Consider the following 57,671-nt stretch of genomic DNA (forward strand, 5'->3'; position numbering starts at 1 on the left):
ACCTCCGTATAAATTCATTTTAATATGAATTCAACGAAAGTGTTTTTATTTTACTCCCATATCATGGGGTTAGCGCAAATGTCTGATCGTTTTTTATATGCATAAAGGTTCAGAGGATTACACTTTAAAGTTTAAATTAAAGGCACCTGACTCTAATATGATGAGTATGATGATTAAGACAATCGGACCGATAAAGAAGCCGATAAAGCCCATAAGCTTTAATCCGATAAACATCGCAATAAGCGTAGGGAGCGGGCTAAGCCCAACGCCTTTACCCATCACTTTCGGTTCTAATACTTTTCTTTGAACGAGCAGGAAGACCGATAATAGGATGAGTTTGACAGCGAGTGAAGGATCTCCTGTAATGTATGCATAGAGTGCCCATGGAATAGTCACACCTGTAGCACCGAGTATAGGTAGCAGATCGACCAGGCAAATGATAAAGCTTAATACAAGTGCATTTTTCGGTGTGATAAATAGCAGTCCGATAAAGGTGAAGAGCCATGTGATGCCTGATAATATAAATGCCGCGCGCAGCATACCAAATACTGATGAGGATACTCTTTTCCATATATACATCGCTTTTTCATAGGTTTTGTCATACGTATGCTTTCTGATAAAGGTATGCATATTCGGTATTTCCAGCATAAATAAAAATAAGGCGACTAAGAACACAAGTCCGGAAATAAAAGTTTCTGGTAAGCTCGCCACTAAATTAGTGATGCGTTCAGCGTTAAAATAGTTTAATATAGCATCTCGTAGATTAAATAGAAATTTCTGAGTTTCATCAAATAGTGCATTAGAAACACTTTCAGGAATCATTTTAGCGAGTCGTGCTTCAAATTGTGTCCATGCATCTAATATATTGTTCATCTTGTCTGGCAGGTCTTTTGAAAACTGAATAATATGCTGGATAAGCTTCGTTAAGAATAAATACATAAATAATAGGATAAACGACAGGATAGAAGTATAAACAATCGTTACACTCCATTTTCGGCTCCTCACCTTTTGCTCCAGCAACTTTACAAAGGGCTCTATCATCAGCGCCAGAATAAGTGCGACAATAAGCGGAATGGATATCGGAACGATAAAGTAGAAGAAGAGCAGTGCGATGACCGCAACTGCTAAGAATGCGATATTTCTTTTTGTTATTAGTCGTTTGAACATTGCATCACCTCATATAATAAACAACCGAATGAAACATAGAAAATTATGCATCACTCGGCTATACTTAATATTATTTTTGAATTGCTACGATATCATTAAATACTTTATTGATTGTTCTTTTGCAATGGTCCACAAGCTTATCTGAGAAGTATTCATCTTCTCCGTATTCAATACCTGTTGGATAATAATGTTTACCTAAATAAGGGTCCATCATCTGAAGTTTGGCATCACGTGCTCCAACATCCCCTTCAACTGCGTAACCAGGAATACGTAGGTAGTAGATTCCTTCATCAAGTTCGTATTTTAAGTCGTAGGTTACACGTTCGTAATCCCAATGCCCGCCAAGAACAAAGCCATGCTTATTCATTACGTGCTGGATTAATGATTGATCAGCAACGATTGATTCAATGCCTGAATTTGCGAATACCATATTATAGTTCCTCCCTAAGTCATTCTACTTTTAATTTTATGATAAAATCATACTTTCTGCAATCGAATATTCATTTGATTTTAAATAATGTTAAAATAGTTATAGAATAAAGGAAGATTGTCAGGAATTGAGGTGTATTTTTGAAAAGTATATTGATAAAGTTATTATTTATATTACTTGGCTCGATATTTTTATTTTATCTGTTCTATTCGCCGTCGAGCAAGTTTGATATATTAGAAAATCCAGCAAAGGATAAAGTTTCGCATAAACAAATTGAAAAAAAAATAACGCATTCAGTAAAGCAACCTGCTTTAACTGAGGGGATCGGTCAGTATATCGGTAAACCTATCGATGTACTGACGGATAAATTTGGTTATCCGAATCGTATCTATAGTTCGAACTTCAGTTACAGAAATTTTGTTTATAAATTGAAGGATGCCTATTATATTGTTGGAGTGAAAGACAACCGCATCAAGATGATCTATGCGACAGGTAAGGATGCAGATGTTGCACCGTATGAAATATTAAGTCCTTCCGGCAAAATGTTCGATGGTAGCAATATCGTATCAGAACCTATTATTTCTACGCAGGATGGAGATTATCAGTTCCAGTTATCTGAGGCTGATATAAAGACGCAGGCACTTGTGGAATATGAAGGGCTCTTTATGCAGGCCTTTATCGATAGGTTTACAGGTAAAATAATGGCTGTGAGATATCTTTCTCCGGATACTTTAGTAGAAATGCAGCCCTATGCAATGAGTTATAACGGAAAGACGATAGAGAAGAAGCTCAAGGATGAAGTGCATCGAATAGAAGAAATTGCTATTAACAGTAATGAGGTCCTGACGATGTTTGAACTGACAAACACGATGCGTGAACTGAATGAACTTGAACCTCTAGATACGAATGAAATTATCAATCATACTGCTCAGTTTCAAGTAGCTAAGCTCAGCAATGAGAAGCAGCAGGTCACCTCGGTAGAAGACGAGATCGGCTCTAAACTCAGTGCCGAAGGAATCGATTATCATCATCTGTCTCAAAACATCGCCTATAACTTTGAAGATGTACCAGGTGTTATCAATAGCTGGATGAATTCAGTGGAACATCGTAACAATCTATTGAATAAAAACATCAATGCGATGGGTGGAGGCATTTCAGGGAGCTATAACTCACTTATATTTTTAGAGGATTTATCATTGAAAGAAGATTAGGAAGTGAAGTCTTGTTATATACAGAAGAAATATTTGAATGTATTGAAAGTGCTGAACACATCAATACGATGTTAAAGCACAGTAGCGCCTATCATGAATACCGTGATAGCTATATAGAAATTGCACAAAATAAAGAGGTGCAGCAGCTGAAACGTGATTTTCTGAAAATAAAAATACAATATGAGGAAGTTCAACGATTTGGCAGGTATCATCCAGACTATACGAAGATTATGATGGAGACAAGAAAGCGTAAGAAGGCATATGATATGCATCCACTTGTAGTCCTGTTTAAACAGAAGGAAACGCAATTGCAGCAGTTACTAGATGAGATTATTACCATCGTGGCACATGCGATTTCAAATGAAGTAAAGGTTGAAAGAGGGAATCCGTTTTTTGTAGATCATGTTTGCAGTTCGGGGTGTGGCTGTAGCTAGGAGGATATATGAAAGAGGATAAGTTGATTCAAAAATGGATAAGAAAGAAGGCATTTTTGAATCGGCCGGATGAAATGCTTTATCGTAGTCGAAGTACAGATTTGCTCTACACACAGTGGATGAGTGCCTATGTACTTAAATATATTCATTTTAACTATCATGATAAGGTGCTATGTATCGGTTGCCATGCTGGAAAGTGGGTTAGTGATATCGATAGAACGGTGAATATCAAAGGATATATACTCGATCAGTCCGTACGTCAACTCCAGTATGCCATGCATCTTTATCCGCATTTCAACTATGATATTTCTGATGAGCATCTTCCCTTTAAAGAACGTAAGTTTCATAAAGTGATTATCAATCAGCCTTTTGACAGTTTCTATGAACATGAGGCGCTCATTCAAGAACTGCAGCGTGTTACAAAGAAAAAAGGGCGCATCATCCTGTTTCAGCGTAAAGGTATTTTACATCCAAAGTTGAATCTTGAGCCATTGTTACAAAATACTATATTAACGGTGACACAAGAAACTGCATATAAAAATATGCTGATTTATGAGCTTAAAAGAAAATAAATAAGAAACATCGTGCGTACGCACGATGTTTCTTATTATCATATTATTGACTAATATTTCGTTTAAGTCTCATCGCAATGTCTGGTCGATCGGTGACGATTGTATGGGCACCAGCCTTTAACAATTGTTTCATCTGATCGATACTATTGATAACCCAATAACCGGGGGCGACATTTTGAGATTGCAGAAATTGTATAAACTGAGGTTGTGCCAATGAAATGCCATAAAAATGCGTAGGAATCTGAAACGTATCTGCCTGTACATGAGCCATATTTTTATAGTTGGTACTATAAAGCAGAAAAGTACGTGCGACTTCTTTTTCTCCGGCACCATATGCGATCTCTTTATCACATCGGTTACGGAAGCGTCTGATCTGCTCATCATAGAAACTTGTGATTAATACTTGATTGAAAGCTTGAGCATCTTCAATGACTGCATATAATGCATCGATGATACGTTTGCCAGCAGCTGTATCCGGTCCATCTTTAATATCAATATTAATACGAATATCTGGAAATATGCGGATAAGGTCTGATAATGTTACAATCTTTGCATCTGGATGGGCACGAAATGGCTGCTCACCATTAATATCTGTAAATCGGTAGCCAAAGTCAAGCATCTGTAACTCTGCTAACGTGTGATCATATACAAGTCCTGATCCATTACTCACGCGGTCAACCGTAGCATCATGCAGCACAACGACCTCATTATCACGCGTTAAGCGAATATCAATCTCAAAGCCATCTACATCAAGTGTCTGAGCATGCTTAAACGCAAGCATTGTATGTTCAGGACGTAACTGCAGCCCGCCACGGTGTGCAAATATATAAGGTGCATGACCTTTAAAGTATGGTTTAACATTTTTGGCTGCTGGCGCTTTTCGTCTGCTGATAAGCGCCGTACTAACGGTGTAGAAAGCACCGCCTATGGCAAGTAGTTTCATATATTTATTCAACTGTTTGACCTCCGAATAATTTTGATAATTTAATTTTAACAGAACACATGGTACTATTAAAGAAATGAAAGAGAGGAATATGATGATGTCCATCGTTGAGAGAACACAACTCATAATTTATATAAAGAGTCCGAAACACGAAAGACAGCTACGCAAATTCGGACATATCGTGCATATTAATCGTAGTGAAAAATGGTTATCAATGTACATAAATAACGATAAACTAGAATGGACGCTTGAACAGCTTGAAAAACTTAAGTTTGTTACAAACGTCGTAAGTTCTTCATACAAATTACTGAAGAAAGATTATTCTAATACATCGGTGGAATAATACGCTGTAGACGTAAGACACCTGTTAAATATTGATAGTAGAGTTCATCTTCATAAAAATGCTGCTTGCTTTTTATTTCGTGCTCTATCACTTTGATATTATATTGATCGGCCCAATTCTTGAGCATATCATATTTCTTGCTTTGACCATGATATGGATATTTGATGCATTCAAATATGCTGTACATTGCCTGAAACTTATCCTGTGCCGGATGCATAATCAGAATACAGGACGTCTTCGGCTCAGCTTCAAGTGTCGTATGCAGAAATAATAGACAGTGGACGCGTTCGTGATTATATTTCATCAGCTGTTCGAATTCAAACAGGTCGCTTAATCCTGTTCCTAGAGGTATAAATGTCTGTTTCATCGTTCGACTCCTTTTTAGGTGATAAATTAAGTATACTAAATTTTTTATGGAATGGAATATGGGGGAGTATTATGAGAGTTATCGGTGGTAAATATAAGCGCTTTCCTTTAGAAGCGTTAAAGGGTGTCACAAGTCGTCCGACGACAGATAAAATAAAAGAGACGATGTTCAATATCATTGGGTCACTGGAAGGAAGCGGGCTTGATCTGTTTGCTGGCAGTGGTGCTCTTGGAATAGAAGGGATAAGTAGGGGACTAACGCATGTTGTATTTGTAGATGGCAGCTTCCAGGCGGTCCAGGTCATCAAGAAGAATGTTTCAAAGCTTGATGAACAGGTTGAAGTCTATAAGAACGATTATAAACGAGCGCTCAAGGCTCTTGTTAAGCGAGAGATGCAGTTCGATATCATCTTCTTAGACCCGCCATATGATAAGGGGATTATTAATGATGCACTGCCGTTCATTCGCGCAAACAAGTTACTTAAACCAGGCGGCTTAATTATGATAGAATGTGAAAAGCACGAAACAATCGATACGTTAGATTATGAAGTGCTGAAACATGAGAATTATGGCATTACAAAACTAATCTTATTAAGAGGGATAGAATGAAGAATATAGCAGTTATACCTGGCAGTTTCGATCCGATTACTTTAGGGCATCTTGATATCATTAAACGCAGTGCAGGGCTCTTCGATGTGGTTCATGTATCAGTGCTGAACAATGCAAGTAAACAAGGGTTCTTTACGATTGAAGAACGTATCGAAATGATTAGTGAAGCGGTTAAAGATATTCCGAATGTTGAAGTTGAGTATTTTCAAGGACTACTTGTGGACTACTGCAACAAAGTAGGTGCAAAACAAATTGTGCGTGGTCTACGTGCAGTCAGTGATTTTGAATATGAGATGCAGCTGACAAGTATGAATAAGAAGCTTAATGATGATCTTGAAACATTATATATGATGACAAATAATCAGTATTCATTTATTTCATCAAGTATGACGAAAGATGTTGCAAAGTACGGTGGGGACGTTTCAAGTATCGTACCCCCAAATGTTGAACTTGCTTTAAAACAAAAATATGCAGAAATAAACAGAAGACCTTAGTTTAAGGCCTTCTGTAGATTACTGGGTTGTTGAATTCTGTCTGTGATTGACCCGTCAGTATGTTGTATACATCAGTAGCTTTAACTTCCAGCGAGAAATAATGCACATTCTGTTTGTTAATATTCGTTATAATTGGAACAGGACAGAGAGTCTTCACCTGTTTAATATAATTTCTTCCTTGTTCATTCATAGCAAGTACACGGATTGCTTCAATCTGAGGCTTTGATTCCGATACGTTGAGCAGGATATAGGTGAGTAGTCTTCGAATCCGTGCTTTCGTATAACGCTTAGTACTTAAGCATTCTATAAGGTGATCATAGCTTTGAGCCTCATGAATATACTTCTTGATGCGATATTCCAGACCTTCATACATCGTGTATATTGTGCGCAGTGTACTTAAGTCGCTCGAAACGATGCGGTATTTTAACAGCTGAAAGAGCATGTCTTTATTTAACGGATGTGCGATATACTGTAATGAAGACTGAGGCAGCGCATGCTGGAAGCGTGCTGCGTTATAATAGGCTTTACGGATTGCTGTTGCGCTTGAAATTTCTCCGGTCAATGATTCATCAAGATAGGCATTGCTGACCCTTTGTACGGGAAAGAACGATAGTCCGGTATGTGCACCTTGTCTTATATATTGTACTGCAAGGATATCGTTACTCTTTAGGCCGTTTGACATAAGTTCTGCGTATCCGATATCTCTGCGTGTCGGTTTTATATTATCAAGTCGCATCGCTTCGTGAGTGAGTGCTTGCAGATTATTGCTTTCGCTCCCGAATGATAATGTATCAGCTTGTAACATGTGTGCTACTGATACGCCGCCATATGCGAAATCATCTGCATAGCTCATCGCATAGAATTGCGGTAATTCAACGACAAGATCACAATGATGAATGGCCATCTGTGCACGCTGAAATTTACTGACGAATGCAGGCTCGCCGCGCTGCGTAAATTGCCCGCTCATAATCGCGATGATAACATGCTCAGGAAATGCTGCTTTTATTTTGTTGATATGAAATAGGTGTCCGTTATGAAATGGGTTATATTCTGCGATGATTGCTATTGCCTTCACTAGTATTTCTCCTTTTCAGCGTTTATAATGACATTGTAACAGATTTATCTGTTAAGAAAATATCTTGACAAAGTACATATATAAAGTGTAAAATAAATTTTGTGTTTGTAAGAGGTGAAACCATATGAAATGGTCATTAACTGAATTAAGAAAGCATCGTGATAATGCTTTGTCAGTTGATTCAGAAATCAACTTAAATGAATTAATCAAAAGCCTGGACTTAGTCGATTTATCTCTGATACATGTTGAAGGTAAGCTGACACCGAAGTCTAACGAAGTTATCGCTGACTTACATCTTACGGGTCATTATGTAATGACGTGTGCAAGGTCGCTTGAAGATGTAGTTGTTCCGTTTGATATCCAATCGATTGAGTATTTTGATGATAGTGAATTTGAAGTTGACTATGAAGATAACAGACATCCATTAGAAAATGGTGTGATTGACCTTAAACCTGTTATCCAGGAGTTAGTCGTGCTCAACAAACCTGCACGTGTGGTAAAGGATGATGTTGATCTGACATTAACGAAAGGTAACGGTTGGGAAGTTATTGATGAAAGTCAATTAGAAGAGGAATTACCTAAGGTTGATCCTAGGTTAGCGAAACTTCAAGCTTTAAAAGACAGTATGTCTGAACAATAAGTGATAGGAGGCAAAAACAATGGCAGTTCCATTTAGAAGAACATCTAAAACAGCGAAAAGAAAACGTCGTACACACTTCAAATTATCAGTGCCTGGTATGGTTGAATGTCCATCATGCGGAGAAATGAAGTTATCTCACCGCGTATGTCCATCATGTGGGTCATACAATGGTAAAGAAGTAGTATCTAAATAATAGTGATTGCAAGAGGCCGGAAACAAATTCCGGTCTCTTTTATTGTGTCATTGCTGACTAAGGCTACTTATTTATAAGCCGTTAAATTGTTTTTTAAGATGATAATCATTATACTAAGTAGTGATTATATGCGAGGTGTAGATAGTGGAACATTATAAATTTTTAGAAGAGTCATCAGGGTCATTTATTGATCGATACATACATACGGAATTGAGTGCGTTCTATCATTATGCAGTAAGCGAGGCGGGACTAGCGGCAAGAAGTGACGTACGTCCTAATGGAAGAGAACGAGAACTGAGCGATGTGATTGCACAATATATGGGCGATGACATCTCACATGCTCAGCGCACTAACATTGCAGCAATAAGAGAAGGTCACCAAGTCGTTATCGGTGGACAGCAGGCAGGACTCTTTGTCAGCCCGATGTATACAATCCATAAGATTATCTCTATTGTTGTTATGGCGAAGGAACAATCAAAGCGACTTGGAAAGCATATCGTACCGGTATTCTGGATTGCAGGAGAAGATCATGATTTTGATGAAGTGAATCACGCAAATATTTATGACAACGAAAGCATTATTCATCGTGTGAAGTATTATCCAAAACAAGAGGTAACGGATTCTGTCAGTCACGTTCAGATGGAAACAGAAGCCTTCCATGCAGCGTTAAACAAACTGATTTCATTGCTGGATGAAACTGAACATACGAAACCGCTTTTTGCAATGCTCTCTCAACTTCCAGATAACTGGACGGAACACTTCCATAAGATTGTACACGAGCTATTTAAGGCTTATGGTGTTCTGTTTATTGACAGCCATTATAGTCAATTGAGGGAATTAGAGCGAGAACTGTTAACTTGGCAGTTTGAGCACCATCTTGAGATCGATCGTGCTTTCCGTGAGGGTCAGGACAAACTTGCTGAAACTATAGGTGAACGTCAGATTGTTACGGATACGAATGTTCATATGTTCATGCAGTATGATGGTATCCGTCAGTTGCTGAAGTATGAAGCGGGGAAGTATGTGTTACCAAAGTCAGAGGTCTCATTTACTAAAGAAGAAATCTTGCAGATGATTGCCGCGTCACCAGAAATATTCTCAAATAATGTCGTGACAAGGCCGCTGATGCAGGAACTTGTATTTAATACGCTCGCTTTTATCGGTGGACCTTCAGAAATTAAGTATTGGGGAGAACTGACACAAGTATTCAATCTTGCGAATATTAACATGCCAGTTGTTGTGCCGCGTATGCGTATTACGTATATTACTCCGGAACATTTAAAGATTATGGCACGTTACGATATATCAATAGATGGACTGTTTCAAGAAGGTATAGAATATTTTGAGCAAAACTTCTTAAAGTCAAAAGAAAACTATCTAGTTGAACAAGAGATTAATGCGATGCAGCAGCAGCTGGATGCATCTTTTAAAGCGATACACCAGCTAGATAGTGATGTAGAGCTGGCAAAACTGGCACAAAAGAATCTTCAACACCATCATATGCAGTTCAACTATTTTTTAGAGACATATCGCAAGCAGATTAAACGCAGACATAATACTGAGATGAAGCATTTCAACAAGCTGCGCAATGAGCTGACACCTGGGGGACTGCAAGAGCGTATCATGCATCCCGCGCAATTATTGAACCGTTATGGCCTGGATGTATTCTCGGATGTTATCGATTCGTTTGAAACGTATCAGTTCAAACATTTAATAATTAAAACAAATGAATAAGACGAAGCCTGTTACATTGATCTTAACAATGTAACAGGCTTTTTCTGTTTTAAACAATTAATTATAAAAAAAATTGCATAAATAGTGGAGGAAAGTGGGGGGGTATGGTAAATTATATTTAAGGCGAGGTGAATCGAAATGTTTATGGGTGAATTTCAGCATCAGCTTGACGCGAAAGGCCGAATGATTGTGCCTGCTAAATTTCGCGAAGAATTAACTGAACATTTCGTGATTACACGTGGCCTTGACAAATGTCTCTTTGGTTATACATTAACCGAGTGGGCAGCTATTGAAGAAAAACTAAAAGCATTACCACTCACAAGAAGAGACGCTAGAAAATTTATGCGTATGTTCTTCTCCGGAGCTGTGGAAGTCGAGATGGATAAGCAAGGACGTATCAATATTCCGAAACATCTGATGGAATATGCGGGTCTATCTAAAGAAGCTACAGTTATCGGTGTATCTAGTCGCATAGAAATTTGGGATCGTAAGTTATGGTCTGATTTCTATGAAGAGACAGAAGAAGAATTTGAGACAATTGCAGAAGAATTAATTGATTTTGATTTTTAGGAGGATTCTATGTTCCATCATGTAACAGTATTATTAGAAGAAACGGTCGATCAGCTGAATATTGATCCAAATGGGATATACGTCGACTGTACATTAGGTGGAGCAGGACACAGTCTATATCTTGTGAAGCAATTGCAGGAAGGGCACCTCATATCGATTGATCAGGATCAGACTGCGATTGATAATGCGCACATCATACTGAAAGATTATCTCGATAAGGTAACGTTTGTTAAGGATAATTTTCGCAATCTTTCTGATATCCTCACACAGCTTGGTATTCAGAAGGTTGACGGGATTTTATATGATCTAGGAGTATCAAGCCCGCAGCTTGATGTAGGAGAGCGTGGTTTCAGCTATCATCAAGAAGCTAAGCTTGATATGCGTATGGACCAGACACAGGCACTATCAGCTTATGAAGTGGTCAATACCTGGCCATACGAGAAGCTTGTTTCTATATTCTTCCGTTATGGTGAAGAGAAATTTTCTAAACAAATTGCAAGAAAGATTGAAGCTGAACGTGAGTTACAGCCAATTGAAACAACGACTGAACTAGTTGAAATTATTAAAGCAGCAATTCCGGCACCCGCAAGAAGAACTGGAGGGCATCCAGCTAAGCGTGTCTTTCAGGCGATACGAATTGCTGTCAATGACGAATTAGGTGCCTTTGAATCTTCTATAGAACAAGCGATTGATAGTGTTAAGCCGGGTGGAAGAATTTCAGTCATTACATTTCATTCTCTTGAGGATCGATTATGTAAGCAAGTCTTTCAGGAGTACAGTAAAGGGCCAGACATCCCTCGTGGATTACCGGTCGTTCCCCCTGAATACCAGCCGAAACTAAAGAAAATCACTAGAAAACCAATTATATCCTCAAATGAAGAGCTCGAACATAATAATAGAGCGAGAAGCGCAAAGCTTAGAGTCGTAGAAATATTAAAATAAAGAGGTGACAACATGGCAGTAGAGTACATCAATCCGAACTATTACAATCAGGTCAATGAACAAGTTAAAGTTAAATCTGTTTCAAAAACACATGTTGTTTCCCTTTCAAAGCTTGAAAAATTAATTTATTTAACATTAGTGTCATTGATTGCGTTTGTAAGCATCTATATGCTATCTTTGAAATATGATGCGTATCAGACGAACACTCAAATTGCAGCAATCGAAGGAAAGATTGTACACCAGCAAAGTGTCAACGGAGAACTGAATTCTGAAGTGATGAAACAGTCTTCATACGAACGTGTCTATAGTAAAGCGAAATCATATGGATTAAGCTTGAAAAACGATAACGTAAAGGTAGTGCAAAAAGATGTCACGAAGTAAACTAAAACTAAAGAAAAACAAAATAGGAGCAGTCCTCTTGATCATGCTATTCGGACTGCTCTTTTTTTCATTGATTTTTAAATATGGCATGATCATGCTTACAGGAAAGTCCAGCGGTCAGGATCTTGAAATGCGTGCGAGCGAGAAATATGTTCGGAATATCGTCAATCAGCCTGAACGTGGTAAGATTCTAGATCGCAATGGACAGGTGCTTGCAGAGGATATTGAATCCTATAAGCTTGTCGCAATCCTCGATAAACGATTTTCAGAAGGAAGTAAGCAACCGAGACATGTCGTTAATAAGAAGAAGACAGCTAAAGCTTTAGCTGACATCATCGATATGAAAGAAAAGGACATCTATAAAGTGCTGAGCAATAAAAAAGCATTTCAGGTCGAATTTGGTAAGGCGGGTAAAGACCTGACGTTTGATCAGAAACAGAAGATACAGAACTTGAAGATGCCTGGACTCACATTCTTCTCTGAGAAGAAAAGATTTTATCCAAATGGGAATTTCGCTTCTCATTTAATTGGTTTGGCAGAAAAAAATGGAGATACAAATATGATGACCGGAATGCTTGGTAGTGAGAAGATATTCGATTCTTATCTATCGGGAAAACCAGGTAAAACGACCTTTAAACAGGATATATGGAACTATGTACTGCCTAAGTCAGGCAATGTCGTGCCGGCACAGGATGGGGACGATGTTAAGCTGACGATTGATAAGAACATTCAGATTTTTGTGGAAGACTCACTCGATATGATGGTCAAACGCTATAACCCGAAAGACATCTTTGCTGTTGTAATGGATGCAAAGACGGGAGAAATATTAGGAAGTAGTCAGCGACCAACGTTTAATCCTCAGACAAGAGAAGGATTCGGAGAAAAATGGGCCAACGATCTGTATCAGAATACGTATGAGCCAGGTTCTACTTTTAAGACTTACGGTCTTGCAGCAGCAATTGAAGAAGATCAGTATGACCCGAAAGCGAAGTACGAATCAGGTGAACGAGAAATAGATGGCATAACGATTTCTGACTGGAATGACGTTGGGTGGGGAACAATCACTATGAGCAAAGGATTCCAATTGTCTTCAAATGTGCTGATGATGAAACTGCAGGACAAAGTAGGCACCGATAAGATGAAGACATATTATGAAAAGTTTGGTTTTGGCAGATCGACGCAATCACTTTTCGATTCAGAAGCTACCGGGCATATTTCGTGGAATGATGAACTGAGTCAAAAAGTAAGCTCATTCGGGCAGTCTACAACCGTAACTCCGGCTCAGATGTTACAGGCTGAAAGTGCAATCGTCAATGAAGGTAAGATGCTGAAGCCCTATTTTGTGAAGTCCATTACGAGTAAAGATAATAATGATATTTACACTGGTCAGAAAGATATCATTGGACAGCCGATTTCAAAATCGACAGCACAAAAAACGATGCAGCAGCTCTATGATGTTGTAAATGGTAAGGAGATGCATGCATTTAACTATGGTCTAAAAGATTATAAAGTTGCTGGTAAGACCGGTACAGCACAAGTGCCGGATACGGAAAAAGGTGGCTACGTCCAAGGGGCTAATCCATATATGGTCAGCTTTATGGGGTATGCACCAGCCAAAGACCCTAAAGTTATCATCTACTACGGTATGAGTCTTGCACAGAAGAATGATGCTGAAGCATATGCACAGGGGGTTTCAAAAGGGTATACACCCCTTATGGAAAATACATTGAAATATTTGAATGTAGGATCACCTAACAAGGATAATGCAAAGCTTATATTTAATACGCCGGATGTCATTGGAAGTAAGCCTGATAAGGCATCTACTGAGATTGAAAGTGCTTCGCTTCAACCTGTTCAGATTGGAAGCGGCAGTACCGTGACGAACCAGTTACCTGCTAAAGACACGAAGTTAATAGCCGATAATAAAGTATTTATTCTGACTGAAGGTACAAAAGTGATGCCGGATATCACTGGATGGAGTAGACGCGATCTTCTGATGTTCAGTACGTTGACCGGAGTAGAGATACAGTTTAAAGGTAACGGTTATGCCATCAGCCAGTCTATTGATGCAAATAATCCTATAAAGCAAGGTGATAAGCTGACAGTTGAACTTGATTCATTAGATCCTCTAAAACAGTCTCCAGTCTACAATGATGTTATTAAAGCACAGCTGCAGCAGGAAAAAGAAGTGTTAAAAGAACAGATAAAAGATAAAAAACTAAAAAATTCGAATTAAAAGAAAGGAAATCAGTAATTCTGATATGTGAAACTTATGAATGAAATTTATTTTGGAGTCATTACATTTATACTTACCGCAATACTTGTCCCTTTGTTTATCCCTCTATTAAAAAGAATGAAGTTTGGTCAGTCTATTCGTGAAGAAGGGCCGAAAAGTCATATGGTAAAGAGCGGCACACCGACAATGGGAGGATTGACGTTTTTAATCAGTACGATCTTACTAAGTGCGATCGCCTGCTTCTTCGTTGAAGACAATGGGCCGTTGATACTATTGATACTTGTTACAGTAGGGTTCGGACTTATTGGATTTGTCGATGATTATATTATCGTTGTAAAAAAGAACAATCAAGGTTTGACATCGAAACAGAAACTTTTATTCCAGATCATTATTGCAATTCTTTTCTATGTTGTAAGTAATGTTCTTGGATTACTATCACTCAGCAACGAAATTAATATTCCATTTACGGATATCGGGATTCCATTATCTATATTCTATGTCATCTTCATCATCTTCTGGCAGGTAGGCTTCTCAAATGCAGTCAATTTAACGGATGGTCTTGACGGACTGGCAACAGGGTTATCAATCATTGCATTCAGCTGTTATTTTTATCTTGCAATGGTGCAAGGTGCTACAGCAATAGCTTATTTCTCAGCAATCTTAATCGGGAGTCTGTGTGGGTTCTTGATCTATAATAAGAACAAGGCGAAGCTGTTTATGGGTGATACAGGTTCATTAGCACTTGGTGGGGTTATCGCGACAGTATCGATTATGCTGAATCAGGAATTAACGCTGATTTTTATAGGCTTTGTATTTGTTGTTGAGACATTGTCGGTGATGATGCAAGTCACATCATTCAAACTGACTGGTAAAAGGATCTTCAAGATGAGTCCGCTTCACCATCACTTTGAGATGGTGGGCTGGAGCGAATGGAAGATTGTAACCGTGTTCTGGATTGTCGGTATATTAACTGGACTCATCGGAATTTATTTAGGAGTGAATTAAATGAAACATATACAAAAGTATCAAGGGAAAAAGGTGCTCGTTCTCGGACTTGGAAAAAGTGGCTATGAAACAGCGAAACTGCTGTATCGTCTTGGGGCACAAGTTACGATCAATGACGGTAAAGATGTTTCTCAGACAGAGCAATATCGCGAACTGACAGAGATGGGCATTACTATTATCGGAGGCCATCATCCCCTTTCATTGCTTGAAAATACGACGCTCATTGTCAAGAATCCAGGTATTCCTTACACATTACCGTTAATAGAACAAGCACAAACATTGAATATTCCTATCATAACTGAAATAGAATTAGCTTATGAAATTACCGAAAGCTCCATTATCGGTATTACGGGTACAAATGGTAAGACGACTGTTACATCCCTCATTGGAGATATGTTTAAATCACATCAACATGCAGGGTTACTATGTGGGAACATTGGTTTTGTAGCTTCGAAAGTCGCTCAGAATGCAGGCGCTCATGATACGCTTGTTATGGAATTATCATCGTTCCAGCTGATGGGAATTCAAGAATTCAGACCGCATATTGCGCTCATTACGAATATTTATTCCGCTCATCTGGATTACCATGGTAATCAGCAGAACTATACTGATGCTAAGATGCAGATTATTAAAAATCAGACCAGTGAGGATTACCTTATATTCAATGATAAGCAACGTACATTGTTGCAAAAATATGATATAAAGTCCAAGGTCGTCTATTTTTCTACTGACGAAAAAGTAGAAGGTGCGTATATAGATCAAAACAAAGTATATTTCTATGATGAATTTATCATCGATGTGGAAGACATCGTTCTGCCAGGCATACATAACCTTGAAAATGTGCTGGCAAGTATTGCGGCTGCAAAACTTGCAGGCATAGATAACATTCATATTTGCGATACATTAAAGACGTTTGAAGGGATTAAACATCGTCTGCAGTTTGTAACTGAGACAGACGGGGTGAAGTATTACAATGATTCTAAGGCCACGAATACATTAGCAACAAGCTTTGCGCTCGATTCATTCCAGCACCCGATTCATTGGCTTGCAGGGGGACTGGATAGAGGGAATGGGTTTGAAGAATTAGACAAACACATTCATCATGTAAAGCGAATGTATATTTTTGGAGAAACAACTGAAAAACTTACAGCTTTTGCAGCGCAGCATCATATCCCTTGTACGATATGCAAAGATGTGACAGATGCAGTGATTAAAACAGCATCATATGTTGAACAGGGTGAGGTAGTGCTGCTCAGTCCGGCATGTGCCAGCTGGGACCAATATCCTACGTACGAAGTAAGAGGAGAACACTTTATCAGTCAGGTCAAATTAATTTAGAGGTGATATGATGGAGGATAAAATTATTCATACACCCCGTTTTGATGAACAAGGAAGAATGCGCAGAAAGAAACGTCAGAGACTGCAGCTATTTATCTTCTTAAGCATTGTTGCAATCGTGTCTTTGATTCTTATCTATATGTTCACGAGTATCAGCTATGTAAAGAAAATATCAGTTAATGATACGTTGATTAACAGTACAAAGACAATCAAAGAGAAATCAGGTATTCAACCTAAAACGCGTATCTACAGTCTGGATACAAAACAAATTGTGTCAAATATTGAATATCTTGATGGGGTAAAATCAGTTACTGTCAGACGTCATTTTCCCAATGCAGTCAGTATCAACGTAGAAGAATATGATGTGCTTGGTGTTGTAAAGGATGGTGAGCATTACCATCCTGCACTGGAGAATGGACAGATTCTACATAAACATAATTACGCTGAGCCATCAGAAGTACCCCTTCTAAATAATTTTAGCAGTAAGGCGCTGAATCAGCTTGTTAAAGTTTTACGTGCCTCTGATGATGAAATCATCAATCAAATTTCAGAGATTAACTTTATACCGAAAGCAGAAGCTTCTAACCGCGTCCAGTTCTATATGAAAAATGGACTGGAGGTTATCGGTGATATGCGTACCATCGACAACAAACTGAATTACTTCCCGGCGATGGCAAGTAAACTCAAAAAAGATAGTAACGGTCGAATACTGAAACCAGGTATTATCGATCTTGAGGTCGGAGCAGTATTTATCCCCTATGAATCGAAGCAAGCCGAGGAAAGAAGAATTGAATTAGAAGCAGCGATGGAAGAACGCTCTCAAAAAGATAAAGCTGAGCTTGAAAAATCTGTAGAAAAACTAAAAAAAGAGTTAAATCAGGTCAAAAAGAACAGCTAAAGTATAAATTTTCAAAAAAAAAAGTCTAATATTCATAAAACAGTTTATAGTTTTTCAAATAACGACTATAATAAGAATAGTGTATGACTGAATAAAATGTTTAGGAGGTGCCTATCGATGGAAGAACATTATTACGTATCAATTGATATCGGTTCATCGAGTGTAAAAGTAGTGGTAGGAGAAAAGTTTCACAATGGCATTAATGTGATAGGTACAGGCCAGACTTTTACTACAGGTATTAAAAATGGAATGATTGATGATTTTGATGTCGCACAGCATGCGATTAAAGATACAATTAAAAAGGCACAGATTGCCTCAGGAATTGAAATTCAGGATGTTTTCTTAAAGATGCCAATTATCTATTCTGAAATTCATGATGTAGTGCATGAAATTAAATTTGAGGGTGCTTCAACTGAAATAACAGGTGAACATATTGAAGATGTTCTGGATGGCATTCGTGCTAAGAATGCTTCAAAAGATATTGAGATTATCGGTGTCTATCCAAAGATGTTTAAAGTCGATGATCTGCATGAAGTAACGGATCCAAAAGAAATGGTTGCGACACAAAGCCTGGCAGTAGACGCAGGCGTTATCACAATTGAACGCAGTGTACTTATCAATATCTTAAAATGCGTCGAAAGCAGTGGCGTGCATGTTCTGGATGTCTATTCTGATGCTTATAACTATCAGCACATCCTGTCACCGACCGAAATTGAACTTGGCACGTGTGTCATCGATATTGGTGACCAGTTAACGCAAGTGGCATATTATGAACGCGGTACATTATTTGATGCAGATCATGTTCAGATTGCAGGGAGTGATATTACTGAAGATATCTCTGAAGAACTGAATATTACATTTGATGAAGCTGAAAAAGTTAAAGAACAATATGGACATGCGTTCTATGACCTGGCGAGCGAACAAGATGTATTTAACGTTACGCAGATTGATGCCGAATCCCCTGTGAGTTTCAGTCAGAAGGATCTGAGCGATATTATCGAAAGTACAGCGGAAGAAATCTTCCTTGAAGTATTTGAATTACTGCAGGAAATGGGATTAAATAAAATTAACGGTGGCTTTGTACTTACAGGCGGAACCAGTAATATGCTCGGAATTAAGGAACTACTTTCAGATATGGTAAGCGAGAAGGTAAGAATTCATATTCCACAACAGATGGGCATTAGAAAGCCTGAATTTACTTCAGCAATCTCGACAATCAACAGCGGTATAGTATTTGATGAATTATTAGATTATGTTACAATTAATAATCATGATGTGCCTTCAGAAACAGAAGAACAACCGGTTGAAGCTGAGCCGAAGAAAAGCGCATTAGATGGATTATTCAAACGTAAGAAAGACAATGTTGAAACGCGTGTCTATACTTCTAAAGAAGAAACGAAGGCTGCACCAGCAGAAAGTCATCAAGATGCGCTTGACAATGATGAAGAAAAACCAAGTATGATGAAAAGGATAATGAAATCATTATTTGATTAAAATGGCCATTTAAAATATTAGGAGGAAAAACAATGTTAGAATTTGAACAAGGCTTTAATCACTTAGCAACTTTAAAAGTTATCGGTGTTGGTGGAGGCGGTAACAATGCCGTCAACCGAATGATCGATCACGGTATGAACAACGTAGAATTTATTGCGATTAATACGGATGGCCAGGCTTTAAACTTATCTAAAGCTGAATCAAAGATTCAAATTGGTGAAAAGTTAACACGTGGACTTGGTGCAGGTGCAAACCCTGAAATCGGTAAGAAAGCCGCAGAAGAATCACGTGAACAAATTGAAGATGCAATCCAAGGTGCGGATATGGTATTCGTTACTGCTGGGATGGGTGGCGGAACAGGAACTGGTGCTGCACCTGTTGTTGCTAAGATTGCCAAAGAGATGGGGGCATTAACCGTTGGTGTTGTGACACGTCCATTCTCATTTGAAGGTCGTAAACGTCAGACACAGGCTGCTGCCGGTGTTGAAGCAATGAAAGCGGCAGTTGACACATTAATCGTCATTCCAAATGATCGTCTATTAGATATCGTTGATAAGTCAACGCCGATGATGGAAGCATTTAAAGAAGCGGATAACGTATTACGTCAAGGGGTACAAGGGATCTCAGATTTAATCGCGGTATCTGGGGAAGTGAACCTAGACTTCGCAGACGTTAAAACAATCATGAGTAACCAAGGTTCAGCACTGATGGGTATTGGTGTATCAAGCGGTGAAAACCGTGCAATCGAAGCAGCTAAAAAGGCAATCTCTTCTCCATTGCTTGAAACGTCAATCGTTGGTGCTCAAGGGGTTCTAATGAATATTACCGGCGGAGAATCATTGACTTTATTCGAAGCACAAGAAGCGGCAGATATCGTTCAGGACGCAGCTGACGAAGATGTAAATATGATTTTCGGTACGGTTATTAATCCGGAATTACAAGATGAAATCGTTGTAACAGTTATTGCAACAGGATTTAATGACAAACCGACACGTTCGGTATCTCCTGCAAGCTCATTTGGTCATTCAGCACCAGCACCTGAGCGTGAAGTGCGCAATGAAACACCCGTACAGGAAACAAGAGAGCGTCAATCAAACGATGAAGGACTAGATGTACCAAGCTTTATTCGAGATCGTGGTTCAAGAACACGTCGATCAAGAAGATAATGAAGGCTTTAATATTAGGAGTGGACCATTCTCATGTTCCACTCCTTTTTCAATATTGGGGGTCGTTATGGATATATTTAAGAGAAAAGCTGTTACGTTTAACTATAAGGATGATGAACATATAATTGGTATTACAGGTCGCAATGGTGGTGTCAGTGACTATCCAGAGCTTTCTTTGAATATGGCAAGATATATAGAAGATGCACCAGAAAATGTATCTCGCAATCAACAGCGTGTTGCTCAAGAAATCAATTTTGATACTTCAAAGTGGGTCTTTCCAATTCAAAAGCACGGAACTCATATTAAAGAAGTTTCATTAGAAGACAGAGGGATAAATATTACTGAATTGACCACTGCCCTGGACGATGTGGATGGCCTCTATACATATGATAGAGAAGTATTATTGACCATGTGTTTTGCAGATTGTGTACCCATCTATATCTATAGTGCGACCGATAACTTTATCGCGCTCGGACATGCGGGCTGGCGTGGTACTGTAGGAATGATCACCGAAAAGCTTATTAATGTATATAAAGGTGATAAGACACATCTGCATTGTGTGATCGGACCTTCGATTAGTGGCAAGGCATATGTCGTTAATGATGAGATTAGAGCAAAGTTTATGTCACTGAATCTCCAGCTGGAAGATTGCTTTATACCGAATGGTGATATGTATGAAATAGAGCTGAAAGAAATCAATAGACGTATCGCGCAGCATGCTGGTATTGCCGCTTCACATATCCATGTCTCACAGCGCTGTACCTCAACTGGAAATGAGGATTTCTTCTCATATCGAAAAGAAGCAGGTAATACCGGCAGGATGTTAGCTTATATCGGAAAGAGGGATGACAATGGAAGTCAGAAAGAATCTTGACACAATTAAACAGGAAATTGAAAGTGCACTTCAGAAATCTGATGATCACAAAGCTCCGACTATTATTGCAGTGACAAAATATGTTACAATAGACCGAGCAAAAGAGGCGATGGAAGCAGGTATCTGTCATCTTGGCGAGAATAGAATTGAAGGCTTCCTGGAAAAGCGTGAAGCTTTAGGTGATGCGACGATGCACTTTATAGGCACATTGCAATCACGTAAAGTTAAGGAGGTCATCAATCAGGTGGATTATCTGCATTCACTTGACCGATTGTCTCTTGCAAAGGAAATTGACAAACGTGCTGAAAAGACGATCAAATGTTTTGTACAGGTAAATGTTAGCGATGAACAGAGTAAACACGGAATTAAGAGAGATGAAGTGATGGACTTTATTCATGCTTTAGCATCTTATAGTCAAATTGAAGTGGTTGGCTTAATGACGATGGCGCCAGCAGATGCAGATGAATCAGAACTAAGAACATATTTTAAGGCGATGAAGCAGCTGCAGCTGGAGGTTCAGGATGCACACCTATCTTATGCACCATGTACAGAATTATCTATGGGCATGAGTAATGATTATCAGATTGCAGTAGAAGAAGGTGCGACGTTTATTCGTATCGGTACGAAGCTCGTCGGTTAGGAGGATATAATGGCTTTTAAAGATGTATTTAAAGGATTCTTTGCATATGAAGATGAAGAAGATTATGTAGAGGAACAAAGTGACAAAGTAAGAGAACCTGCGCAAAAAAAGGTTGTCAAAGAAACTTATGTTCCTGAAAAAAAGGTTGTACGTACAGAAAGTTTCCAAAAACAATCGAAACCTAAGATGAAAGTGAATGAAGAAAAAGTGACGAAAGCGAATGTTGTCAATATGCATGATGATATAATGAATGTAAGCTCAAAAGTATGTTTGTTTGAACCGCGCGTATTCTCAGACACACAAGATATTGCAGATGAATTAAAGAATAGACGTGCAACGCTCGTAAATCTGCAGCGTATCGATAAAATATCAGCAAAGCGTATTATCGATTTCTTAAGTGGTACAGTGTATGCTATTGGCGGAGATATACAGCGTATCGGTCAGGATATCTTTTTGTGTACACCTGACAACGTTGAAGTGGCAGGTACGATAACAGAAATGCTAGAGGCACCAGAAGAGGAGAATGAATGAGTACATATATGATTGTTTATAATCTATTTAATTTTTTAATGCTATTTTTAGAAATATTTTACTGGGGCATAATCATCTACTTCTTTATGTCATGGCTGCCAGGAGCAAGAGAATCAAAGATTGGTCGCATGATGAGTAAAGTATATGAGCCGATACTAGAACCCTTTAGAAGAGTGATTCCGCCACTAGGTATGTTTGATGTTTCGTCAATAGCGGCATTGATTGTTTTGCGCTTTTTCATGCAAGGCATCGCAGCGATATTCAACATCATATTAAACAGTTTGGCATAAGTCGTACCGGTTATGATAGCTTTGTTACTTATAAACTATTATGACCGGTAAATTATGTTTGGGAAAGGGAATTTATGAGTATTTATCAGCATTTCAGATATGAAGAAATTGAAACTGTTAAAGTATTGGAAGACCTGGTCGCACAGGCAAAAAGCCAGTATGCACCAATACTCACGCACTTTTTAGATCCAAGACAGCAGTTTATTTTAACGACACTCGTCAACAGAACGGATTTAAACGTATCTTTTTATGGTGGAAGTGGCGAAAGAGAACGTGTCCGTGCACTCATTTATCCAGAATACTATGAAGTACAGCAAGAAGATTTCGAGGTCAGTGCCTTTAAAGTGAAATATGCACAGAAGTTTGTAACGTTAACCCATCGCAACGTTCTTGGTGCACTCATGCAACTTGGATTTAAACGTGAGTATCTCGGGGATATAATTATAGGTGACGAATTACAGATTGTAATTGCCTCTCATTTGAATGATTATCTAGTACAGCATCTGACAAAACTTAAAGGATCAACCGTAAAACTTATTGCGATAGATGCAGATACATTGAATGAGGCCGTTGAAACATATCAATCACATCATGCCACAGTTTCTAGTTTAAGGCTCGATGTGGTTGTTGCTGAAATGATGCGTAAATCAAGAGCGATAGCGCAAAAGCATATCGAAGCAGGTCATATTAAGGTAAATCATGTTATAATAGATAAAGTAAGCTTCGTTATTGCGTCTGGGGATACACTCTCAATTAAAGGCTATGGTCGTGCGCAGCTTACTGAAATAGGAGATTTAACGAAAAAGAATAAAAACCGAATTACATATAAAACATTATTTAATCAATAGTACGAGGTGAGACAATGAAATATAGTCCAGAAGAAATTAAGTTAAAACAGTTCAACGTAGTACATAAAGGTCTGAATGAAAATGAAGTCCGTAACTATCTGGAAGAATTAAGCAATGAACTTGAAACATTACGTCGCGAAAAGAAAATGCTGGAACAGCTGATTGCTGATAAAGACGAGAATATCAATCGTTTTAAGAATGTAGAGAATACGATTTCTGATGCTATCCTGGTCGCACAACGTGCAGGCGATGAAATCAAGGCAGCTGCAGGCATGCAGGCAGATGTCATTATTAAGGATGCAAAAAGTCATGCAGATCTCATCGTGAATGATGCTATGCAAAAAGCGCGTGAAATTGCTTATCAGACAGAAGATATGAAGCGCCAATCTAAGATTTTCAGATCACGTTTCCAGCTGTTAGTTGAAGCACAGCTAGACCTTCTTAAAACTGAAGACTGGGATTATTTGCTTAACTATGAACTGGATACACGTCCATTACAAGAAGATGCTGCCCCTCAAATAGATCCATCTGTAAATCAAGGTGGCGGATCAGTAGATAAAAATGAAAGTTCTGAAAACTAGGACTTACGTTTTTTAAAGTTTCATGTTAATATTAGAAATAACAAACATGTAGAACCGGATTGAAGTCCTGTTATGAAAGCGAACGAGGGATAGTGTGAGCCTTGGCATAACGCCTTTAATCAGATCACTCTACTCAAAAAATCATACTAAACATAAAGCGAGCTCTGTAAGAGTTAATCCAGGTGGTACCGCGGCAATTGTCGTCCTGATTAATGATTATAGACTCGCTTTTTTTAAAGGAGAAGAACTATGGATTATAAAGACACATTATTAATGCCGAAGACAGATTTTCCGATGCGTGGAGGTTTACCGAATAAAGAACCTCAAATTCAGGCGCAGTGGGATGAAAAGAAGCTCTATGAAAAAATATTAAAGAAAAACGAAGGTAGAACGCCTTATGTTCTTCATGATGGTCCTCCTTACGCAAATGGACAGATTCATATGGGACATGCATTAAATAAAATTATTAAAGACATGATTATGCGTTATAAAGCTATGAATGGATTCTATGCGCCTTATGTACCTGGATGGGATACGCATGGTCTTCCGATTGAAACGGCACTGACGAAAAAAGGAGTGGACCGCAAATCAATGTCTGAAGCGGAGTTCCGCGAATTATGTCGCGCATATGCCTTAGAACAAATTGAATTACAAAAGTCCGATTTTAAACGATTAGGTGTTAATGGTGACTGGGAGAATCCATACATTACATTGCAGGAAAAATTTGAAGCTGAGCAGATTCGTCTGTTCGGTGACATGGCTGCTAAAGGATATATCTATAAAGGTAAAAAACCTGTCTACTGGTCACCTTCAAGCGAATCTTCATTAGCTGAAGCAGAGATTGAATATCAAGATAAAGTATCTCCTTCAATCTATGTTGCATTTGATGTATTAGATGGTAAAGGTTTAGTCGATGATGATGTGAAATTTGTTATCTGGACGACGACGCCTTGGACATTACCCGCTAACGTTGCGATTGCGTTAAACAAAGATTTAGACTATGTACAAGTACGTGTAAATGATACATCATATATCGTAGCACAGGCTTTATTAGATAATGTTTGTGATGCAGTTGGCTGGGATAAAGAAGGTGTTCAGATTGAGAAGACATTCAAGGGTGCTGACTTAGAATTTGTTAAAGCACGTCATCCATTTATCGATCGTGAGTCTTTAATCATCTTAGGGGATCACGTTACAATAGACGCTGGTACAGGATGTGTACATACTGCGCCAGGACATGGGGAAGATGACTTTATCATCGGTCAGAAATATGAGTTAGATGTGATCTCACCTGTGGATGGTAAAGGCGTTTACACAAGTGAAGCTGGTGAATTTGAAGGGATGTACTACGACAAAGCGAATAAAGTGATCACTGAGAAGTTAGAAGCTTCAGGTCACCTATTAAAACTTGACTTCTTCAAGCACTCATATCCGCATGACTGGAGAACGAAGAAACCAGTTATCTTCCGTGCCACACCACAATGGTTTGCATCGATTAATAAAGTGCGTCAAGATATCCTGGATGCAATCGAAGAAACAGAATTTAAAGTGGACTGGGGTAAGACGCGTATTTACAATATGATTCGTGACCGTGGTGACTGGGTGATTTCACGTCAGCGTGTATGGGGCGTGCCACTTCCAGTATTCTATGCCGAAAATGGTGACATCATCATGGATAAAGCGGTAATTGAACATGTTGCGACACTTGTTGAAAAGCATGGGACAAACGTTTGGTACGAAAGAGAAGCGAAAGATTTATTGCCAGAAGGGTTTACACATCCAGGTAGTCCGAACGGAGTATTTACAAAAGAAACAGATATTATGGACGTTTGGTTTGACTCAGGTTCATCTCACCGTGGTGTATTGGAAGCGCGTCCGGAATTATCGTTCCCAGCTGATTTATACTTCGAAGGGAGTGACCAGTATCGTGGATGGTTCAACTCATCGATCACAACAGCAGTTGCGACACGTGGCAAGTCCCCTTATAAGAAATTATTATCGCACGGTTTCGTAATGGATGGACAAGGACGTAAGATGAGTAAATCATTAGGAAATACAGTACTACCAGAGAAAGTTGTCAAACAGATGGGTGCAGATATTATCCGCCTATGGGTAATGTCCGTAGATTATTTAGCAGACGTTCGTATTTCTGATGATATCTTAAAGCAAGTCTCTGAAGTATATCGTAAGATTCGTAACACATTTAAGTTCCTGTTAGGAAATGTAAATGATTTTAATCCGGCAACGGATGCCGTTCCTTATGCAGAACTTGTAGAGATTGATCAGTTTATGTTAAATAAATTATATACATTCGTTAATAATGCACATAAACATTATGATAATAACGATTATTTATTCATGTATCAAGAGTTACAGAACTTTATCAACGTAGAATTAAGTAACTTCTATCTGGATTATGGTAAAGATATCCTTTATATCGAAGCACAGGATAGTCATGTCCGTCGTAGTATGCAGACGGTTGTCTATGAAGTATTGACATCATTAACGAAAGTGTTAGCACCAATTATTCCACATACTGCTGATGAAATCTGGAGCCATACGCCACATGTGGATGAAGAAAGCGTACATTTAGCAGATATGCCAGAAGTACAGACTGTAGACACAGCGTTGATCGGTAAATGGAATCATTTCCTAGAGATTCGCGATGATGTACTAAAAGCAATCGAAGAAACACGTAACGATAAAGTAATCGGTAAATCACTTGAAGCGGCTGTATATATTCAGGCGAAAAACGAAGAGGACCAAGCATTGCTCAAATCATTCGATAATCTGCATCAACTCTTCATCACATCTTATGCAGAAGTTGTTGATGAACCGCAAGGAACAGATTATAACTTGAGTAACGTACTTGTAAAGCATGCTGAAGGTGAGAAATGTGAACGCTGCTGGAATTATTCTACAGTACTTACAGAAGAAAGCCATGCACACCCACATGTGTGTCCAAGATGTTTATCAGTACTTGAATCTAAATAATATTAAAACCAGGATCTCCTGGTTTTTTTTTTTAAGTATTTTAAAATTAAATAAAAATATTATGTAAACTAATAAGTTTGAAGACGAAACGACGTTTATGTGTTAAAATAACAAAGATTGGAGTGAGGACATGAATCGTAAATATCGCATTATACCAATGACTTTATATACCGCCATATTGATATTGATGGATCAAATTTCAAAATATATTATTGTAAAGACAATGAATATCGGAGAGAGCATACCTGTAATCGGTGATGTATTACAAATAACTTCTCATCGTAATTACGGAGCGGCATGGGGAATGCTTCAAAATCAGATGATCTTCTTCTATATTATTACTATCATCGTACTCATTGCACTTATCTATTTTTATTATAAGGAAGCAGCAGATAATTTACTGATGCAGTGTGGACTAATGCTTATTTTTGCAGGTGCAATCGGAAACTTTATCGACAGATTATTTAGAGGGAATGTCGTTGATTTTATCGATACGAAGATTATTAACTATGACTTTCCGATATTTAATGTTGCAGATAGTTGTCTGACAATCGGCGTATTTATTTTACTTTATGAGCTTTTATTTAACCAAAAAGAGGAGAAATCACATGGAAACATTTAATTTTGAAATAAACGAAGAAGAAACAGGCATACGTATTGACAAATTTCTTGCGGATGCAAATCCAGACTGGTCACGCAGTCAGATTCAGGACTGGATTAAAAACGATTTCGTTTTAGTGAACGGCAAAGTCATTAAATCGAATTATAAACTGCGTTTAAATGATGAAATTTCAGTGACTGAGAAACCAGTAGAAGAGATCGATCTCGTAGCACAAGATTTAGGTTTAGAAATTTATTATGAAGATAAGGACGTTGCTATTGTCTATAAACCAAAAGGTATGGTGGTACATCCTGCACCAGGACATCCAGATGGAACGTTAGTGAATGGATTGATGCATGCAATCACAGACTTATCAGGTATCAACGGTGAGATTCGTCCAGGCATCGTTCATCGTATCGATAAGGATACTTCAGGACTATTGATGATTGCCAAGAATGATATTGCACATCGTGGTCTAGTCGATCAGCTCGTGGATAAATCCGTTACGCGTAAATATACGGCATTAGTTCATGGCGTGATTCCGCATGAATTTGGTACAATTGATGCGCCGATTGGGCGTAATCAGAAAGACCGTCAGGAAATGGCTATTGTTGACAATGGTAAACACGCAGTTACACACTTTAATGTGCTTGAAACATTTGATAAGTATACACTTGTAGAATGTGTGCTTGAAACAGGTCGTACACATCAGATTCGTGTGCATATGAAGCATATCGGTTTTCCACTTGTCGGAGACCCGAAATATGGTCCGAAGAAGACGATGGATATCGGTGGACAGGCGTTACATGCAGGCGTATTAGGCTTTGAACATCCTGTTACTGGAGAATATATTGAACACAGTGCACCGCTTCCAGAATACTTTGAAGAACTGCTGACAAAGTTAAGAAAATAGTATGTAATTTTACTTTTTCGATTGACAAAACATTTCAGAGTGTTAGTATTAATCTAAATAAATCACGTTAAGCTTTTAAATAAGTCCAGAGAGACTTATAAGGCGTCGAGAAAACCTCACGTCTATTTGGCGTGAGGTTTTTTAGGAGGGACACTATGGATAAGCGTATTATTCTTGATGACAAGGCAATTGACCGCACGTTGACGCGAATCGCACATGAAATATTAGAGAACAATAAAGGTGCACATGACCTTGTATTACTCGGTATTAGAACGCGTGGTATTTATCTGGCACAACGCATTCAGTCTAAAATTGAGAAGATTGATGGAATTACTGTGCCTACAGGTGTATTAGATGTAACACAATATCGTGATGATGTGACAGATCGTGTCTCACAGGACGTCGTTGCATATACGATTGATACAGATATGAATAATAGACATGTTGTCATCGTTGATGATGTGCTCTATACAGGGAGAACAGTGCGTGCCTCGCTCGATGCGATACTTGATCATGTACGTCCAAAACGTATCAGCTTAGCTACGTTAATAGATAGAGGGCATCGTGAACTTCCGATTCGTGCAGACTTTATCGGTAAGAATATTCCAACAGCATTAAGTGAAGAAATTGTTGTCATGCTGGATGAAGTTGACGACAAAACACAAGTATATATTAAGTAATCCTTTTAAATTGGTACGAGAGACCAGCAAAGGGTTTAAGTGATAACAGACACTTAAGTCTCTTTGCGTACGCAAAGAGACTTTTTTTATTATATGGAGGGATATTATGACAAACGAAGAAATTTATGAACGAACAGTTGAACCAATTTTAGATGTGCATGAGAAACCGAAAGCAAGTGAGTGGTTACTCTTAAGTTCTCAGCACTTATTTGCAATGTTTGGTGCAACTGTACTTGTACCTTTTCTGACGGGGCTACCTGTGTCAGCAGCGCTTATTGCTTCAGGGTTAGGAACTTTGCTCTATATATTGATTACTAAAGGAAAGATTCCTGCATATCTTGGCTCAAGCTTTGCATTTATCACACCGATTATTGTGGGATTAAAAACACATAGTCTAGGTGAAATGTTGATGGCGCTTTTTATGAGTGGTCTGATGTATGTGATTATCGGAATAGTCATCAAGTTCGTAGGTGTGAACTGGCTGCTTAAATTACTGCCACCTGTTGTTGTCGGGCCTGTTATTATGGTCATCGGACTTGGACTAGCACCTGTAGCTGTAAACATGGCGATGTATACAAATAGTGGGACGATGGAAGGGTATAGCATTAAATACTTATTTATTGCATTCGCAACACTCGTTACAGTGATTATCTTCTCGGTGCTCGTTCGAGGCTTCCTGTCAATCATTCCAGTACTCATTGGCATAATTGTCGGATATATCACAGCATTAGGTCTTGGGATCGTAGATTTAAGTGGCATTCAAAAAGCAAAATGGTTCCAGCTTCCGGACGTACATGTTCCGTTCGTAAGCTATACACCGAGTATTGACTGGATGCTTGTCCTTATTATGCTGCCAATCGTCTTCGTAACAGTGAGTGAACACATCGGTCACCAAGTTGTGATCAATAAGATCGTCGGACGTAACTTCTTCAAAGATCCGGGATTACATCGCAGCTTAATTGGAGACGGTGTCTCAACGATGCTTGCTTCAATTATCGGTGGACCACCGAGCACGACATATGGTGAGAACATCGGGGTGCTTGCGATTACACGTATCTATAGTATATGGGTCATCGGGGGGGCCGCAGCACTTGCCGTGATTCTTGGATTTGTAGGTAAGTTTACAGCCCTCGTATCAAGTATTCCGACACCAGTTATGGGTGGTGTCTCAATATTATTATTCGGGATTATTGCTTCAAGTGGCTTAAGAATGCTCGTCGAATCCAAAGTGGATTTTGGGGATAAGCGTAACTTAGTGATTGCTTCAGTCATATTAGTGCTGGGTATCGGTAAAGCACATCTTGACTTTAGTGTCGGTCAAATCAACTTGAACATCGAAGGCATGGCGCTCGCAGCACTGGCTGGAATATTACTTAATGCGATATTACCTGAATCAAAAGTACATGAAGACTATTAAGGGGTGGAATAATGAAACATCTGCATTCGATTACTGAACTTTCAAATGATGAAATTATGCACACGATTGAACGTGCAATAATGATTAAAAATGGTGAAATAAAACGTTATGAAAATATTTATACGGCAAATCTCTTCTTTGAAAATTCAACACGTACAAAATGCTCATTCGAGATGGCAGAGAGAAAGCTCGGCCTGCAAGTCATACCGTTTGAAACGAGTACTTCAAGTGTAACGAAAGGTGAAAGTCTGTATGATACTTGTAAGACGCTTGAGCGTATTGGGTGCGATGTGCTGGTAATCAGACATCCTGAGAATAATTATTACGAGCAGTTAAAGTGCCTTAACATACCGGTAGTCAACGGAGGAGATGGCAGCGGTCAGCATCCGACACAGTGTCTACTGGATTTGATGACCATCTATGAAGAATATGGAAAGTTTGAAGGATTGAAGATAATCATCTGTGGAGATATCTTAAATTCACGTGTCGCAAGAAGTAATTATCATGCGCTTTCTAGTCTAGGTGCACAAGTTAAATTTGTTGCACCTGAAATTTGGCAGGATCATTCATTGGATGCTGAATATGTCAGGATTGATGATGCGATTGAAGAGGTTGATGTCTGTATGCTGCTACGTGTGCAGCATGAACGTCATGACGAAGATACTTCAAACTTTTCTCAAGTCAACTATAACAGGATGTATGGGTTAACAAGAGAAAGGTATGATAGATTGAAGGAGGACGCTATTATATTACATCCGGCCCCAGTGAATCGGGGTGTCGAGATTGATAGTGAACTTGTCGAAGCGCCGAAGTCACGTATATTTAAGCAGATGGAAAACGGTGTCTACACACGTATGAGTATTTTAAGTCAAGTCATTGAAAATAATCGATAGGAGTGTTGAATATGTCAACTTTATTAAGAGGCGGAAAAGTATTAGTTAATGATGAACTTGTTTCAAAGGATATTCGAATAGAAGACGGGAAAATAGTAGAGATGGGTGAAAAGTTAAACGTCTATAATTCAGAGATTATTGACCTTGACGGTAAGTTTGTAACGCAGGGCTTTGTTGATGTACATGTTCACCTGCGTGAACCTGGTGGTGAACATAAGGAGACGATTGAGACAGGCACACGTGCAGCAGCACGCGGTGGATTTACAACAGTCTGTCCGATGCCGAATACACGACCAGTTCCTGATAGTGTGGAACATATTGAAGCATTGAATCAATCGATTAAACAGAATGCGAAGGTGCGTGTGTTACCGTATGCATCTATCACCGAAAGACAACTTGGAAAAGACTTAGTGGATTTTAAGGCGCTAAAAGAACACGGTGCATTTGCTTTTACAGATGATGGTGTCGGTGTACAGACAGCATCCATCATGTATGAAGCGATGCAGCAGGCTGCACAACTTAATATGGCGATTGTTGCCCACTGTGAAGATAATTCACTCATTTATGGTGGTGCAATGCATGAAGGGAAAGTATCAAAAGCCCTTAATATTCCTGGTATTCCTTCAATTTGTGAAGCTGTACAGATTGCTCGAGATGTACTATTAGCTGAAGCAGCGGATTGTCACTATCATGTGTGCCACGTATCGAGTAAAGAAAGTGTGCGTGTCATACGTGACGCAAAGCGTGCAGGCATTAAAGTGACGGCAGAAGTGACGCCCCATCATCTATTACTGAATGAAACTGCAATTACAGAAGATGATGCGATTCTTAAGATGAACCCACCGCTTCGTAGTGAAGAGGACCATCAGACATTGATAGAGGCATTACTTGACGGCACAATCGACTTTATCGCAACAGATCATGCACCTCATGCTGCAGATGAGAAGGATCAGCCGATGATAAAAGCACCGTTTGGTATCGTTGGCAGTGAAACAGCATTTCCATTGTTATATACAAAATTCGTTAAAAATGGGGATTGGACATTAGGCCAGCTTATTGACTATTTAGCAGTAAAACCAGGTCAAGTGTTTGATTTACCATACGGCAAATCTTTAGAAGTTGGTAGTATTGCAGACATCGCAGTCATTGATCTAGACGAGGAATATGAAATTAAAGCTGAAGACTTCTTATCAAAGTCAAACAACACACCATTTATCGGAGAACGTGTCTACGGCAATGTGAAGCTAACACTTGTTGAAGGACAAATCGCTTATCAGGAGGGGCAACATGCGTAAACAAAGATATCTTGTATTAGAAGATGGCACTACATTTAAAGGATATAGATTTGGAAGTGACAAAGAGGTAGTAGGAGAAATCGTATTTAATACTGCGATGACAGGTTATCAGGAGACATTATCAGATCCGTCATATACAGGACAAATCATTACATTCACTTATCCGTTAATCGGAAACTACGGTATTAACCGTGACGACTTCGAAACGTTAACCCCTTCTCTTAAAGGTATGGTTGTACGTGAAGCATGTGATTTGCCGAGTAACTTCCGCAATATGGCGACACTGGATGAGACATTAAGAAGCTATGATGTTCCGGGGATTGACGGTGTAGATACTAGAAAATTAACACGTATAATCCGTCAGCACGGGGTACTGAAAGCTGCCCTTATCAATGATGAAAAGGATATTGATGCAACAATTGAACGTTTGAAAGAAGAAACGCTACCTACAGATGAAGTTGCGCAAGTATCAACAAAAAGTGCATATGTGTCTACAGGTAACGATCTGCGTGTGGTGCTTATCGATTTCGGAAAGAAAGAAAACATTGTCCGTGAACTGAACTCACGTGGCTGTGATGTAACAGTAATGCCATATACGACAACAGCTGAGGAGATTATCAGGCTGAGACCGGACGGTGTAATGCTGTCGAACGGACCAGGGAATCCAGAAGTTGTAACTGAAGGAATAGAAATGATAAAAGGGATTTTAGGAAAAGTTCCATTCTTCGGTATATGTCTAGGACATCAGCTGTTCGCACTCGCAAGTGGTGCAACGACATTCAAGATGAAGTTTGGACACCGTGGTGCTAACCATCCAGTGAAAAACTTAGCGACAGGTAAGATTGAAATCACATCTCAGAATCATGGTTACGCGGTGGATCCGGAATCGATCAAAAACACAGACCTTGAAATTACACATACAGCTTTAAACGATGGAACAGTAGAAGGGCTGAAGCATAAGTCATTACCTGCATTCTCGGTGCAGTATCACCCAGAAGCGTCACCAGGTCCTCATGATCCAAACTATTTATTTGATCAGTTTATCGACTTAATGAAAGAAAATAAGGAGCGTGTCACAAATGCCTAAACGTAATGATATCAAAACAATTCTCGTAATCGGTTCAGGGCCAATTATTATTGGACAAGCTGCAGAGTTTGACTATGCAGGTACTCAAGCATGTCTGGCATTAAAAGAAGAAGGATATAAAGTAATATTGGTGAACTCAAACCCTGCAACGATAATGACGGATACTGAAATTGCAGATAAGGTTTATATCGAACCCTTAACGTTAGACTTTGTCTCACGTATTATTCGTAAAGAGCAGCCAGATGCATTACTGCCGACACTTGGTGGACAGACAGGATTAAACATGGCGGTTCAGCTGCATGAAGCAGGAATTCTGGAAGAAAATAATGTTACGCTGCTTGGAACGAAATTATCTTCAATAGAACAAGCGGAAGACAGAGATTTATTCCGTAACTTAATGAATGAACTGAACGAACCTGTCCCTGAAAGTGATATCGTTAATACGGTTCAACAGGCGATTGATTTTGCGACAAGTATCGGTTATCCGGTAATTGTTCGTCCAGCATTCACCATGGGGGGAACAGGAGGCGGTATCTGTCACGATGAAAAAGAACTCGTTGAAATCGTGACAAAGGGTCTGAAATATTCACCTGTGACACAATGTTTGATTGAGAAATCCATTGCAGGTTATAAAGAGATTGAATACGAAGTGATGCGTGACTCAAACGATAATGCCATCGTAGTATGTAATATGGAGAATATCGATCCAGTTGGAATTCATACAGGAGATTCAATCGTTGTCGCACCGAGTCAGACGTTAACAGACAAAGAATATCATATGTTACGTGACGTATCGCTGAAGATTATCCGTGCATTAGGGATAGAGGGTGGATGTAACGTACAGTTAGCACTGGATCCCCATTCATTCAATTACTACATTATAGAAGTAAACCCACGTGTATCACGTTCGTCAGCGCTTGCATCTAAAGCTACAGGTTACCCGATTGCGAAACTTGCCGCGAAGATTGCTGTAGGATTAACGCTTGATGAGATGATGAACCCTGTAACAGGTACAAGCTATGCTGCATTTGAACCAGCACTTGATTACGTTGTATCTAAGATTCCGCGTTTCCCATTCGATAAGTTTGAAAAAGGTGAACGTGTGCTAGGTACGCAGATGAAAGCAACGGGTGAAGTTATGGCGATCGGACGAACATATGAAGAGTCATTGCTTAAAGCAATTCGTTCGTTAGAGTATGGTGTACATCACCTTGGATTACCAAACGGTGAAGACTTTGAACTTGATTTCATTAAACAGCGAATCGGTGAACAAGATGATGAACGTCTCTTCTTCATCGGTGAAGCAATCCGTCGAGGTGTGACTTTAGAAGAGATTCATGAGATGACACAAATTGATTATTTCTTCTTAAATAAGTTCCAGCATATCATTGATATCGAGCATGACTTAAAGGACAATGTCGGTGATATCGATCACTTAATCTGGGCTAAGAAATACGGATTCAGTGATAAAGTGATAGCCCATCGCTGGAATATGACAGAAAAAGAAATCTATGATATCCGTCATGCAAACAATATTCTGCCTGTTTACAAAATGGTGGACACATGTGCATCTGAATTTGAATCGAATACGCCTTACTTCTATGGAACGTATGAAACGGAAAATGAATCTATTCGTTCTGATAAGAAGAAAGTTGTCGTGCTTGGATCTGGACCAATCCGTATCGGTCAAGGGGTAGAGTTTGATTATGCAACTGTGCATGCCGTATGGGCAATTCGTGAAGCAGGTTATGAAGCAATTATCATTAATAATAATCCTGAGACTGTTTCAACTGACTTCTCTATTTCAGATAAACTATACTTTGAACCTTTAACGGAAGAAGATGTGATGAACATCATTAACCTGGAGCAGCCAGAAGGCGTTGTAGTTCAGTTTGGTGGACAGACAGCAATTAACTTAGCTGAAAAACTTACGAAATATGGTGTGAAAGTATTAGGAACATCTTTAGAAAACTTGGACCGTGCGGAAGATCGTAAAGAATTTGAAGCGTTAATGCAGAGAATTGAAATTCCGCAGCCTCTGGGTAAAACTGCAACTTCTGTTGAAGAAGCAGTAGCAAATGCAGACTTTATCGGCTATCCTGTTCTTGTGCGTCCTTCATATGTACTCGGTGGACGTGCGATGGAAATTGTTTATAACGAAGAAGAACTGATCAATTATATGACGCAAGCTGTTAAAGCGAGTCCTGAGCATCCTGTATTAATCGATAGATATTTAACAGGTAAAGAAATTGAAGTTGATGCGATTTGTGATGGTGAAACGGTCGTAATTCCAGGCATTATGGAACATATCGAACGTGCAGGGGTTCACTCAGGTGACTCGATTGCGGTATATCCACCGCAAACATTAACTGAAAAGCAAATTGCGACGCTGGAAGACTATACGAAACGTTTAGCACATGGTTTAGAGATTAAAGGATTACTGAACATTCAATATGTTATTAGTAATGATGAAGTATTCGTGCTTGAAGTAAACCCACGCGCGAGCCGTACAGTACCATTCTTAAGTAAGATTACTGACGTACCGATGGCAAACTTAGCGATGAAAGCAATTTTAGGTGAATCGTTAATTTCTAAAGGTTACAAAGACGGACTTGTTCCTTACAAAGAAGGTGTTTATGTCAAAGCGCCGGTATTCAGCTTCTCTAAACTTAAAAATGTTGACATTACACTCGGACCTGAGATGAAATCTACAGGTGAAGTGATGGGTAAAGATATTACGTTAGAAAAAGCACTATATAAAGGGCTGGTTGCAAGTGGACTTCAAGTTAAGGATCACGGCACTGTGCTTATTACAGTTGCTGATAAAGATAAAGCAGAAGCACTAGGGCTTGCAAAACGTTTCCATGAAGTAGGGTACCGCATTATGGCAACGAGTGGTACAGCGAAGTTGCTTAAAGAAAATGATATTCCGGTTGTTGAAGTGAGTAAGATTGGTAGCGAATTTAACTTACTTGATGTTATTCGTGACGGACATGTCCAGATCGTCATCAATACAATGACGAAAGGGAAGCAAATTGAACGTGATGGCTTCCAGATTCGTCGTGATTCAGTTGATAACGGTGTACCATGTCTAACATCTCTTGATACAGCACGAGCATTACTTGAAGTCATTGAAAGCATGACATTTAATATGAATCAAATGTAGGGGGTCTATTGATGCAGGAAGAGATGCGAGTCGTTAAACAAACAAGTATCGCAAGAAATATATACGAAATCGTTTTACAAGGTGACATTACGAAAAACATGACAAAGCCGGGACAATTTGTGCATATGCGTGTTGGCAACAGTTCAGAGTTTATGCTGAGACGTCCAATTTCTATCTGCTCAGTAGATCAACAGGCACAGACTTTAACGTGTTTATATCGTGCTGAAGGAAAAGGTACAACGCAGTTATCACAACTGAAATCAGGTGATAGCGTAAATATATTAGCACCACTAGGGAATGGTTTTCCAGTAGAAGCTGCACAGAAAACAGCATTACTCATCGGTGGAGGTATCGGTGTACCACCATTATATGAATTATCTAAGCAACTCAATGCACGTGGCATTAAAACAATCCACGTGCTCGGCTTTCAGTCGGCTGAAGATATGTTTTATATTAAACAGTTTGAAGCGCTTGGTACGACGCATGTTGCGACAGTTGATGGGACATATGGTACGAAAGGTTTTGTAACAGATGTTATAAATGCGATACCGGTCGACTATGATACGTTCTATACATGTGGTCCAATCGTCATGATTAAGGCGATACAGGAGACGTTACCACATACGCCAGGTTTTGTTTCATTGGAAGAGCGTATGGGATGCGGTATCGGGGCATGTTATGCATGTGTATGTGAAGCGGATAATGAAGATGGCTACGTGAAGATTTGTACGGACGGCCCAGTATTTGAGAAAGGGGCACTTGCACTATGAGATTAAATATTGAACTACCAGGATTGAACTTAAAAAACCCGGTCATGCCTGCGAGTGGATGCTTTGCTTTCGGTAAAGAGTATGCACAGTTTATGGACTTAAATGAACTCGGTGCAATAATGATTAAAGCTGCGACACCAGAACGCAGATTCGGTAATCCGACGCCGCGTGTTGCAGAAACATCAAGTGGTATGATCAATGCGATAGGATTGCAGAATCCAGGTGTCGACCATATTATTCAGCATGAACTGAAGTGGCTGGAACAATTTGAAACACCCATCATCGCAAATGTTGCAGGTTCTAAAGTTGAAGATTACGTTGAAGTTGCAGAGAAGATTTCAAAGGCTCCGAATGTGTGTGCACTTGAACTTAATATTTCATGTCCGAACGTTAAGGAGGGCGGTATACAGTTCGGGACTGATCCTGACACTGCGAAGGAATTAACGCGTAAAGTTAAAGCAGTATCAAGTGTTCCAATATACGTCAAGCTTTCTCCAAATGTTACAAACATTGTAGAGATGGCGAGTGCAGTTGCTGAATATGCCGATGGTATTACGATGATTAACACATTAGTAGGGTTAAGGATCAATGAAAGAACGGGTGTTCCGATTATTTCTAACGTAATCGGAGGATTAAGTGGCCCTGCTGTTAAACCAGTTGCGATGCGTATGGTTTATGAAGTGCGTCGCGCATTGCCGAATATTCCGATTATCGCTATGGGTGGCATTACAGAAGCACAGGACGTTATCGACTATATTTCAGTTGGTGCAGATGCCGTCGCTGTTGGTACAGCAAACTTCCAGAATCCGACAGTTTGTAAAGATATCATTGATGCATTGCCAGGTCTTTTAGATAAATTGGGTGCTAATCATATTCATGAATTAAAAGGACGTACACAGGAGGCAGTGAAATGACAAAACCCATTATAGCTTTAGACTTTAAAGATATGGAAGCCGTAAGAATATTTTTAAAGCCGTTCAATGAATCATTATTTGTTAAAGTAGGGATGGAACTTTATTTACAGAATGGCCCGGATATCATAAAAGAAATTCGTAATCAAGGTCATGAGATCTTTCTGGACTTAAAGTTGCATGATATTCCGAATACAGTTGGTCAGGCAATGAAAGGATTAGGAAATCTAGATATTCAGATGGTGAATGTACATGCTGCTGGCGGCTCCATCATGATGCAGCGTGCCTTAGAAGGGTTACGTGATAGCGGTAGCAATGCATCTCTGATTGCAGTGACACAGCTGACAAGTACTTCCGAACTCATGATGCAGCAGGAGCAGAACATTCAGTCTTCCATTAATGACAGTATTTTAAACTATGCAACGTTAGCACAGAAGTCTGGACTTGATGGTGTCGTATGTTCGGCAAATGAAAGTGCAATGATTAGAGAGGTACTTGGTGATGCATTTCTGAAAGTAACGCCGGGTATTCGTACACCTGAAGATGCAAAAGGCGATCAAGTACGCATTGCAACGCCTGAATTTGCGAAATTGAATGGTGCAACACATATCGTTGTCGGGCGTTCAATTACACAAGATACAAATCCAGTCGCAAAATATCATCAAATAAAGAAAGCGTGGGAAACAGATGTTAAATAAAGAAATCGCAAAAGCATTGCTAGAAATTGAAGCAGTATCATTACAACCGAATGATATGTTTACCTGGTCCTCAGGAATTAAAAGTCCGATATACTGTGATAATCGATTAACAATGAGTTATCCTGCGGTACGAGATCAGATTGCTGAAGGTTTAAAGTCTTTGATTGAAACACATTTCAGTGATGTAGAGGTATTAGCAGGAACAGCGACTGCAGGTATTCCACATGCAGCATTTACTGCACAGAAGATGAACTTACCGATGAGTTACGTGCGCTCATCCAGTAAAAAACATGGTAAAGGGAATCAGATTGAAGGCCGTGTATTAGAAGGGCAGAAGGTTGTTGTCGTAGAAGATTTAATTTCTACTGGGGGATCAGCGATTGAAGCAGCGGATGCATTAAAAGCGCATGGTGCGGATGTATTAGGCATCGTTGCAATATTTACATACGGATTAAGCAAAGGGAAAGAAAGATTAGCACAAGCAGGATATCCATACTATACGCTTTCTGATTTCGATAGTCTCGTTGAGGTTGCAAGTGAGACAGGGAAGATTGAACAAAGTGATATTGAAGGATTAATTAACTGGCGTGATAACTTATAAGCAAAAAGAAACTGTTTAATGTATACTATCATTAAACAGTTTTTATTTTTTTGAGGTGAGAGAATGGGCAAATGGGACCACATTAATAAGTTTATTAAAGAAGATGACGATAGAAAGAACGTTGTCAACGATTCATTGGACCAGCAACATGTAAAGACCAGCAAAAGAAAACAGGTAATCGCACAAGTAAAGCAACCGATTAAAGAATTTGATTACCATATCGATTCTTTCTTGAACTATGCTTACCGCTCATTTGTCATGCCGAATAAAATAATAGATAACAGCAAAAGTAGTAAATATTTTTATTTTGCGGTTAGTAACTACTGTATCTTCTTGTGTATGCTCTATCTGCTTGGTGCATTTCACCTACGTACGTTTAATAATCTGGAAGGCATTAATTATGTAGTCAGTGGGGGTACATTTGCTTTAATCGCTATTCTAATGACGTATTTAATTCAGATGCTTGCTTTAAATCGGAGTAATAACTTCTATAAAGTATTTGTAGATACGATCAGCTACTATACGCTGTACAATTTCTTTATGCTTATCGAGCTGCTTTGTGTGTATCTACGCCCAGAATTCGTCATGATCATCTATACGATAAGATTTTTAATTATTATGACAGTGCCGATCAAACTCTTCTTTACATATAAAGAGATGAACAAGATAGAGATTGATGTCTTCCCGTTGCATATTCTATATATCATCATTATGGTGAGCTATATTTATATTACTAGAGACATGCCATGGCTGAACTTCTTTAAGTTTGTTCCTTCTGTGTAAATAAAGTACTAAATAAGCACTTGAAGCCTCTGAGGTTTCAAGTGCTTATTTAGTAATTAATTGAAGAAAGCCTGGTTCATTTCTTCTGCAAGTGATGCGATATCATCTGTAATCATTGATATGTATAGCTTGATTTTCGGCTCAGTACCTGATGGACGTAGTGCAATCCATCCATTCTCAAAATGAAACTTTAGCACATCAGCTTTCGGGAGCTCAATCTTTGTTTCAGAACCATCAGCATAAGAAGTCTGTGCAAGATAATCATCAACACGGATAACTTTTTGACCTGCTATTTCAGAAGGGAATTGGGCACGGCTTTCACTCATTATCTTTTCGATATGTGCTTTGCCTTCTTGGCCTTCAAAGGTGTGGGAGAATAATTTCTCCTGATAATGACCATATTTAGAATAAATGTCATTCATCTGGTCTACAATTGTACGCTGTTCATTCTTGAGCTCACTTGCCAGTTTGATAATGAGCGGGACGATTTGAACAGCATCTTTATCACGTACAAATGGACCGGCCATATAACCGTAGCTTTCCTCATAGCCAAATATATAGTTATACGCTAAAGAAGACTCAAATTGAGCAATCTTCTCTGCTATAAATTTAAAACCTGTTAAGACGTCAAACATTTTTACATTGTTTGCTTCAGCAATCTTGCGGCCAAGGTCACTCGTTACTATGGATTTTACTGCAGCACGATTTTCAGTCGTTTTAGTAGACTGAATACGATAGTGGAGGAGTAAAGCGCCTATTTGATTCCCATTGAAATAATGAAATTTGCCATCTACATATGCAACTATTCCCATACGATCCGCATCCGGATCTGTCGCAATCAGTAGATCTGCATTTGAGGCTTTCGCGTAATTGACAGCCAAATCAAATGCGTCATGATCTTCTGGATTCGCAGATTTTACAGATGTAAAATCGCCATCTGGAATCGCCTGTTCCTTAACCACTTCATATTGCGTAAAGTTAAGTGCATCTAATAGTTCAGGTATGATCGGTACACTTGTACCATGCAAACTTGTAAAAACGACTTTAAGATCAGATGCCGGGATATCTTCGACGAGTGAAATAACTTCCGATTTATAGGCGTTGATTATGCTATCATCTAAATATTCAATCCTGCTGTGTGCTAGCAGTTCAGCTTTACTTGTAGAGTTAAGTGCAAATACATCATCAATATCATCGATAAAAGCACTTACCTTTTGTGAAGCTTCAAGCGCTAGCTGTCCGCCATCTGGACCATAGATCTTAATCCCGTTATATTCAGGTGGATTGTGGCTTGCAGTTATCATTACGCCTGCATCGGTCTTTAGGTGACGCACAGCAAAAGACAATTCAGGTGTCGTATGATATCTGTCGAAGATATATGTCTTAACATTATGGTGACCTAATACTTCAGCAATTGCATCACAGAATTCCGGCGAGAAATGTCTCGTATCGTATGCGATGACCACGCTCGGTTCTGCTTTAAGTTCAATGAGATACTGTGCAAGGCCTGTTGCTACTTTCTGCACCGTGTATTTATTCAGACGGTTCGGTCCAAGTCCAATCTTACCTCGAATACCAGCTGTACCAAAAGATAAATTGCCTACATAACCCTCTTGCTTATCCTGTTCAGATAACTTTTCATAAGCTTCAATACTGATTAAACTATCATCGATATGTGCTTCCCATGTACTTTGATTTGTCAAATGTTCCATCTCCTTATATAGATTAACTTCATTAAATCATGAATTGTATACGCCGACCACTGATATGCTGATAATTTATTTAAAAATTCTTTTTTAGTAGCAGACATTGGTACGGATTTAATGTCACTTGTGACTGGACGAGCTTCTGTTGAGTGCTTTCATTCGTCAGTACTACTTCATATTGACCCATTCTTGGTAAGGGTACGTCATAATTGATCGCTGTAGGATTAAAAAGAAGTATAAACTCATATCTTCTATCGAAAAGCAATACCCCGAATAAAGGCTGGTCAATGTTAAGTTGTATGATACGTTTTGACTTATTTTCAAGCGTCTGAACCTTAAATATTTCATAAGTACGTCTTATTTGTATGGCTTGTTTGATGACATCAAGTTCTTTGTCATATTTGATTCTTCTGTTCCAGTCGATTCTATTGATGAAATCACTCAAGTTGTATGTGTTACCATGCCCATATTTTGTCCTAAAAAACTCTTGTCCAGCATGGATGAAAGGAGTCCCTAGTGACAGAATGGTGAAGATTGTAATCATCTGATGAATCTTATGCTGCAACTGTATATCGGTCTGAGTCGTATAGTTGATGCGGTCAAATAATGTATGGTTATCATGTACTTCTGCATAGTTAATCGACTGCTTGGCTGGGATACCTGTCTGTCCTGTGAAGAGTGTGAACATTCTTTCATAGTATCGCCCTTTTCCGTTGAAATAGCCTCGATCCTTAAGGTCGAAATTGTTCCCTTTTAATGTGTCCCTAAAGAAATCGTTAAAAAAATGAACGTCAGGGACTTGATCGATATTCTCATGAATCGTCTTTATAGCATCCGGCATTGCACTATATAGATTCCAGCCTTCACCTAGGATAAAGCCATATTTATTCTTACTTTGGATCAATCTTTCGATATGCTGCATCGTCTCAATATCAATAACACCCATCAAATCAAAACGGAAGCCGTCGATCTTAAAGGTATCAATATAATATTCTAATGTATCCAATATATATTTACGCATCATGACGCGTTCTGTCTTAACATCGTTTCCAACCCCAGTGCCATTGCTTAATGTACCATCTTTATGATAGCGAAAATAATATCCTGGCACGAGCTGTTCAAATGGAGAAGTCTCCATCTTATATACATGATTAAAGACGACATCTAAAATCACACCCATATCTGCTTCGTGATATTTCTGTACTACCATCTTTAATTCTTCGATTCGTTTCACAGGATGCACCGCGTCTGTAGAATAACTGCCATCAATCGTCTGATAGAATTCCGGATCATATCCCCAGTTGTAATTGGACGTGAAATCAATATCATCAACGCGAGCGAAATCGTTTACGGGTAATAATTCAATATGACTGGTGCCTAATGATTTTATATAATCAAAGCCAGTAGTATGCCCCGTATGGGTTGAGGTTCCTTCTTCGATTAACCCTAATAATTTGCCTTTATGCTGTATACCGCTATTCGGATGCATCGAGAAGTCTCTTGTGTGGACTTCATAAATAATGACATCATTACGTTCTATTTCTGGAAATTGAGAAGGAAAGTCTTGCACTTGATTCATATCGATGACCACGCTTTTCGTACTATTGACAGTTAATCCTTTAGCGTAGGGATCGTTCACTCGTATTTTCTTGTTGTTGATCATGACTTCGTACTGATAGGAAATACCATGGAGATTATTATCAACGACAACGGTATATGTACCGTTGTTCTTACGAGTCATTTCATACGTATGGTCATCTGTTACGACGATTATAGACTGCGCAACTGGTGACCATACAGAGAATGTCGTCTTATCATCTTTAATCGTTGCACCGAGGGTTTCATCCAGTGCACTAAATGCTGATTCAAAATTTGAGGTTCTCGTGATATCTCCTATGAATAATGGAATTTCTTGCCCGTCATATAATATATGATATGTTTGAGGCAGATGTATAGGATGTGACATCTTCAATTTATAATAGTAGTTATTTTCAAGTTTAAATTGTTTCATCAATTCTAGTTTGAAGATACCATCATTATCGATTTGAAAATGTCCATTTAATTTTACATTTGATTGAATGGTTATGAGATTAAAATCATCTATATAAGCTTGCAATGGTAAAACCTCCTACTCGTTTAATATTATAACGTGTAACATGGAAAATATAAAAGTAAAAATATTTTGAATATAGGAAATTTTATTCATTTAAAGGGTATAATATAGAGATGAAAATATAATTAAATAATGTTTAATTAACATATCGTTCACATTTTTCAATTATACTGAAAATAAGCAATATGACGGAGGGATGAAATGGTAACTGAATTAGATCGATTTTTATTTCATCAAGGGACGCATTATGCATCCCAGCAGTTTATGGGCGCTCATTTCAACAAAGAGAAAGGTGAGACAACATTTACCGTATGGGCACCACATGCGCGCAAGGTAAGTGTTGCATTAGATGCGAATCAATGGACGGGTACTGGATACGAACTTGAGAAAGTACCGGATAGTGGATTGTTTACAGGTACATTTAATGTATGTATTGGTTCAATCTATAAATATTTAATCGAAACTAAACAAGGTCAACAAATATTCAAGGCGGATCCTTATGCATTCTATGCTGAGAAACGACCTGCAACAGCATCGGTTGTCACGGATATCTCCTATCAATGGTCAGATGAAGCATGGCAGAGTAATAAGACTTCTCCTTATGATCAACCAATCAATATTTATGAAGTTCATCTTGGAACGTGGAAAAAACATAATGTTGAGCGCTACGAAGGAGAATCCATCGATGCGTTTACAGATCGTTCATATTATACATATAGAGAAATGGCGGAGTCCTTAATCCCGTATGTGAAGAAGATGGGCTATACTCATATTGAATTGATGCCAATTACTGAACATCCTTTCGATTTGTCCTGGGGTTATCAAGTAACGGGTTATTTTGCACCTACAAGCCGATTTGGTACACCACAGGATTTCAAATATTTTATCGATCAATGTCATCAGCACCAAATTGGAGTGATACTGGACTGGGTACCGGCTCATTTTTGTAAGGATGCGCACGGTCTCAGGATGTTTGATGGGACTCCGTTATTTGAACATCCCGATATGTATCGTGCAGAAAAACGTGGCTGGGGGACGTTGACCTTTGATTTTGGACGAACAGAAGTACAGAGTTTCCTCGTGTCAAATGCACTATTTTGGTTGAGTGAATATCATATCGATGGTTTGCGTGTGGATGCTGTACATTCAATGACGGATCTTAATTTTGAGAATCATAAAGCACATGAGAGAATTTTTAATGAGGATGGGACAACGATTCATAAAGAAGCGGTTGCGTTTTTACGGAAGCTGAACACTGAAGTTTTCAAACATTACCCGTATACATTAATGATTGCAGAGGACTCATCAGATATGAAGAATGTTACAGCGCCAGTTGCTTCTGGCGGACTTGGGTTTAACTTTAAATGGGATCTTGGATTTATGCACGACACGCTTGATTATATGGAACTCGATCCTATTATGAGGCAGCATCACCACAATTATTTGAACTTTCCGCTTGTCTATCGCTACGACGAAAACTTTATCCTACCTTTCTCACATGATGAAGTGGTCCACGGTAAACTTAGTATGCTGGATAAAATGCCGGGAGATCAATGGCAGAAGTTCGCGCAGTATCGCTTATTATATGGCTATCAGATGACCCAGCCGGGTAAGAAGCTTAACTTTATGGGTAGCGAGATTGGAATGTATGCTGAGTGGAAAGATAAAGAACAGCTGGACTGGTTCTTGCTGGACTATCCCATTCATCAAGGACTGCAGGATTTTGTTCAGGATATGAATAAGCTGTATTTAAAAGAAAGACCACTATTTGAATTAGATTACAAAACAGAAGGCTTCAAATGGATAGATGCAGACAATAATACACAGAATATTGCGAGTTACATGCGTACAGATCGTAAGGGTAACACTTTGATTATAGTGCTTAATTTCTCGAAGGAAGTTTATTATGACTTTACCGTGGCAGTAGATCAGCCTGGTAAGTATAAAGAATATTTTAATTCAGATAAAAAAATATACGGTGGCTCTAATCAAGTAGTCAGTAACTATCTTTTTTCAGAAACTATCGAGGTAACCGGTTTCAAACATGCGATAAAAGGGAAAATACCACCGTTCGGATTTGTAATCTATAAAAAAGTTAAAGAACGAAAAAGAACATCATAGATATTACAAAAAAATATGAATGAGGTAGGGGATATCATGTCAAATGAAGTTGTTGGAATGTTACTTGCAGGTGGAAAGGGAACGAGATTAGGTCAGCTGACAAAAAATATTGCAAAGCCAGCAGTGCCTTTTGGAGGAAAGTATCGCATCATTGACTTTACATTAAGTAATTTATCGAACTCAAATATATCGACAGTAGGAGTGCTTGTTCAGTACGCACCACTAATGCTGAACCGACATATTGGATTAGGAAAACCGTGGTCGCTTGATAAGCAGGATGGTGGCGTTACTGTGCTTGCTCCATTTGCTGATCAGGAAGGCGCTTCGTGGTTTGAAGGTACTGCCGATGCAATTACAAAGAACATTCATTTTATCGATCAGTATGACCCGGAATATTTACTGATTCTTTCAGGAGATCATATTTATCAGATGGATTATCAGCAGATGCTCGATTTCCATAAAGAAAAGCAGGCCGATGCGACGATTTCTGTAATTGAAGTGCCGATTGAAGAAGCAAGTCGCTTTGGAATACTAAATACTGAAGAGGATCTTAAGATTTATGAATTCGACGAAAAACCAGAACATCCAAAGAATAATCTTGCGTCGATGGGAATCTATATCTTTAGCTGGAAAGTTTTACGTGAGTATTTAATCGCAGATGAACAAGATACGCAATCTGAACATGACTTTGGTAACGACATCATCCCCAAAATGCTGGATGCTAACAAACTTCTTTATGCGTATCGATTCGAAGGATACTGGAAGGACGTAGGTACGATACAGTCCTATTGGGAAGCGAATATGGATTTACTAGAAGAAGATTTAAAAGAGCTGTTAAACAGCAAGTCATGGCCAACGTATTCTCATGAAGAAAACTTGCCGCCACAATATGTAGGTACTCAAGCAAATATCGATGATTCACTCGTCTGTCCAGGGTCATTTATCTTTGGTCATGTCGATCATTCAGTGCTGTTCAGCGAAGTTACGGTAGGCGAAGGTGCTATCGTTCAGGATGCAATCATCCATCCAAAAACTGTAATCGGTAAAGAATGTACAATCAGAAAAGCAATTATCATGGATAACCTTATCATTCCAGATGGTGTTACGATTGACGGAACAAATGAGCAGGAACCGATTGTTGTTGGTCCTAAAAATATTCATAAATTTACAGGAGGTCATGCATAATGCGTTCGCTTATGGGATTAATCAATTTATCAAATGAACAGGATTATTTAGAAGAACTCACGTATTTTCGAAATGGTGCGAGCGTTCCATTTGCAGGGAGATATCGTCTGATAGATTTCAGCCTTTCTAATATAGTAAGTTCGGGTACTGATCAAGTTGCAATCTTTGTCAACCAGAAGTACCGTTCTTTAATGGACCATCTTGGAAATGGTGATGATTTTGGGCTTGATGACCGAAAATCAAAATTATTTGTGCTCCCTCCGGATTGGCACGATCCATCGGATATTTCTAAAGGAGATTTAAGGCATTTTCATAACAACCGTGATTTCTTTATTAGAAGTAATGCAACGGATGTGATTATTTCTGGATCACAGCTGATTGCAAACACGGACTTTAAGGACGCATTTAAATTTCATATAGAAAATGATGCAGATATCACATTGATTTCAGAGAATGTGGATAAGCTTGAAGAAATGCATCAACCATTATTACGTGTAAATAATGAAGGTTCGAAAGTGACATATCTTAACCATGATAGTGCCAATGCCCACGTATTTACTGGAACATATATTATAAAGAAGGATAAATTATTTGAAATCATGGATTACTGCATTCAGAATTATAAAGATAATTTCTTCTTCCATGGTATATTCGAAAGAATAGATGAGCTGGATGTCACATATTATGATATTCAGGAAGTGACAATGTACATCAACTCGCTTAAGACATTCTATAAGAATAACTTGAGCATTTTAGAGCCTGAACGTTACAAAGCAATATTTATGAAGGAAAATAGAATTAAAACAAAGATTTCTAATCAACCTCCGACAAAATATATTGGTGATTGTACCGTTCTAAATTCGACTGTTGCCAATGGGTGTGAAATTGCAGGACATGTTGAAAACAGTATTCTTTACCGCGGCGTATGTGTTGAACCAGGTGTAACAATAAAAAATTCAATTATTATGACCAATTGCCATATAAAAGCGGGTGCTTTGATTGAAAATGTTATATTAGACAAAGACGTCATTGTGAATGAGCATCAGAAATTGATTGGGTCACAAGATAAGCCGTTTGTTGTTGCGAAAAGACAAACAATTTAAAGAAAGTTGGAAAAGTGATGAAAAAGATATTATTTGTAGCTTCAGAATGTACACCTTTCTTTAAGTCTGGAGGACTCGCTGATGTAATCGGCAGTCTTCCTCAATATTTAAATGAAACAGGTGACTGTGAAGTGCGTGTGATTTTACCACTTTATCAAGACTTAAAATCTGAATATAAGGAACAGCTTAAAGAAGAAATGATTTTTCAGACACATGTAGGCTGGCGTTTTCAATATACACGCATTCTATCATTAAAATGGAATGGTATTATATATTATTTTGTTGATAATATGCAGTATTTCAGTCGTGATACACTGTACGGTTATGATGATGATGGAGAACGTTTTGTCTTCTTTTCAAATGCTGTAATAGAATTTATCTATAGAGGAGATTATAAACCGGACGTACTTCATGGACATGACTGGCAAGCGGGGGCGGCAGTTGCCTTTTGTAATATAAAGCAACCTGTTGCTGGAATGCGTACTGTATTCACAATCCACAATATCAAATATCAAGGAATGCTGATGTACGATGCGTTTGACAACCTTTTTAACCTCGAGCGCGTTCATTTCGCGGGTTTCGAGTGGAGAGGCATGCTGAATCTTATGAAAGCAGGTATCTTCCATGCTGATAAGATTACAACGGTATCTCCGAGCTATGCTGAAGAAATTAAGTCACCATACTACGGCGAAGGGCTTGACGACTTATTGAATATGCGTGCACGTGATTTAACAGGTATTGTCAATGGGATAAATGTTAAAGATTATAACGCGCTTACTGATAAGAACATCGCCGTCAATTTCAAAAGTTCGATACTTAAGAAACGAGAGAACAAGACGATACTTCAGGAAACGTTCGATCTTCCGAATTCTGCTCATATACCGATGTACGCAATAATCACGAGGATGGTAGAACAAAAGGGTCTGCATCTTGTGATGCGTATTATGGAAGAATTTATCCAGAATGAGGTACAGCTCTTTATCATGGGAAATGGCGAAGTAGAGTTTGAAAACTACTTTAATTATCTTCAGGAGAAGTATCCAGATAAAGTACGCTTCTATAGAGGGTTCGATGAGCAGGTTTCAAGACAAATCTATGCAGCAAGCGATTTCTTTATCATGCCATCACTTTTTGAACCTTGTGGTCTGAGTCAACTGATCGCGCTGCAATATCGCTCAATTCCAATAGTTCGTGAAACAGGGGGACTGAAGGATACCGTCATTCCATTCAATGAAGTGTCGATGGAAGGTACTGGATTATCCTTTGCCAACTATAATGCACATGAATTATTAGATAGGCTTTATGCATCATTATTAATCTATCATGATGAAAATAAATACAAAGCTCTGATTAAGAACATCACAAAAGTGAATCATAGCTGGGATGCTTCAGCACGACAATACTTAGACATCTATTAAGGAGACTTCAATGAAAACATATACAAAATCAGAATTTCGTAAAGTATTAGAAACTAAGTTGATGAATAAACGTACTGCAACCTTGGAAGAGTCTACAGATAACGATATATTCTACGCAATATGCTCTATATTAAAAGATGAAATTAATCAGGCAGGAGTGGATACTAGACATCATAACATTGAAGCTAAAAGACGCCAGATTAACTATCTATCGATGGAATTTCTGATTGGAAGATTAATTGAAAGTAACCTATTGAATGCCGGACTATTAGATGTATGTAATGAAGTACTGACTGAGCTCGGTCGTGACCCTAAGAAAATTTATAGTGAAGAAAATGATGCTGGATTAGGAAATGGTGGTCTTGGTAGACTTGCTGCGTGTTTCTTAGATTCTATCGCCTCTTTAGGATATATGGGAAACGGTTTTGGTATACGTTATCGCTATGGGTTATTCGAACAGCGTATTGTTAACGGTACACAAATTGAATTGCCAGATAACTGGTTACAGGAAGTATACCCTTGGGAAACAAGAAGAATAGAGGAAGCAGTGCCTGTAAATTTTGGAGGTCAAGTCACTTCAGAAGTACTTGAAGATGGCAATCTTAAATTTACTTATAGTAACCAGGAGACAGTACTTGCAGTGCCATATGATGTAGGTGTTGTAGGATATGATAATGATAATGTCAATCAGCTGCGTCTTTGGAGTGCTGAACTACCACACGACACGATAGATCATGGAGATAACAAGAATCGACTTGAGCATATGCAAAGTGTAGAACGTATTTCAGGTTTCTTATACCCTGATGATTCAACTGAAGAAGGTAGATTCTTACGTCTCAAGCAACAGTATTTCTTAGTTTCATCTACGATTCAGACGCTGATCAATCAATTCAAAGAACGCTATCAGCTGCCTGTAACAGACTTCCATAAGTATCATTGTATTCAGATCAATGATACGCATCCTACATTCGGTATTCCAGAACTGATGCGTATTCTGATGGATGAAGAAGGGCTCGGATGGGATGACGCGTGGCACATTACTACGCACACATTTGCCTATACGAATCATACAATCATGCAGGAAGCGCTAGAGAAATGGCCAGTATATCAAGTTCAGAATGTTAACCCGCGTATCTTTATGATTATCAATGAAATCAATGAACGTTTCTGTAAGAGTGTATATGAAGCACATCCAGAAATGCGTGATAAGATTGGTGATCTTGCAGTCATCAGTAATAATGTGGTTCATATGAGCAAGCTTGCTATCGTCGGTTCTTTCAGTGTGAACGGTGTAGCTGCGCTCCACTCTGAAATTATTAAAGATTATACATTTAATGATTTCTATAAGCTGACGCCAGAGAAATTTAATAATAAGACGAACGGTATAACGCATAGAAGGTGGTTGATGACCTCTAACCCTGAGCTGTCAAACTTAATCAGTGATACTATCGGAAATAACTGGGTGAAACATCCTCAGGAATTAACGCAGTTGATGCATTATTATAATGACGATGCTTTCCTGGATCGATTAGCTGAAGTGAAGCTGCACAATAAAAAAGCACTTAAAGAGGTCATCTACAATAAGACAGGCATTGAAGTAGATGAACATTCTGTATTTGATGTGCAAGTGAAAAGGTTACATGAGTATAAGCGACAATTATTGAATTTACTGCGTATTATCTACCTCTATAATGAAATTAAGCGTAAGCCGTCTATAAAAATACAACCGATAACATTTATCTTTGGTGCCAAAGCAGCACCGGGATACCATATTGCTAAAGAAGTGATCAAACTGATTCATGCTGTTGCAAATGTAGTTAATAATGATACAGATGTTGATAATAGAATTAAAGTTGTATTTCTAGAAAACTACAATGTGACATTAGCTGAAGATATTATGCCGGCAGCAGAAATATCAGAACAGATTTCAACTGCATCGATGGAAGCATCAGGGACAGGTAATATGAAGATGATGATGAATGGTGCGATTACACTTGGTACGATGGACGGTGCGAATGTTGAAATTGCTGAGCTTGTAGGTAAAGAGAATATCTTTATCTTTGGTTTAAGTTCTGAAGAAGTCATTAATTATCAGTTAAATGGTGGCTACCGAGCAGAGGACATCTATAAGACGGATTCACGTGTGAAAAATGCGATGGACGCGCTTATCAATGAACAGTTCGGCAGAAACTATGCATTTAATGACCTGTACTACCATGTACTGACAAACAATGATCCGTACTTCCTGCTTAAAGACTTTAACTCATATGTTGATATTCATTTGACTGCGATGGCAACATATCAGGATAAGAGGAAGTGGAATCAGATGAGCTTGACGAATATAATGAAGTCGGGTCAATTCTCTAGTGACCGAACGATACAGCAATATGCGACTGATATTTGGAAGTTGAATTAATTAAGAGCTGAGACGATAAAGTCTCAGTTTTTTTATGGAAATTTCGCCATCATCTGTTATACTAAATATATAACAGAAACTTTTTATTTTGTATTTTAAATTGTTCTATAATATGTATAACAAAAAGGGGTGTTGACAATATATATTGAATTAAATGAAGGGAGCACGACTCCTGTATATTTGCAGCTTGCGAATGCGATAATTGCGAATATAGCATCAGAAAATGCAGTGCCATATGATGCGTTACCTTCAAGCAGAAGTTTAGCTCGTGGATTACAAATTAACATGCATACTGTGAATAAAGCATACCATTACCTGGAAGATAAGGGGTTGATACTCGTTCAGCCTAAGTCAGGTGCGATCATTCATCCGGATGCATTGAAGGCTGCTACGAAAGCCGAACAGGAAGATTTGCTGGAACGATTAAAGCCGATAATCGATGAAGCGAAATGCAAGCAGGTCGATATATCAGACTTATTAAAAAAATTAGAGGAGCGTGAATAATATGGAAGCCGTTATTACAACTATTATCTTACTTTGTACAGGTCTACTCTTTTTACTGAATGCACGATATATCAGAAGAAATATTCTCTTTAGTGTGTATGTTCCAGACAGTAAGCGTAATGATAGTAAGGTGAGAAATATTGCGCAAACGTATAAACGAAATGTATTCATTATCAGTATATTATTTGCAGTTATTCATTTATTGTTGAGGACGATATTACAATCTGAATTGCAGTTTATCCTGTTTACGATACTTATATTCCTATTGATTATCGCAATGATCTGGATATATAGAAGTGCATTTAATCAGATGAGATCTTTAAAAGAAAAAGAAGACTGGATGGCAGACATTAAAATGTATAAAGCTGTAGATACAAGTTTAATGGATGAAGAAAATTCGACGACTTCATACTTCTATATGATACAATTCGTAATGCTCATGGCAGCGGTAATATATGTTGCAATGAACTATCATACAATACCTGACACAATTGCGACGCACTGGGGGCTTAATGGTGTACCGGATAATTGGAGTGATAAAAATATAATAACTGTATTCTTCCCTTCAGGCATAGCACTCTTTATGATATTTGTGTTATGGGGTTCAAGCAAAGGGTTATCACTTTACCAGTCAAATGTGAGTCCGGCAAACAAAGAAGCTTCGAAAAAGTATGCGACAGATACGAAGCGCAATAACGAGATGTTACTGCACGTCATATCATTTATTATGACAATTTTATTTATCTTCATTCTCGTAAGACCTGTTCTGTTCGGGAAAGAATATATGCCACCTTATATAATGGAAAGTATTATATTTATATCAATTGTCGTGGTGATATTTGGTATTATTCAGCAGATTAGCAATGATAAGAAGTATCGTGCCTCAGCCGCTTTAAATGATAAAGCACCGTATCATAATGAAAAAAATTACATATGGGGACTATTTTATTATAATAAAGAAGATGATAACGTGTGGGTACCAAAATTATCTGAATTTGGGATGACACTCAATATGGCAAGACCAGCTGCATGGTTTATCGCATTTATGATTATTGTGTTTCCTATAATACCGATAGTGATTATGATTATAATGGCTTGAGATAAATATTTAATATGATACGATTATACTGTACTACAAATAAAAATAAAAAATGTCACTAGGGGTGCATTCGTGCTGAGAGGAGTAATCCGACCCTTTGAACCTGTTTGGTTTATACCAGCGTAGGGAAGTGCTTAATGCCTATACCTGCGTATAGGCATTTTTTATTGAGGAGGAATAACATGTTTACTGAGCGCATATTAAAGCGTGTCGAACCGATCTGGGCTTCTTATCTGGAACATCCTTTCGTTAAGGGGCTAGGTGATGGTTCGCTTGAGAAGGAAAAGTTTCAGTTCTGGTTAAAACAAGATTATGTTTATTTAATTGATTAGGCTAAATTAATGGCGATCGGGAGTGCGAAGGCACCTGACCTGCGTGTGATGGGCATATTCTCTAAACTGCTGCATGGTACGTTGTTTATGGAGATGGATTTACATCGCAGCTATGCGAAACAGTTTGGCATTTCTGAAAGTGAATTAGAAGCAACTGAAGCGGCATCAGTGAATACAGCGTATACGAGCTATATGCTGAACCATGCACAGCGTGGTGGTGCCGAACATGTTACGGCGTGTCTGCTTGCGTGCGCATGGAGTTATAACTATATCGGGAATCATTTAGCGGAGCAGGACGGCGCATTAGATGATAATAATCCATATCGTGACTGGATTGAAACATATTCAGGGGAAGCATTTACGGAACTTACGAATGATGCAATTGCACTGATGGATGAGCTTGCTGAAGGTATGCCGGAGCGTGTACTTGCAGATTTAGAGGAGATTATTGTTAAAACAAGCTACTACGAGTATATGTTCTGGGAGATGTGTGAATTTAAAGCACATTGGGACATTCCAGTGAAGTAAGTTGTAATGTTAGAATAGTTAAAGTCAGAAGCTAAGCGAATACTTAGCTTCTGACTTTATTATTTATTTAAAAAGAAAATTTCGAAAAGTGTGAAATGTATACGACAACAATCGATTATTTTTTGTTACTATAATAAGAACACATATATATATTATAAAAACAGGAAGGGATTGTTGATGTGGATATTTTGATTGGAACAGGTTTCTTACTCCTTGTCCTTGTGCTGTTTACGTTATTTACGTATAAAGCACCATCTGGTATGAAGGCGATGGGGGCATTAGCGAATGCCGCGATTGCAACATTTCTTGTCGAGGCGTTTCAGAAATACGTTGGTGGAAATATATTCGGAATAAAGTTTCTAGAAGAATTAGGAGATACAGCCGGAAGTCTCGGTGGTGTAGCAGCAGCTGGTTTAGTTGCTTTATCTATTGGTGTATCTCCCGTTTATGCACTCATTATAGCAGCAAGCTGTGGTGGCCTTGATTTATTACCCGGGTTCGTTGCAGGGTATGTCGTTGGTTATGTTATGAAATATGCTGAAAAATATGTGCCTGAAGGTGTTGATCTAATTGTAGGAATTATTATTATCGCGCCGCTTGCACGTATGCTTGCAATGCTTGTTACACCATTAGTAAATAATACGCTAATTAAAATTGGCGAAGTGATACAGCAATCTACAGATGCGAGTCCGCTGGTTATGGGATTTGTGCTTGGTGGTATTATTACGGTTGTAGGAACTGCACCACTGAGTTCGATGGCTCTAACAGCACTACTTGGTCTGACAGGGTTACCGATGGCGATAGCTGCAATGGTATCATTCAGTTCAGCGTTTATTAATTCAACGATGTTCTATAAATTAAAGTTAGGAGATCGTGCCTCTATCTTAGCTGTTGGCATCGAACCGTTATCACAGGCAGATATTATATCCTTAAATCCTGTACCGATCTATTCTTGTAACTTTATCGGTGGTGCACTTGCGGGTATGGTTATTGCACATTCTGGAATGATTAATGATGCACCTGGAACAGCGAGTCCTCTAGCTGGATTTTTAGTGATGTTCGGCTTTAACGAACCACTTCAGATTATTGGATGGGGTAGCGTTATTGCAGTAATCTGTCTAATTGTTGGGCTAGTAGGAAGCCGTATATTTAAATCTTATCCTCTGCGCAGGAAATCAGAATTTATATAATTGGTTTATACATCTAAAGTATGGCAGTATGACATTATCTTTTTATATATTATTAATGGTATAATAGCATAGAATTTTGAAATAAGGAGATAACATATGTTAAAAGAGATAAAAGAATGGATCATATCAATACTTGTTGCACTTGTCGTTTTCTATATCGTACATACATTTTTATTTGCAACGTATGCAGTCAATGGTGACTCTATGTTCCCGACGTTTAAGGATAAAGAGCGCGTGATTATCAATAAGATTGCGACAAAGACAGATAGCATTGATCGTGGAGATATTATTGTCTTTCATACAGATACTAAAAATGACTATATAAAGCGATTGATTGGTAAGCCTGGCGATACGGTTGAATATAAGAATGATAAACTCTATATAAATGGACAGTATATTCAGGAAGATTATTTGAAAGAAAATCGCAAGAACAAGACGAATGAAAAGCTGACGGATGATTTTACTGTAGATATGTTAGTAAATGCGGACGGTAATAAGAAGATTCCTGAAGGTAAATACCTGGTATTAGGAGACAATCGTGAAGTCAGCCTTGATAGTAGAAGAGAATTAGGACTTATTGATAAAAGCGATGTCGTGGGTAAAGTAGCTCTGCGTATATGGCCATTTGATGCGTTTACGCGTTATTTTTTCGAAGACAACTTTGATAAAGTGAATAATTAAAAATGGTTGAGACGATTTTAGTCTCAACCATTTTTATTTACATATATTTATTAATCCTTAATAAATTATTTACAAAGGTATTATAATCTCTTAATAATTGATTGTTAATCTAAACAAGTAATAAAAATTTCTTTTACATTTGGAGGAATATTAATGACTAGATTTCGTTATATTACAGCTGGAACATTAGCTGTATCTACAATTTTATCTGCAATTGCACCGACCACTGCATTTGCGGGAGGAAAACCTTTGCCACAAAATAATGGTGTAAAATCAGAGGTCGTTCAATGTGGCAATAAACAGAAACCAAAAAATGTTATCTTTATGATAGGTGACGGCATGGGTCCTTCTTATACTTCAGCATATCGATACATGGAAGATAAGGAAGAGACACATGAATTAGATCCAGTTGCTTTCGACCATTATTTACTAGGTGCACAACGCACAATTGCTGATGATGA

General features: G+C 38.5%; 55 protein-coding genes, 1 pseudogene and 1 riboswitch (1 of these 57 running past the window's edge). Of the genes and pseudogenes, 49 read left to right on the forward strand and 7 right to left on the reverse strand.

All coding sequences use genetic code 11. The annotated features are described in order from the left end of the window. Positions 1 to 117: 117 nt before the first annotated feature. Positions 118 to 1,167: a sporulation integral membrane protein YtvI gene (gene ytvI, locus ACZ2V4_RS00005; RefSeq protein ID WP_490514319.1), complete on the reverse strand. Its 1,050-nt coding sequence runs from the start codon at positions 1,165 to 1,167 to the stop codon at positions 118 to 120. 70 nt (positions 1,168 to 1,237) lie between these two features. Then, positions 1,238 to 1,597, reverse strand: a complete 360-nt coding sequence (locus tag ACZ2V4_RS00010; protein WP_099482113.1) for a YugN family protein — start codon at positions 1,595 to 1,597, stop codon at positions 1,238 to 1,240. A gap of 140 nt (positions 1,598 to 1,737) precedes the next feature. Here ACZ2V4_RS00010 and ACZ2V4_RS00015 point away from each other — a divergent pair, with 140 nt between their 5' ends. The 3 genes from ACZ2V4_RS00015 to ACZ2V4_RS00025 are packed head-to-tail and all read left to right on the forward strand — an operon-like array spanning position 1,738 to position 3,814. Then, a complete protein-coding gene (locus ACZ2V4_RS00015) occupies positions 1,738 to 2,808 on the forward strand; it encodes a CAP-associated domain-containing protein (RefSeq protein ID WP_419895508.1) in 1,071 nt (356 codons plus the stop codon). Between the two features lie 11 nt (positions 2,809 to 2,819). Next, a complete protein-coding gene (locus ACZ2V4_RS00020; protein ID WP_241427494.1) occupies positions 2,820 to 3,242 on the forward strand; it encodes a YlbF/YmcA family competence regulator in 423 nt (140 codons plus the stop codon). Between the two features lie 8 nt (positions 3,243 to 3,250). Next, positions 3,251 to 3,814, forward strand: a complete 564-nt coding sequence (locus ACZ2V4_RS00025; RefSeq protein ID WP_490514320.1) for a class I SAM-dependent methyltransferase — start codon at positions 3,251 to 3,253, stop codon at positions 3,812 to 3,814. A 43-nt stretch (positions 3,815 to 3,857) separates the two neighbouring features. Here the strand turns inward: ACZ2V4_RS00025 and ACZ2V4_RS00030 are convergent, their stop codons facing one another. After that, a complete protein-coding gene (locus ACZ2V4_RS00030) occupies positions 3,858 to 4,769 on the reverse strand; it encodes a glycerophosphodiester phosphodiesterase family protein (RefSeq protein WP_419895510.1) in 912 nt (303 codons plus the stop codon). Positions 4,770 to 4,848: 79 nt separating this feature from the next. On the opposite strand from ACZ2V4_RS00030, the gene ACZ2V4_RS00035 reads away from it, so the two are divergent. Beyond that, positions 4,849 to 5,100, forward strand: a complete 252-nt coding sequence (locus ACZ2V4_RS00035) for a DUF2129 domain-containing protein (protein ID WP_413474399.1) — start codon at positions 4,849 to 4,851, stop codon at positions 5,098 to 5,100. Here ACZ2V4_RS00035 and ACZ2V4_RS00040 read toward each other — a convergent pair. Further along, positions 5,081 to 5,467, reverse strand: a complete 387-nt coding sequence (locus tag ACZ2V4_RS00040) for a DUF7147 family protein (RefSeq protein ID WP_219494487.1) — start codon at positions 5,465 to 5,467, stop codon at positions 5,081 to 5,083. The genes ACZ2V4_RS00035 and ACZ2V4_RS00040 overlap by 20 nt on opposite strands. A 71-nt stretch (positions 5,468 to 5,538) precedes the next feature. Here ACZ2V4_RS00040 and rsmD point away from each other — a divergent pair, with 71 nt between their 5' ends. Further along, on the forward strand, positions 5,539 to 6,075 hold the full coding sequence (gene rsmD, locus ACZ2V4_RS00045; protein ID WP_219494489.1) for a 16S rRNA (guanine(966)-N(2))-methyltransferase RsmD: 537 nt from the start codon (positions 5,539 to 5,541) through the stop codon (positions 6,073 to 6,075). Then, the gene (gene coaD / locus ACZ2V4_RS00050; protein ID WP_219494491.1) at positions 6,072 to 6,569 is read left to right on the forward strand and encodes a pantetheine-phosphate adenylyltransferase; all 498 of its coding nucleotides are present in this window, start codon (positions 6,072 to 6,074) and stop codon (positions 6,567 to 6,569) included. Before rsmD ends, coaD begins: the two co-directional genes overlap by 4 nt. 1 nt (position 6,570) lies before the next feature. Here the strand turns inward: coaD and ACZ2V4_RS00055 are convergent, their stop codons facing one another. Further along, positions 6,571 to 7,644 carry a tRNA(Met) cytidine acetate ligase gene (locus tag ACZ2V4_RS00055; protein ID WP_490514321.1) on the reverse strand — a complete coding sequence of 358 codons (1,074 nt, stop codon included), beginning with the start codon at positions 7,642 to 7,644 and terminating at the stop codon, positions 6,571 to 6,573. Between the two features lie 124 nt (positions 7,645 to 7,768). Here ACZ2V4_RS00055 and ACZ2V4_RS00060 point away from each other — a divergent pair, with 124 nt between their 5' ends. From ACZ2V4_RS00060 to ACZ2V4_RS00215, 32 genes are all read left to right on the forward strand, one after another. Beyond that, entirely contained in the window at positions 7,769 to 8,284 is a 516-nt protein-coding gene (locus ACZ2V4_RS00060; protein ID WP_219494495.1) for a YceD family protein, read from the forward strand. 19 nt (positions 8,285 to 8,303) lie between these two features. Next, complete coding sequence (gene rpmF, locus ACZ2V4_RS00065) at positions 8,304 to 8,477, forward strand: 50S ribosomal protein L32 (RefSeq protein WP_041635879.1); 174 nt, start codon at positions 8,304 to 8,306, stop codon at positions 8,475 to 8,477. Positions 8,478 to 8,621: 144 nt separating this feature from the next. Beyond that, entirely contained in the window at positions 8,622 to 10,211 is a 1,590-nt protein-coding gene (gene bshC, locus ACZ2V4_RS00070; protein ID WP_490514322.1) for a bacillithiol biosynthesis cysteine-adding enzyme BshC, read from the forward strand. 138 nt (positions 10,212 to 10,349) lie between these two features. Continuing rightward, complete coding sequence (gene mraZ, locus ACZ2V4_RS00075; RefSeq protein ID WP_012656658.1) at positions 10,350 to 10,781, forward strand: division/cell wall cluster transcriptional repressor MraZ; 432 nt, start codon at positions 10,350 to 10,352, stop codon at positions 10,779 to 10,781. Positions 10,782 to 10,790: 9 nt separating this feature from the next. Next, on the forward strand, positions 10,791 to 11,723 hold the full coding sequence (gene rsmH / locus ACZ2V4_RS00080) for a 16S rRNA (cytosine(1402)-N(4))-methyltransferase RsmH (RefSeq protein ID WP_219494499.1): 933 nt from the start codon (positions 10,791 to 10,793) through the stop codon (positions 11,721 to 11,723). Between the two features lie 12 nt (positions 11,724 to 11,735). Continuing rightward, positions 11,736 to 12,104 (forward strand): cell division protein FtsL, encoded by a 369-nt coding sequence (gene ftsL / locus ACZ2V4_RS00085; protein ID WP_086042285.1) that lies wholly within the window; start codon positions 11,736 to 11,738, stop codon positions 12,102 to 12,104. Next, positions 12,091 to 14,340: a penicillin-binding protein gene (locus tag ACZ2V4_RS00090; RefSeq protein ID WP_219494501.1), complete on the forward strand. Its 2,250-nt coding sequence runs from the start codon at positions 12,091 to 12,093 to the stop codon at positions 14,338 to 14,340. Before ftsL ends, ACZ2V4_RS00090 begins: the two co-directional genes overlap by 14 nt. A gap of 36 nt (positions 14,341 to 14,376) precedes the next feature. Next, positions 14,377 to 15,345, forward strand: coding sequence for a phospho-N-acetylmuramoyl-pentapeptide-transferase (mraY, locus tag ACZ2V4_RS00095; RefSeq protein ID WP_219494502.1), 969 nt, complete (start codon positions 14,377 to 14,379; stop codon positions 15,343 to 15,345). After that, complete coding sequence (gene murD, locus ACZ2V4_RS00100; RefSeq protein ID WP_490514323.1) at positions 15,346 to 16,683, forward strand: UDP-N-acetylmuramoyl-L-alanine--D-glutamate ligase; 1,338 nt, start codon at positions 15,346 to 15,348, stop codon at positions 16,681 to 16,683. A 10-nt stretch (positions 16,684 to 16,693) separates the two neighbouring features. Beyond that, positions 16,694 to 17,581, forward strand: a complete 888-nt coding sequence (locus ACZ2V4_RS00105; protein ID WP_490514324.1) for a cell division protein FtsQ/DivIB — start codon at positions 16,694 to 16,696, stop codon at positions 17,579 to 17,581. Positions 17,582 to 17,698: 117 nt separating this feature from the next. Then, the gene (ftsA, locus tag ACZ2V4_RS00110) at positions 17,699 to 19,075 is read left to right on the forward strand and encodes a cell division protein FtsA (RefSeq protein ID WP_490514325.1); all 1,377 of its coding nucleotides are present in this window, start codon (positions 17,699 to 17,701) and stop codon (positions 19,073 to 19,075) included. 32 nt (positions 19,076 to 19,107) lie between these two features. Continuing rightward, positions 19,108 to 20,241 carry a cell division protein FtsZ gene (gene ftsZ, locus ACZ2V4_RS00115; protein ID WP_086042291.1) on the forward strand — a complete coding sequence of 378 codons (1,134 nt, stop codon included), beginning with the start codon at positions 19,108 to 19,110 and terminating at the stop codon, positions 20,239 to 20,241. Between the two features lie 67 nt (positions 20,242 to 20,308). Beyond that, on the forward strand, positions 20,309 to 21,115 hold the full coding sequence (gene pgeF / locus ACZ2V4_RS00120; protein WP_413474407.1) for a peptidoglycan editing factor PgeF: 807 nt from the start codon (positions 20,309 to 20,311) through the stop codon (positions 21,113 to 21,115). Beyond that, positions 21,093 to 21,755, forward strand: coding sequence for a YggS family pyridoxal phosphate-dependent enzyme (locus ACZ2V4_RS00125; protein ID WP_419895515.1), 663 nt, complete (start codon positions 21,093 to 21,095; stop codon positions 21,753 to 21,755). Before pgeF ends, ACZ2V4_RS00125 begins: the two co-directional genes overlap by 23 nt. Positions 21,756 to 21,764: 9 nt before the next feature. Further along, entirely contained in the window at positions 21,765 to 22,286 is a 522-nt protein-coding gene (locus ACZ2V4_RS00130) for a cell division protein SepF (RefSeq protein WP_219494513.1), read from the forward strand. After that, a complete protein-coding gene (locus tag ACZ2V4_RS00135) occupies positions 22,283 to 22,576 on the forward strand; it encodes a YggT family protein (RefSeq protein WP_413474409.1) in 294 nt (97 codons plus the stop codon). The genes ACZ2V4_RS00130 and ACZ2V4_RS00135 overlap by 4 nt, the downstream gene beginning before the upstream one ends. 74 nt (positions 22,577 to 22,650) lie before the next feature. Continuing rightward, entirely contained in the window at positions 22,651 to 23,424 is a 774-nt protein-coding gene (locus ACZ2V4_RS00140) for a YlmH family RNA-binding protein (RefSeq protein ID WP_420496506.1), read from the forward strand. A 14-nt stretch (positions 23,425 to 23,438) separates the two neighbouring features. Next, on the forward strand, positions 23,439 to 24,005 hold the full coding sequence (locus tag ACZ2V4_RS00145) for a DivIVA domain-containing protein (protein ID WP_490514326.1): 567 nt from the start codon (positions 23,439 to 23,441) through the stop codon (positions 24,003 to 24,005). Positions 24,006 to 24,254: 249 nt separating this feature from the next. Further along, positions 24,255 to 26,999: an isoleucine--tRNA ligase gene (gene ileS, locus ACZ2V4_RS00150; RefSeq protein WP_490514327.1), complete on the forward strand. Its 2,745-nt coding sequence runs from the start codon at positions 24,255 to 24,257 to the stop codon at positions 26,997 to 26,999. A 130-nt stretch (positions 27,000 to 27,129) separates the two neighbouring features. Beyond that, on the forward strand, positions 27,130 to 27,621 hold the full coding sequence (lspA, locus tag ACZ2V4_RS00155; RefSeq protein ID WP_099483238.1) for a signal peptidase II: 492 nt from the start codon (positions 27,130 to 27,132) through the stop codon (positions 27,619 to 27,621). Beyond that, positions 27,608 to 28,513 carry an RluA family pseudouridine synthase gene (locus ACZ2V4_RS00160; RefSeq protein WP_490514328.1) on the forward strand — a complete coding sequence of 302 codons (906 nt, stop codon included), beginning with the start codon at positions 27,608 to 27,610 and terminating at the stop codon, positions 28,511 to 28,513. Before lspA ends, ACZ2V4_RS00160 begins: the two co-directional genes overlap by 14 nt. Before the next feature lie 155 nt (positions 28,514 to 28,668). Further along, positions 28,669 to 29,193, forward strand: a complete 525-nt coding sequence (pyrR, locus tag ACZ2V4_RS00165) for a bifunctional pyr operon transcriptional regulator/uracil phosphoribosyltransferase PyrR (RefSeq protein ID WP_133418592.1) — start codon at positions 28,669 to 28,671, stop codon at positions 29,191 to 29,193. A 106-nt stretch (positions 29,194 to 29,299) separates the two neighbouring features. After that, entirely contained in the window at positions 29,300 to 30,610 is a 1,311-nt protein-coding gene (locus tag ACZ2V4_RS00170) for a uracil-xanthine permease family protein (protein ID WP_419895519.1), read from the forward strand. 11 nt (positions 30,611 to 30,621) lie between these two features. Beyond that, complete coding sequence (locus ACZ2V4_RS00175) at positions 30,622 to 31,503, forward strand: aspartate carbamoyltransferase catalytic subunit (protein ID WP_490514329.1); 882 nt, start codon at positions 30,622 to 30,624, stop codon at positions 31,501 to 31,503. 11 nt (positions 31,504 to 31,514) lie between these two features. Beyond that, positions 31,515 to 32,798, forward strand: a complete 1,284-nt coding sequence (pyrC, locus tag ACZ2V4_RS00180; protein WP_490514330.1) for a dihydroorotase — start codon at positions 31,515 to 31,517, stop codon at positions 32,796 to 32,798. Next, entirely contained in the window at positions 32,791 to 33,885 is a 1,095-nt protein-coding gene (carA, locus tag ACZ2V4_RS00185; protein ID WP_490514331.1) for a glutamine-hydrolyzing carbamoyl-phosphate synthase small subunit, read from the forward strand. Before pyrC ends, carA begins: the two co-directional genes overlap by 8 nt. Beyond that, positions 33,878 to 37,051 carry a carbamoyl-phosphate synthase large subunit gene (gene carB / locus ACZ2V4_RS00190; RefSeq protein ID WP_490514332.1) on the forward strand — a complete coding sequence of 1,058 codons (3,174 nt, stop codon included), beginning with the start codon at positions 33,878 to 33,880 and terminating at the stop codon, positions 37,049 to 37,051. Before carA ends, carB begins: the two co-directional genes overlap by 8 nt. An 11-nt stretch (positions 37,052 to 37,062) precedes the next feature. After that, on the forward strand, positions 37,063 to 37,821 hold the full coding sequence (locus ACZ2V4_RS00195; RefSeq protein WP_219494533.1) for a dihydroorotate dehydrogenase electron transfer subunit: 759 nt from the start codon (positions 37,063 to 37,065) through the stop codon (positions 37,819 to 37,821). Then, entirely contained in the window at positions 37,818 to 38,735 is a 918-nt protein-coding gene (locus tag ACZ2V4_RS00200) for a dihydroorotate dehydrogenase (protein ID WP_219494534.1), read from the forward strand. Before ACZ2V4_RS00195 ends, ACZ2V4_RS00200 begins: the two co-directional genes overlap by 4 nt. Next, positions 38,732 to 39,430: an orotidine-5'-phosphate decarboxylase gene (pyrF, locus tag ACZ2V4_RS00205; RefSeq protein ID WP_219494536.1), complete on the forward strand. Its 699-nt coding sequence runs from the start codon at positions 38,732 to 38,734 to the stop codon at positions 39,428 to 39,430. Before ACZ2V4_RS00200 ends, pyrF begins: the two co-directional genes overlap by 4 nt. Beyond that, a complete protein-coding gene (pyrE, locus tag ACZ2V4_RS00210) occupies positions 39,420 to 40,031 on the forward strand; it encodes an orotate phosphoribosyltransferase (protein ID WP_101044320.1) in 612 nt (203 codons plus the stop codon). The genes pyrF and pyrE overlap by 11 nt, the downstream gene beginning before the upstream one ends. 63 nt (positions 40,032 to 40,094) lie before the next feature. After that, positions 40,095 to 40,814 (forward strand): hypothetical protein, encoded by a 720-nt coding sequence (locus tag ACZ2V4_RS00215; RefSeq protein WP_219494540.1) that lies wholly within the window; start codon positions 40,095 to 40,097, stop codon positions 40,812 to 40,814. 56 nt (positions 40,815 to 40,870) lie between these two features. Here ACZ2V4_RS00215 and ACZ2V4_RS00220 read toward each other — a convergent pair whose 3' ends face one another. Beyond that, positions 40,871 to 42,517: a phospho-sugar mutase gene (locus tag ACZ2V4_RS00220; RefSeq protein WP_241427495.1), complete on the reverse strand. Its 1,647-nt coding sequence runs from the start codon at positions 42,515 to 42,517 to the stop codon at positions 40,871 to 40,873. 79 nt (positions 42,518 to 42,596) lie between these two features. Then, positions 42,597 to 44,636, reverse strand: a complete 2,040-nt coding sequence (pulA, locus tag ACZ2V4_RS00225; RefSeq protein ID WP_490514333.1) for a type I pullulanase — start codon at positions 44,634 to 44,636, stop codon at positions 42,597 to 42,599. A gap of 198 nt (positions 44,637 to 44,834) precedes the next feature. Here pulA and glgB point away from each other — a divergent pair, with 198 nt between their 5' ends. The 11 genes and pseudogenes from glgB to ACZ2V4_RS00280 form a co-directional block, all read left to right on the forward strand. Beyond that, on the forward strand, positions 44,835 to 46,754 hold the full coding sequence (gene glgB, locus ACZ2V4_RS00230) for a 1,4-alpha-glucan branching protein GlgB (protein ID WP_219494545.1): 1,920 nt from the start codon (positions 44,835 to 44,837) through the stop codon (positions 46,752 to 46,754). Between the two features lie 36 nt (positions 46,755 to 46,790). Next, the gene (locus ACZ2V4_RS00235) at positions 46,791 to 47,939 is read left to right on the forward strand and encodes a glucose-1-phosphate adenylyltransferase (protein WP_419895527.1); all 1,149 of its coding nucleotides are present in this window, start codon (positions 46,791 to 46,793) and stop codon (positions 47,937 to 47,939) included. Further along, positions 47,939 to 49,042, forward strand: a complete 1,104-nt coding sequence (gene glgD, locus ACZ2V4_RS00240; RefSeq protein ID WP_458619950.1) for a glucose-1-phosphate adenylyltransferase subunit GlgD — start codon at positions 47,939 to 47,941, stop codon at positions 49,040 to 49,042. The genes ACZ2V4_RS00235 and glgD overlap by 1 nt, the downstream gene beginning before the upstream one ends. Positions 49,043 to 49,059: 17 nt before the next feature. Continuing rightward, positions 49,060 to 50,460, forward strand: a complete 1,401-nt coding sequence (locus ACZ2V4_RS00245) for a glycogen synthase (protein WP_490514334.1) — start codon at positions 49,060 to 49,062, stop codon at positions 50,458 to 50,460. A gap of 10 nt (positions 50,461 to 50,470) precedes the next feature. Next, positions 50,471 to 52,876: a glycogen/starch/alpha-glucan phosphorylase gene (locus tag ACZ2V4_RS00250; protein ID WP_419895530.1), complete on the forward strand. Its 2,406-nt coding sequence runs from the start codon at positions 50,471 to 50,473 to the stop codon at positions 52,874 to 52,876. 132 nt (positions 52,877 to 53,008) lie between these two features. Then, positions 53,009 to 53,380: a GntR family transcriptional regulator gene (locus tag ACZ2V4_RS00255; RefSeq protein ID WP_283721637.1), complete on the forward strand. Its 372-nt coding sequence runs from the start codon at positions 53,009 to 53,011 to the stop codon at positions 53,378 to 53,380. A 1-nt stretch (position 53,381) separates the two neighbouring features. Further along, positions 53,382 to 54,479, forward strand: coding sequence for a DUF1648 domain-containing protein (locus ACZ2V4_RS00260; protein WP_490514335.1), 1,098 nt, complete (start codon positions 53,382 to 53,384; stop codon positions 54,477 to 54,479). Between the two features lie 50 nt (positions 54,480 to 54,529). Beyond that, positions 54,530 to 54,625, forward strand: a riboswitch (TPP riboswitch). Beyond that, positions 54,617 to 55,339 (forward strand): annotated as a pseudogene (gene tenA, locus ACZ2V4_RS00265) (thiaminase II). (Overlaps the previous riboswitch by 9 nt.) 179 nt (positions 55,340 to 55,518) lie before the next feature. Continuing rightward, positions 55,519 to 56,529, forward strand: coding sequence for a PTS sugar transporter subunit IIC (locus ACZ2V4_RS00270; protein WP_219494561.1), 1,011 nt, complete (start codon positions 55,519 to 55,521; stop codon positions 56,527 to 56,529). Positions 56,530 to 56,625: 96 nt separating this feature from the next. Beyond that, positions 56,626 to 57,210, forward strand: coding sequence for a signal peptidase I (gene lepB, locus ACZ2V4_RS00275; protein ID WP_490514336.1), 585 nt, complete (start codon positions 56,626 to 56,628; stop codon positions 57,208 to 57,210). 153 nt (positions 57,211 to 57,363) lie between these two features. Then, on the forward strand, positions 57,364 to 57,671 hold the 5' portion of the coding sequence (locus ACZ2V4_RS00280; RefSeq protein WP_490514337.1) for an alkaline phosphatase. It continues 1,090 nt past the right edge of the window; only the first 308 of its 1,398 coding nucleotides appear in the window; the start codon lies at positions 57,364 to 57,366; its stop codon lies off the right edge, out of view.

It is taken from the genome of Macrococcus sp. CoH-51_TC_04, assembly GCF_058188655.1.

Excerpts from the sequence above, each read along its gene's own strand:
- ytvI (WP_490514319.1), bottom strand. The coding sequence starts at position 1,167 with ATGTTCAAACGACTAATAACAAAAAGAAATATCGCATTCTTAGCAGTT.
- ACZ2V4_RS00010 (WP_099482113.1), bottom strand. The coding sequence starts at position 1,597 with ATGGTATTCGCAAATTCAGGCATTGAATCAATCGTTGCTGATCAATCA.
- ACZ2V4_RS00025 (WP_490514320.1), top strand. The coding sequence starts at position 3,251 with ATGAAAGAGGATAAGTTGATTCAAAAATGGATAAGAAAGAAGGCATTT.
- ACZ2V4_RS00035 (WP_413474399.1), top strand. The coding sequence starts at position 4,849 with ATGATGATGTCCATCGTTGAGAGAACACAACTCATAATTTATATAAAG.
- ACZ2V4_RS00040 (WP_219494487.1), bottom strand. The coding sequence starts at position 5,467 with ATGAAACAGACATTTATACCTCTAGGAACAGGATTAAGCGACCTGTTT.
- rsmD (WP_219494489.1), top strand. The coding sequence starts at position 5,539 with ATGAGAGTTATCGGTGGTAAATATAAGCGCTTTCCTTTAGAAGCGTTA.
- coaD (WP_219494491.1), top strand. The coding sequence starts at position 6,072 with ATGAAGAATATAGCAGTTATACCTGGCAGTTTCGATCCGATTACTTTA.
- ACZ2V4_RS00060 (WP_219494495.1), top strand. The coding sequence starts at position 7,769 with ATGAAATGGTCATTAACTGAATTAAGAAAGCATCGTGATAATGCTTTG.
- rpmF (WP_041635879.1), top strand. The coding sequence starts at position 8,304 with ATGGCAGTTCCATTTAGAAGAACATCTAAAACAGCGAAAAGAAAACGT.
- mraZ (WP_012656658.1), top strand. The coding sequence starts at position 10,350 with ATGTTTATGGGTGAATTTCAGCATCAGCTTGACGCGAAAGGCCGAATG.
- rsmH (WP_219494499.1), top strand. The coding sequence starts at position 10,791 with ATGTTCCATCATGTAACAGTATTATTAGAAGAAACGGTCGATCAGCTG.
- ftsL (WP_086042285.1), top strand. The coding sequence starts at position 11,736 with ATGGCAGTAGAGTACATCAATCCGAACTATTACAATCAGGTCAATGAA.
- ACZ2V4_RS00090 (WP_219494501.1), top strand. The coding sequence starts at position 12,091 with ATGTCACGAAGTAAACTAAAACTAAAGAAAAACAAAATAGGAGCAGTC.
- mraY (WP_219494502.1), top strand. The coding sequence starts at position 14,377 with ATGAATGAAATTTATTTTGGAGTCATTACATTTATACTTACCGCAATA.
- murD (WP_490514323.1), top strand. The coding sequence starts at position 15,346 with ATGAAACATATACAAAAGTATCAAGGGAAAAAGGTGCTCGTTCTCGGA.
- ACZ2V4_RS00105 (WP_490514324.1), top strand. The coding sequence starts at position 16,694 with ATGGAGGATAAAATTATTCATACACCCCGTTTTGATGAACAAGGAAGA.
- ftsA (WP_490514325.1), top strand. The coding sequence starts at position 17,699 with ATGGAAGAACATTATTACGTATCAATTGATATCGGTTCATCGAGTGTA.
- ftsZ (WP_086042291.1), top strand. The coding sequence starts at position 19,108 with ATGTTAGAATTTGAACAAGGCTTTAATCACTTAGCAACTTTAAAAGTT.
- pgeF (WP_413474407.1), top strand. The coding sequence starts at position 20,309 with ATGGATATATTTAAGAGAAAAGCTGTTACGTTTAACTATAAGGATGAT.
- ACZ2V4_RS00125 (WP_419895515.1), top strand. The coding sequence starts at position 21,093 with ATGGAAGTCAGAAAGAATCTTGACACAATTAAACAGGAAATTGAAAGT.
- ACZ2V4_RS00130 (WP_219494513.1), top strand. The coding sequence starts at position 21,765 with ATGGCTTTTAAAGATGTATTTAAAGGATTCTTTGCATATGAAGATGAA.
- ACZ2V4_RS00135 (WP_413474409.1), top strand. The coding sequence starts at position 22,283 with ATGAGTACATATATGATTGTTTATAATCTATTTAATTTTTTAATGCTA.
- ACZ2V4_RS00140 (WP_420496506.1), top strand. The coding sequence starts at position 22,651 with ATGAGTATTTATCAGCATTTCAGATATGAAGAAATTGAAACTGTTAAA.
- ACZ2V4_RS00145 (WP_490514326.1), top strand. The coding sequence starts at position 23,439 with ATGAAATATAGTCCAGAAGAAATTAAGTTAAAACAGTTCAACGTAGTA.
- ileS (WP_490514327.1), top strand. The coding sequence starts at position 24,255 with ATGGATTATAAAGACACATTATTAATGCCGAAGACAGATTTTCCGATG.
- lspA (WP_099483238.1), top strand. The coding sequence starts at position 27,130 with ATGAATCGTAAATATCGCATTATACCAATGACTTTATATACCGCCATA.
- ACZ2V4_RS00160 (WP_490514328.1), top strand. The coding sequence starts at position 27,608 with ATGGAAACATTTAATTTTGAAATAAACGAAGAAGAAACAGGCATACGT.
- pyrR (WP_133418592.1), top strand. The coding sequence starts at position 28,669 with ATGGATAAGCGTATTATTCTTGATGACAAGGCAATTGACCGCACGTTG.
- ACZ2V4_RS00170 (WP_419895519.1), top strand. The coding sequence starts at position 29,300 with ATGACAAACGAAGAAATTTATGAACGAACAGTTGAACCAATTTTAGAT.
- ACZ2V4_RS00175 (WP_490514329.1), top strand. The coding sequence starts at position 30,622 with ATGAAACATCTGCATTCGATTACTGAACTTTCAAATGATGAAATTATG.
- pyrC (WP_490514330.1), top strand. The coding sequence starts at position 31,515 with ATGTCAACTTTATTAAGAGGCGGAAAAGTATTAGTTAATGATGAACTT.
- carA (WP_490514331.1), top strand. The coding sequence starts at position 32,791 with ATGCGTAAACAAAGATATCTTGTATTAGAAGATGGCACTACATTTAAA.
- carB (WP_490514332.1), top strand. The coding sequence starts at position 33,878 with ATGCCTAAACGTAATGATATCAAAACAATTCTCGTAATCGGTTCAGGG.
- ACZ2V4_RS00195 (WP_219494533.1), top strand. The coding sequence starts at position 37,063 with ATGCAGGAAGAGATGCGAGTCGTTAAACAAACAAGTATCGCAAGAAAT.
- ACZ2V4_RS00200 (WP_219494534.1), top strand. The coding sequence starts at position 37,818 with ATGAGATTAAATATTGAACTACCAGGATTGAACTTAAAAAACCCGGTC.
- pyrF (WP_219494536.1), top strand. The coding sequence starts at position 38,732 with ATGACAAAACCCATTATAGCTTTAGACTTTAAAGATATGGAAGCCGTA.
- pyrE (WP_101044320.1), top strand. The coding sequence starts at position 39,420 with ATGTTAAATAAAGAAATCGCAAAAGCATTGCTAGAAATTGAAGCAGTA.
- ACZ2V4_RS00215 (WP_219494540.1), top strand. The coding sequence starts at position 40,095 with ATGGGCAAATGGGACCACATTAATAAGTTTATTAAAGAAGATGACGAT.
- glgB (WP_219494545.1), top strand. The coding sequence starts at position 44,835 with ATGGTAACTGAATTAGATCGATTTTTATTTCATCAAGGGACGCATTAT.
- ACZ2V4_RS00235 (WP_419895527.1), top strand. The coding sequence starts at position 46,791 with ATGTCAAATGAAGTTGTTGGAATGTTACTTGCAGGTGGAAAGGGAACG.
- glgD (WP_458619950.1), top strand. The coding sequence starts at position 47,939 with ATGCGTTCGCTTATGGGATTAATCAATTTATCAAATGAACAGGATTAT.
- ACZ2V4_RS00245 (WP_490514334.1), top strand. The coding sequence starts at position 49,060 with ATGAAAAAGATATTATTTGTAGCTTCAGAATGTACACCTTTCTTTAAG.
- ACZ2V4_RS00250 (WP_419895530.1), top strand. The coding sequence starts at position 50,471 with ATGAAAACATATACAAAATCAGAATTTCGTAAAGTATTAGAAACTAAG.
- ACZ2V4_RS00260 (WP_490514335.1), top strand. The coding sequence starts at position 53,382 with ATGGAAGCCGTTATTACAACTATTATCTTACTTTGTACAGGTCTACTC.
- lepB (WP_490514336.1), top strand. The coding sequence starts at position 56,626 with ATGTTAAAAGAGATAAAAGAATGGATCATATCAATACTTGTTGCACTT.